Annotated in this window: 48 protein-coding genes and 3 pseudogenes (2 of these 51 only partly in view); 27 read left to right on the top strand and 24 right to left on the bottom strand. The window is 61.1% G+C overall.

Translation table 11 applies throughout. From position 1 onward, the window contains the following. The 7 genes from ACWGS8_RS27125 to ACWGS8_RS27095 form a co-directional block, all read left to right on the top strand. A protein-coding gene (locus ACWGS8_RS27125; protein ID WP_454583792.1) for a GNAT family N-acetyltransferase crosses the window boundary here: on the top strand, positions 1-819 show its 3' portion. It extends 21 nt beyond the left edge of the window; only the last 819 of its 840 coding nucleotides appear in the window; its start codon lies off the left edge, out of view; the stop codon is at positions 817-819. A gap of 14 nt (positions 820-833) precedes the next feature. Next, the gene (locus ACWGS8_RS27120; protein WP_454583791.1) at positions 834-2,210 is read left to right on the top strand and encodes an aminotransferase class III-fold pyridoxal phosphate-dependent enzyme; all 1,377 of its coding nucleotides are present in this window, start codon (positions 834-836) and stop codon (positions 2,208-2,210) included. A gap of 267 nt (positions 2,211-2,477) precedes the next feature. Continuing rightward, positions 2,478-3,170, top strand: coding sequence for an HAD-IA family hydrolase (locus ACWGS8_RS27115; RefSeq protein ID WP_454583914.1), 693 nt, complete (start codon positions 2,478-2,480; stop codon positions 3,168-3,170). Positions 3,171-3,233: 63 nt separating this feature from the next. Beyond that, entirely contained in the window at positions 3,234-4,844 is a 1,611-nt protein-coding gene (locus ACWGS8_RS27110) for an ABC transporter substrate-binding protein (RefSeq protein ID WP_454583790.1), read from the top strand. A gap of 86 nt (positions 4,845-4,930) precedes the next feature. Then, positions 4,931-5,881: an ABC transporter permease gene (locus tag ACWGS8_RS27105; protein WP_284269676.1), complete on the top strand. Its 951-nt coding sequence runs from the start codon at positions 4,931-4,933 to the stop codon at positions 5,879-5,881. Further along, on the top strand, positions 5,878-6,729 hold the full coding sequence (locus ACWGS8_RS27100) for an ABC transporter permease (protein WP_454583789.1): 852 nt from the start codon (positions 5,878-5,880) through the stop codon (positions 6,727-6,729). The genes ACWGS8_RS27105 and ACWGS8_RS27100 overlap by 4 nt, the downstream gene beginning before the upstream one ends. Continuing rightward, positions 6,726-8,381 (top strand): ABC transporter ATP-binding protein, encoded by a 1,656-nt coding sequence (locus ACWGS8_RS27095; protein ID WP_454583788.1) that lies wholly within the window; start codon positions 6,726-6,728, stop codon positions 8,379-8,381. The genes ACWGS8_RS27100 and ACWGS8_RS27095 overlap by 4 nt, the downstream gene beginning before the upstream one ends. An 81-nt stretch (positions 8,382-8,462) precedes the next feature. Here the strand turns inward: ACWGS8_RS27095 and ACWGS8_RS27090 are convergent, their stop codons facing one another. Next, entirely contained in the window at positions 8,463-8,939 is a 477-nt protein-coding gene (locus tag ACWGS8_RS27090; RefSeq protein WP_038644676.1) for an Lrp/AsnC family transcriptional regulator, read from the bottom strand. 223 nt (positions 8,940-9,162) lie between these two features. Here ACWGS8_RS27090 and ACWGS8_RS27085 point away from each other — a divergent pair, with 223 nt between their 5' ends. Then, positions 9,163-10,488, top strand: a complete 1,326-nt coding sequence (locus ACWGS8_RS27085) for an NAD(P)/FAD-dependent oxidoreductase (protein ID WP_454583787.1) — start codon at positions 9,163-9,165, stop codon at positions 10,486-10,488. Between the two features lie 44 nt (positions 10,489-10,532). Here ACWGS8_RS27085 and ACWGS8_RS27080 read toward each other — a convergent pair whose 3' ends face one another. The 5 genes from ACWGS8_RS27080 to ACWGS8_RS27060 form a co-directional block, all read right to left on the bottom strand. Further along, positions 10,533-11,900, bottom strand: coding sequence for an FAD-dependent oxidoreductase (locus ACWGS8_RS27080; protein ID WP_454583786.1), 1,368 nt, complete (start codon positions 11,898-11,900; stop codon positions 10,533-10,535). Further along, complete coding sequence (locus tag ACWGS8_RS27075; protein ID WP_454583785.1) at positions 11,897-12,199, bottom strand: (2Fe-2S)-binding protein; 303 nt, start codon at positions 12,197-12,199, stop codon at positions 11,897-11,899. The genes ACWGS8_RS27080 and ACWGS8_RS27075 overlap by 4 nt, the downstream gene beginning before the upstream one ends. Further along, on the bottom strand, positions 12,196-14,181 hold the full coding sequence (locus ACWGS8_RS27070; RefSeq protein ID WP_454583784.1) for a hydantoinase B/oxoprolinase family protein: 1,986 nt from the start codon (positions 14,179-14,181) through the stop codon (positions 12,196-12,198). Before ACWGS8_RS27070 ends, ACWGS8_RS27075 begins: the two co-directional genes overlap by 4 nt. Positions 14,182-14,185: 4 nt before the next feature. Next, complete coding sequence (locus ACWGS8_RS27065; RefSeq protein ID WP_454583783.1) at positions 14,186-16,264, bottom strand: hydantoinase/oxoprolinase family protein; 2,079 nt, start codon at positions 16,262-16,264, stop codon at positions 14,186-14,188. Positions 16,265-16,353: 89 nt separating this feature from the next. Further along, positions 16,354-17,259, bottom strand: coding sequence for a LysR family transcriptional regulator (locus tag ACWGS8_RS27060; RefSeq protein WP_454583782.1), 906 nt, complete (start codon positions 17,257-17,259; stop codon positions 16,354-16,356). Between the two features lie 114 nt (positions 17,260-17,373). Between ACWGS8_RS27060 and ACWGS8_RS27055 the strand changes: the two genes are divergently transcribed. Genes ACWGS8_RS27055 through ACWGS8_RS27045 form a run of 3 tightly spaced genes read left to right on the top strand, consistent with a single transcriptional unit; the run spans position 17,374 to position 19,302 of the window. Continuing rightward, a complete protein-coding gene (locus ACWGS8_RS27055) occupies positions 17,374-18,489 on the top strand; it encodes an NAD(P)/FAD-dependent oxidoreductase (protein ID WP_454583781.1) in 1,116 nt (371 codons plus the stop codon). Then, on the top strand, positions 18,440-19,084 hold the full coding sequence (locus ACWGS8_RS27050; RefSeq protein ID WP_454583780.1) for a cupin domain-containing protein: 645 nt from the start codon (positions 18,440-18,442) through the stop codon (positions 19,082-19,084). Before ACWGS8_RS27055 ends, ACWGS8_RS27050 begins: the two co-directional genes overlap by 50 nt. Continuing rightward, complete coding sequence (locus tag ACWGS8_RS27045) at positions 19,060-19,302, top strand: helix-turn-helix domain-containing protein (RefSeq protein ID WP_454583779.1); 243 nt, start codon at positions 19,060-19,062, stop codon at positions 19,300-19,302. The genes ACWGS8_RS27050 and ACWGS8_RS27045 overlap by 25 nt, the downstream gene beginning before the upstream one ends. Before the next feature lie 35 nt (positions 19,303-19,337). Here ACWGS8_RS27045 and ACWGS8_RS27040 read toward each other — a convergent pair whose 3' ends face one another. Continuing rightward, entirely contained in the window at positions 19,338-20,234 is an 897-nt protein-coding gene (locus tag ACWGS8_RS27040; protein WP_454583778.1) for a LysR family transcriptional regulator, read from the bottom strand. 110 nt (positions 20,235-20,344) lie between these two features. On the opposite strand from ACWGS8_RS27040, the gene ACWGS8_RS27035 reads away from it, so the two are divergent. Genes ACWGS8_RS27035 through ACWGS8_RS27025 form a run of 3 tightly spaced genes read left to right on the top strand, consistent with a single transcriptional unit; the run spans position 20,345 to position 22,839 of the window. Then, entirely contained in the window at positions 20,345-21,223 is an 879-nt protein-coding gene (locus ACWGS8_RS27035; RefSeq protein WP_454583777.1) for an NmrA/HSCARG family protein, read from the top strand. A gap of 34 nt (positions 21,224-21,257) precedes the next feature. Beyond that, complete coding sequence (locus ACWGS8_RS27030) at positions 21,258-22,208, top strand: alpha/beta hydrolase (RefSeq protein WP_454583776.1); 951 nt, start codon at positions 21,258-21,260, stop codon at positions 22,206-22,208. 1 nt (position 22,209) lies between these two features. Then, entirely contained in the window at positions 22,210-22,839 is a 630-nt protein-coding gene (locus ACWGS8_RS27025) for an NAD(P)-dependent oxidoreductase (RefSeq protein ID WP_454583775.1), read from the top strand. 23 nt (positions 22,840-22,862) lie between these two features. Here ACWGS8_RS27025 and ACWGS8_RS27020 read toward each other — a convergent pair. Both ACWGS8_RS27020 and ACWGS8_RS27015 read right to left on the bottom strand, forming a co-directional pair. Beyond that, a pseudogene (locus tag ACWGS8_RS27020) lies at positions 22,863-23,232 on the bottom strand (helix-turn-helix domain-containing protein); the annotation flags it as partial. An 87-nt stretch (positions 23,233-23,319) separates the two neighbouring features. Continuing rightward, positions 23,320-24,234, bottom strand: a complete 915-nt coding sequence (locus ACWGS8_RS27015; protein WP_454583774.1) for a LysR substrate-binding domain-containing protein — start codon at positions 24,232-24,234, stop codon at positions 23,320-23,322. A gap of 49 nt (positions 24,235-24,283) precedes the next feature. Between ACWGS8_RS27015 and ACWGS8_RS27010 the strand changes: the two genes are divergently transcribed. Further along, positions 24,284-25,048, top strand: a complete 765-nt coding sequence (locus ACWGS8_RS27010) for an NADPH-dependent F420 reductase (protein WP_454583773.1) — start codon at positions 24,284-24,286, stop codon at positions 25,046-25,048. A gap of 109 nt (positions 25,049-25,157) precedes the next feature. On the opposite strand, the gene ACWGS8_RS27005 is transcribed toward ACWGS8_RS27010, so the two are convergent. The 3 genes from ACWGS8_RS27005 to ACWGS8_RS26995 all read right to left on the bottom strand — a co-directional run bounded on the left by ACWGS8_RS27005 (position 25,158) and on the right by ACWGS8_RS26995 (position 27,347). After that, on the bottom strand, positions 25,158-25,391 hold the full coding sequence (locus ACWGS8_RS27005) for a hypothetical protein (RefSeq protein WP_454583772.1): 234 nt from the start codon (positions 25,389-25,391) through the stop codon (positions 25,158-25,160). Positions 25,392-25,952: 561 nt separating this feature from the next. Beyond that, a complete protein-coding gene (locus ACWGS8_RS27000) occupies positions 25,953-26,897 on the bottom strand; it encodes a hypothetical protein (protein ID WP_454583771.1) in 945 nt (314 codons plus the stop codon). A 66-nt stretch (positions 26,898-26,963) separates the two neighbouring features. Next, a complete protein-coding gene (locus ACWGS8_RS26995) occupies positions 26,964-27,347 on the bottom strand; it encodes a hypothetical protein (RefSeq protein ID WP_454583770.1) in 384 nt (127 codons plus the stop codon). A gap of 110 nt (positions 27,348-27,457) precedes the next feature. Between ACWGS8_RS26995 and ACWGS8_RS26990 the strand changes: the two genes are divergently transcribed. Continuing rightward, the gene (locus tag ACWGS8_RS26990) at positions 27,458-28,246 is read left to right on the top strand and encodes a class I SAM-dependent methyltransferase (RefSeq protein ID WP_454583769.1); all 789 of its coding nucleotides are present in this window, start codon (positions 27,458-27,460) and stop codon (positions 28,244-28,246) included. A gap of 121 nt (positions 28,247-28,367) precedes the next feature. Here the strand turns inward: ACWGS8_RS26990 and ACWGS8_RS26985 are convergent, their stop codons facing one another. Next, positions 28,368-29,057: a class I SAM-dependent methyltransferase gene (locus ACWGS8_RS26985; protein ID WP_454583913.1), complete on the bottom strand. Its 690-nt coding sequence runs from the start codon at positions 29,055-29,057 to the stop codon at positions 28,368-28,370. Between the two features lie 372 nt (positions 29,058-29,429). Between ACWGS8_RS26985 and ACWGS8_RS26980 the strand changes: the two genes are divergently transcribed. Then, positions 29,430-30,866, top strand: coding sequence for an MBOAT family O-acyltransferase (locus ACWGS8_RS26980; protein WP_454583768.1), 1,437 nt, complete (start codon positions 29,430-29,432; stop codon positions 30,864-30,866). 2 nt (positions 30,867-30,868) lie between these two features. After that, positions 30,869-32,359 (top strand): alginate O-acetyltransferase AlgX-related protein, encoded by a 1,491-nt coding sequence (locus ACWGS8_RS26975; protein ID WP_454583767.1) that lies wholly within the window; start codon positions 30,869-30,871, stop codon positions 32,357-32,359. 14 nt (positions 32,360-32,373) lie between these two features. Here ACWGS8_RS26975 and ACWGS8_RS26970 read toward each other — a convergent pair whose 3' ends face one another. Genes ACWGS8_RS26970 through ACWGS8_RS26960 form a run of 3 tightly spaced genes read right to left on the bottom strand, consistent with a single transcriptional unit; the run spans position 32,374 to position 37,740 of the window. Continuing rightward, positions 32,374-35,166 (bottom strand): rhamnan synthesis F family protein, encoded by a 2,793-nt coding sequence (locus ACWGS8_RS26970; protein WP_454583766.1) that lies wholly within the window; start codon positions 35,164-35,166, stop codon positions 32,374-32,376. Positions 35,167-35,186: 20 nt separating this feature from the next. After that, positions 35,187-36,704, bottom strand: a complete 1,518-nt coding sequence (locus ACWGS8_RS26965; RefSeq protein WP_454583765.1) for a methyltransferase domain-containing protein — start codon at positions 36,702-36,704, stop codon at positions 35,187-35,189. A 28-nt stretch (positions 36,705-36,732) separates the two neighbouring features. Next, positions 36,733-37,740 (bottom strand): NAD-dependent epimerase/dehydratase family protein, encoded by a 1,008-nt coding sequence (locus tag ACWGS8_RS26960; protein WP_454583764.1) that lies wholly within the window; start codon positions 37,738-37,740, stop codon positions 36,733-36,735. A 407-nt stretch (positions 37,741-38,147) separates the two neighbouring features. On the opposite strand from ACWGS8_RS26960, the gene ACWGS8_RS26955 reads away from it, so the two are divergent. From ACWGS8_RS26955 to ACWGS8_RS26940, 4 genes and pseudogenes are all read left to right on the top strand, one after another. Then, on the top strand, positions 38,148-38,969 hold the full coding sequence (locus ACWGS8_RS26955; protein WP_454583763.1) for a class I SAM-dependent methyltransferase: 822 nt from the start codon (positions 38,148-38,150) through the stop codon (positions 38,967-38,969). A gap of 11 nt (positions 38,970-38,980) precedes the next feature. Next, complete coding sequence (locus ACWGS8_RS26950) at positions 38,981-40,147, top strand: acyltransferase family protein (RefSeq protein WP_454583762.1); 1,167 nt, start codon at positions 38,981-38,983, stop codon at positions 40,145-40,147. Between the two features lie 76 nt (positions 40,148-40,223). Beyond that, positions 40,224-40,517 (top strand): hypothetical protein, encoded by a 294-nt coding sequence (locus tag ACWGS8_RS26945; protein WP_454583761.1) that lies wholly within the window; start codon positions 40,224-40,226, stop codon positions 40,515-40,517. A 36-nt stretch (positions 40,518-40,553) separates the two neighbouring features. Then, positions 40,554-40,725 (top strand): annotated as a pseudogene (locus tag ACWGS8_RS26940) (IS3 family transposase); the annotation flags it as partial. A 711-nt stretch (positions 40,726-41,436) separates the two neighbouring features. Here the strand turns inward: ACWGS8_RS26940 and ACWGS8_RS26935 are convergent. The 4 genes from ACWGS8_RS26935 to ACWGS8_RS26920 form a co-directional block, all read right to left on the bottom strand. Further along, complete coding sequence (locus ACWGS8_RS26935; protein WP_454583760.1) at positions 41,437-42,168, bottom strand: hypothetical protein; 732 nt, start codon at positions 42,166-42,168, stop codon at positions 41,437-41,439. Positions 42,169-42,746: 578 nt separating this feature from the next. Next, positions 42,747-43,328, bottom strand: coding sequence for a CatB-related O-acetyltransferase (locus ACWGS8_RS26930; protein WP_454583759.1), 582 nt, complete (start codon positions 43,326-43,328; stop codon positions 42,747-42,749). A gap of 57 nt (positions 43,329-43,385) precedes the next feature. Continuing rightward, positions 43,386-44,150, bottom strand: coding sequence for a class I SAM-dependent methyltransferase (locus ACWGS8_RS26925; RefSeq protein WP_454583758.1), 765 nt, complete (start codon positions 44,148-44,150; stop codon positions 43,386-43,388). Between the two features lie 503 nt (positions 44,151-44,653). After that, positions 44,654-45,430 carry a hypothetical protein gene (locus ACWGS8_RS26920; RefSeq protein ID WP_454583757.1) on the bottom strand — a complete coding sequence of 259 codons (777 nt, stop codon included), beginning with the start codon at positions 45,428-45,430 and terminating at the stop codon, positions 44,654-44,656. Between the two features lie 92 nt (positions 45,431-45,522). On the opposite strand from ACWGS8_RS26920, the gene ACWGS8_RS26915 reads away from it, so the two are divergent. After that, complete coding sequence (locus tag ACWGS8_RS26915; RefSeq protein WP_454583756.1) at positions 45,523-45,783, top strand: hypothetical protein; 261 nt, start codon at positions 45,523-45,525, stop codon at positions 45,781-45,783. A 134-nt stretch (positions 45,784-45,917) separates the two neighbouring features. On the opposite strand, the gene ACWGS8_RS26910 is transcribed toward ACWGS8_RS26915, so the two are convergent. Then, the gene (locus ACWGS8_RS26910; RefSeq protein WP_454583755.1) at positions 45,918-46,529 is read right to left on the bottom strand and encodes a class I SAM-dependent methyltransferase; all 612 of its coding nucleotides are present in this window, start codon (positions 46,527-46,529) and stop codon (positions 45,918-45,920) included. Between the two features lie 179 nt (positions 46,530-46,708). Continuing rightward, positions 46,709-49,507 (bottom strand): glycosyltransferase family 25 protein, encoded by a 2,799-nt coding sequence (locus ACWGS8_RS26905; protein WP_454583754.1) that lies wholly within the window; start codon positions 49,505-49,507, stop codon positions 46,709-46,711. Between the two features lie 1,263 nt (positions 49,508-50,770). Here ACWGS8_RS26905 and ACWGS8_RS26900 point away from each other — a divergent pair. After that, complete coding sequence (locus tag ACWGS8_RS26900) at positions 50,771-51,085, top strand: hypothetical protein (protein WP_454583753.1); 315 nt, start codon at positions 50,771-50,773, stop codon at positions 51,083-51,085. Between the two features lie 91 nt (positions 51,086-51,176). Then, positions 51,177-51,626: pseudogene (locus ACWGS8_RS26895) on the top strand (DUF4347 domain-containing protein); the annotation flags it as partial. 320 nt (positions 51,627-51,946) lie between these two features. Here ACWGS8_RS26895 and ACWGS8_RS26890 read toward each other — a convergent pair. Together ACWGS8_RS26890 and ACWGS8_RS26885 are read right to left on the bottom strand one after the other, a co-directional pair. After that, positions 51,947-54,673 (bottom strand): hypothetical protein, encoded by a 2,727-nt coding sequence (locus tag ACWGS8_RS26890; protein WP_454583752.1) that lies wholly within the window; start codon positions 54,671-54,673, stop codon positions 51,947-51,949. Between the two features lie 40 nt (positions 54,674-54,713). Further along, on the bottom strand, positions 54,714-55,013 hold the full coding sequence (locus ACWGS8_RS26885) for a hypothetical protein (RefSeq protein WP_454583751.1): 300 nt from the start codon (positions 55,011-55,013) through the stop codon (positions 54,714-54,716). Positions 55,014-55,052: 39 nt separating this feature from the next. On the opposite strand from ACWGS8_RS26885, the gene ACWGS8_RS26880 reads away from it, so the two are divergent. Together ACWGS8_RS26880 and ACWGS8_RS26875 are read left to right on the top strand one after the other, a co-directional pair. Continuing rightward, entirely contained in the window at positions 55,053-55,232 is a 180-nt protein-coding gene (locus ACWGS8_RS26880) for a hypothetical protein (RefSeq protein WP_454583922.1), read from the top strand. 449 nt (positions 55,233-55,681) lie between these two features. Continuing rightward, positions 55,682-57,671, top strand: the 5' portion of a protein-coding gene (locus ACWGS8_RS26875) for a peptidase domain-containing ABC transporter (RefSeq protein WP_454583750.1). It continues 305 nt past the right edge of the window; the window shows 1,990 of its 2,295 coding nt (coding positions 1-1,990); it begins with the start codon at positions 55,682-55,684; the stop codon falls past the right edge of the window.

Genomic DNA, 57,671 nt, shown 5'->3' with positions numbered 1-57,671 from the left:
CTTCGGGCCTTCGAACCTGACCATATCGAGGGCGCGGTGACGCTTTCCCGCCAGGAGAACTGGCCGCATCGCCCGCAGGACTGGCAGATGGCGCTGCAGCTCTCCAGGGGCGTCGTCGCGCTCGACAGTCACGGCCAGGTTGCCGGAACCATCCTGGTCACGCCCTATGGCGTCGACTGCGCCATGATCAACATGGTGATCGTCGACAGGAATGTACGCGGCAAGGGGCTCGGACGCCGGCTGATGGAACGGGCCTTCGCCCTGTCCGATGATCGTCCGCTGCGGCTTGTCGCGACGCTGGGCGGGATGCCTCTTTATGAGAAGCTGGGCTTTGTGCCCTCCGGCACCATCCTGCAGCATCAGGGCAAGGTTGCGGACCTTGGTGCGCCCGGTGGCGTGGAAGCCGCAGGCATCGACGATCTATCTGAAATCAAGGCGCTGGACCGCGATGCCTATGGCGCCGACCGTGAAGCCCTGGTCGATGCGCTGGCCGAGCGGGGGCAATTCGCGATCATCCGCCGCAACGGCGCCATCGAGGCCTATGCCGCGATCCGCCCGTTTGGGCGCGGCGAGGTGATCGGCCCGGTCATCGCCGGAAATGCCGAGGATGCCAGGACCCTGATCCGCTTCTTCGCCGCTTCGCGCCCCGGCGCCTTCCTGCGGGTGGATACCGACAGCAGAACGGGTATCGCTGGCTGGCTCGAGGAAATCGGCCTCGCCCATGTCGGCGGCGGCGTGACCATGGACCGTCCGCCCGGTAAGAGTGCGGAACAGGCCAGGCCGAAAGTTTACGCACTCGCCAACCAGGCGCTCGGCTAGTCCGGAGGATAACAATGCTCGCCAATTCCCTGATCGAACTCGACCGCGCCCACCTCATTCATCCGGTCGCCTCATATCGCGGCCATGAGGCGCTCGGCGTGCGTGTCCTGAAATCGGCGAAGGGCGCGACCGTGACCGAAGCGTCCGGCCGGCAACTCGTCGACGGCTTCGCAGGGCTGTGGTGCGTCAATGCCGGTTACGGCCACGACAGCATCGTCGAGGCCGCGGCCCGGCAGATGCGCGAGCTTCCCTACGCCACCGCCTATTTCGACCTCGGCTCGGAGCCGGCCATCCGGCTCGCCTCGGAGCTGGCCGAGCGCGCGCCCGGGGATCTCAACCATGTCTTTTTCACGCTTGGCGGGTCCGACGCGGTCGACAGCACGGTCCGTTTCGTTCGCTACTACTGGAATGCCAGGGGCGAGCCGAAACGCGACCAGTTCATTTCAATCGAACAGGGTTATCACGGTTCGTCGGTGGTTGGCGCGGGCCTGACCGCCCTCCCCGCCTTTCACGCCGGCTTCGGCATTCCCTTCGAATGGCAGCACAAGATCCCCTCCCCCTATCCCTATCGCAACCCGGTCGGCGAAGATGGCAACGCGATCATCGCCGCGTCGCTCGCCGCGCTGAAGGCCAAGATCGAGGCGATCGGGCCGGGGCGGGTCGCCGCCTTCTACGCCGAGCCGATCCAGGGCTCGGGCGGCGTCATCGTCCCGCCGAAAGGCTGGATCAGGGCGATGCGCGAGCTCTGCCAGGAGCATGGCATCCTGTTCATCGCCGACGAGGTGATCACCGGCTTCGGCCGCACGGGACCCCTGTTCGCCTGCACGGAAGAAGAGATTGTTCCCGACTTCATCACGACGGCGAAGGGGCTGACCTCGGGCTATGTTCCCATGGGCGCTGTGTTCATGGCCGATCATGTCTATGACGTCATCGCCGATGGCGCTGGCAACTCGGCCGTCGGCCACGGCTACACCTATTCCGCCCATCCCGTCAGCGCCGCCGTCGCGCTCGAGGTGCTGAAGCTCTACGAGGACGGCGGCCTGCTGGAAAACGGCGTCAAGGCCGGCGCTCGACTGATGGCGGGTCTGGAGGGTCTGAGAGACCACCCGCTCGTCGGCGACGTGCGCGGCCGCGGCATGCTCGCAGCGATCGAGCTGGTGGTCGACAAGCAGAAGAAGACGCCGCTTCCGGTGTCGGCGATGCCGGCGCGGCGGGTCTTCGACAGGGCGTGGGACAACGGGCTGATCATCCGCGCTTTTGCTAACGGGGTTCTCGGCTACGCACCGCCGCTCTGCTGCACCGACGCCGATATCGACGCGATCATCGAGCGCACGCGCCGAACGCTGGACCAGACACTGGACGATCCTGATATCCGCAGGGCACTGGCATGACGGCGGCGAAATATGTCGTGTCTCGAAATATCGCCGGAGCAGACGATTTCGCAATTTTGTGCCGCCCCTTCCCGCCTTTTCGGCGAATCCAGCGCGGGGGAAGTGCCAGACTGCTCATAAGACAAGGCCAGGAAGCCCGGATTTCCGGGCCTTCGAAAAGGCCGACGCCCCGGACAGCACGGAATTTTGTTCTGTTCAGCACCATGCAATTCGGCCGCGCGCAGAGGAGAGCCAGTGTTGGCCAGGGACTTTAGCGAATTCAAATACATGACCTTCGACGTCGTCGGCACGCTGATCGACTTCGAAGGCGGTATTACGACCTGCCTGGCCGGGATTGCCGCCGACACTGGCGTCTCCATCGATGGCGAAGCCGCGCTGGCTCTGTACCGGCAGGCCCGCTACATGCCTGATGCGGGCCTGTTTCCTGACGATCTGGTGCGTGTCTACATGGTCATCGCGCCGCGGCTCGGCCTGCCAGCCGAGGAGAAATACGGCGTCCGGCTGCGGGATTCGGCCGGCGTCTGGCAAGGCTTCGCCGACAGCGCGGCGGCATTGGCCGAGCTTGCGAAATCCCACAAACTGATCGCCATGACCAATGCCCGGCGCTGGGCGCTTGACCATTTCGAGAAGCAACTGGGATCGCCTTTCTTCGCCACCTTCACGGCCGACGATACAGGCACGGAAAAACCGGACCCGGCGTTCTTCCAGACGGTCTTCGATTTCGTGTCTTCCCGGGGCGACAGCAAGGACGACATCCTGCACGTCGCGCAGAGCCAATATCACGACATCGGCATATCGCGGGCGCTCGGCCTGACCAATTGCTGGATCGAGCGCCGGCACGCCCAGAAGGGCTATGGCGGCACGATCGAGCCCGAGCGCTTCACCGCGCCGGACTACCACTTCACGTCGATGGCGGCCCTTGCCGCGGCCGTGCGGGAAAGCCTGAAGGAAAGAATCTGAGCTCAAACCCGGAAAGCCGCAGCAAGACGAGCAAGCCGGAAAACAAACAGAAAGGGGAATGATATGACCGACAAGATCACGAACTGGACCAGCGCAGACGATGCCATGGTCGAAAATGCCATCCGGCGGGGCGCGAGCCGCCGCGAACTCCTCAAGATGCTGCTGGCCGGCGGCGCCGCGGTTGCCGCTGGCAGCCTGGTGCTTGGCCGCGCCACCAATGCCGTCGCCGCCACGCCGGTTTCCGGTGGAGCGTTCAAGGCCGCCGGCTGGTCGTCCTCGACCGCCGACACGCTCGATCCGGCAAAGGCGTCGCTCTCCACCGACTATGTCCGTTGCTGCTCGCTCTATAACCGCCTGACTTTCCTCGACAAGGACGGCGTCACGCAGATGGAACTGGCCGAAAGCTTCGACAGCAAGGACGCCAAGACCTGGACCGTGAAACTGCGCAAGGGCGTCACCTTCCACGACGGCAAGGACCTCACCACCGACGATGTCGTCTACTCGCTGAAGCGCCATCTCGACAAATCGGTTGGTTCCAAGGTCGCCAAGATCGCCGCGCAGATGACCGGCTTCAAGGCAGTCGACAAGTCGACGGTGGAAATCACGCTGGCCGACCCGAATGCCGACCTTCCGACCATCCTGGCGCTGCACCACTTCATGATTGTCCAGGACGGCACTACGGACTTCTCCAAGGGCAACGGCACTGGCGCCTTCGTGCTGCAAACGTTCGAGCCGGGTGTGCGGTCGGTCGTCACCAAGAACAAGAACTACTGGAAATCGGGCAAGCCCTACCTCGACTCCTTCGAGTTCATCGCCATCAGCGACGACAGCGCCCGCGTCAACGCCCTGCTTTCCGGTGACATCAATTTTGCGGCTTCCATCAATCCGCGCGCGATGAAGCTTATCGGCGGCCAGCAGGGCTTCGAGCTGTCGAAGACGACCTCGGGCAACTACACGGACCTCAACATCCGGCTCGACATGGACCCGGGCAGCAAGGCCGACTTCGTGGCCGGCATGAAGTATCTCGTCAATCGCGAGCAGATCGTCAAATCGGCACTGCGGGGTCTCGGCGAAATCGGCAACGACCAGCCCGTCTCGCCGGCGAATATCTTCCACAATCCCGACATCAAGCCGAAGGCTTTCGACCCGGACAAGGCGAAGTTCCACTTCCAGAAGTCAGGTTTACTCGGCCAGTCCATCCCGGTGATCGCTTCGGACGCCGCCACCTCGTCGATCGACATGGCGGTAATCATCCAGGCAGCCGGCGCAGATATCGGCATGAAGCTCGATGTCCAGCGTGTCCCCGCCGACGGCTATTGGGACAATTACTGGCTCAAGGCGCCGATCCATTTTGGCAACATCAATCCGCGGCCGACGCCCGACATCCTGTTTTCGCTCCTCTACGCTTCCAACGCGCCCTGGAACGAAAGCCAGTACAAGTCCGAGAAGTTCGACAAGCTGCTCGTCGAGGCGCGCGGCTCGCTCGATCAGGCCAAGCGCAAGGAAATCTACAACCAAATGCAGGTCATGGTCTCCGAGGAGGCCGGCACCATCATCCCGGCCTACATTTCCAACGTGGATGCCCTCTCCAGCAAGGTGAAGGGTTTGGAGGCGAACCCGCTCGGTGGCATGATGGGCTACGCAATGGCGGAGTATCTCTGGCTCGAAGCCTGAGAGGCGCCTGCCAGGGACCGGACAGCCGGCCCCTGGCACCTATTGCGCAACATGGCTTGGCCGAACGCAACCGCAGGAGCGCTTCCATGACGTCTGGGGTTCTAAACCTCGTGCTGAAGCGGCTCGCGATCGCGGTCGTCACGCTTATGATCGTCCTGTTCGCAGTGTTTTTCGCCACCAGCATGCTGCCTGGCGACACCGCGTCGATCCTGCTCGGCCAGGCGGCGACTCCGGAAGCCGTCGCCGGCCTGCGCGAAGCCATGCACCTCAACGATCCGGCAATCCTTCGCTTCCTGCGCTGGCTTTTTGGCCTTCTCCACGGCGATCTCGGCACCTCCTATGCCAATGAGATGCCTGTCGCGGCGCTGATCGGCGGACGCTTCGTGAACACCATGGAACTCGCCGGCATCACCACGCTGCTCTCGGTGCCGCTGGCGCTGACGCTGGGCATCACCGCCGCCATGTTGCGCGGCTCCCTCTACGACCGCACCGTCACCGTCCTTTCGATCGGCGTGATCTCGGTGCCGGAATTCATGGTCGCAACCCTCGCGGTCCTGCTTTTCGCCGTTTACCTCAAATGGCTGCCGGCCCTGTCCTCGGTCAATGAGGCGCATACGTTGACCGATCTCGTGCGCATCTATGCAATGCCCGTGATTACGCTCACCTTCGTCATCTCCGCACAGATGATCCGCATGACCCGTGCCGCGGTGATCGAAACGCTTTCCACGCCTTATGTCGAGATGGCGCTTCTCAAAGGCGCCTCACGCAGCCGCATGGTGCTCAAGCACGCGCTTCCCAATGCGCTCGGGCCGATCGTCAACGCGGTCGCGCTCTCGCTGTCCTATCTGGTCGGCGGCGTCATCATCGTGGAGACGATCTTCAACTATCCCGGCATCGCCAAGCTGATGGTCGATGCGGTAGCGACCCGCGACCTGCCGCTGATCCAGAGTTGCGCGATGATCTTCTGCCTCGGCTACCTCTTGCTCATCACGGTCGCCGACATCATCGCCATCATGTCCAACCCGAGGATCAGATGACGATGGCGCGCATGGCAGCCTCCCGACGGTCCTTCCTGGGCCACAGCTACAATCTCGTGGGCATCGTGGCCTCGCTGGTCATCCTGGCGTGGACGCTGATCGCCATCTTCGCGCCCACCATCATTCCCCATTCCATCGGCGACATCGTCGACGACGATTATTTCGGCCCGATGCGTCAGGGACTATGGCTCGGCTCGGATTATCTGGGGCGCGACATGCTCTCGCGGGTGCTGATGGGCGCGCGCTACACCGTCGGCATATCGCTCGCCGCCGTTGCCATCGCCTGCTTCTCGGGCGTGGTGCTGGGGATGACCGCAGCCGTCATCGGCGGCTGGTTCGACACCTGCCTCAGCCGCTTCCTGGATGCCATGAATTCCATCCCCAGCAAGCTGTTCGGCCTTGTGGTCGTGGCCGCGGTCGGCTCGTCGATACCAGCGCTGATCCTGACGCTCGCCGTCATCTATATACCGGGCGCCTACCGCTTCGCGCGGGCGCTCGCCGTCAACATCAATACCATGGACTTTATGACCGTCGCCCGCGTCCGCGGCGAAAGCACCGCCTATCTCATCGGGTCCGAGATCCTGCCCAATATCATCCGTCCCGTGCTGGCCGACTTCGGCCTGCGCTTCGTCTTCATCGTTCTGCTGCTCTCCGGCCTGTCTTTCCTTGGACTCGGCCTGCAGCCGCCGCTCGCCGACTGGGGCGCCCTGGTACGCGAGAACATCGGCGGCCTGCCCTTCGCGGCTCCCGCCGTCATCATCCCCTCGCTGGCGATCGCCAGCCTCACCATCAGCGTCAACCTGCTGATCGACAACCTGCCGCAAAAGATCAGGGACAGGGACGCATGACCAATCTTGTCGAGGTCAGGAACCTGAGGATCGAGGCGACGACGGATGCCGGACGCATCGTCGAAATCATCAAGGGCGTCAGCCTCGACATCGCCGATGGCGAGATGCTCGCCCTGATCGGCGAGAGCGGATCCGGCAAAACGACGGTGGCGCTCTCGCTCATGGGCTATGCGCGGCCCGGCTGCCGGATCACCGGCGGCGAGATCAATGTGAACGGCAAGAACATGGCGGCACTGTCGGAAAAGCAGCGGGCCAGGTTGCGCGGCACCGATATTGCTTATGTTCCGCAAAGTGCCGCCGCCTCCTTCAACCCCTCGTCAACGATCATGGAGCAAGTGATCGAGGTCACGCGGATCCACGGCCTGATGCCGCCCGAGCAGGCGCGAAAGCGCGCGGTCGAACTGTTTCGAGCCTTGTCGCTGCCGGATCCGGAAGGGATTGGCGCGCGCTACCCGCACCAGGTTTCGGGCGGGCAGTTGCAGCGGCTGTCAGCGGCCATGGCGCTTATCGGCGATCCCAGGCTGGTTATCTTCGACGAGCCGACCACCGCGCTCGACGTGACCACGCAGATCGACGTGCTGAAAGCATTCAAGTCGGTCATGCGGGCGGGTGGGATAGCGGGTGTCTATGTTTCCCACGACCTGGCCGTCGTCGCCCAGATCGCCGACCACATCGTGGTGCTGAAGGGCGGCGAAGTGCAGGAGACCGGCACCACGGCTCAGATTCTTTCCGCCGCCCAGCATCCCTATACGCGCGAACTGCTGGCTGCCTTCGAGCCGAAGCCACGGCAAGTGCATGCTGACGCGGATGCCAGCGCGAAGCCGTTGCTGCGTATCGACAATGTGACCGCCGGCTATGGCGCGGTGCGAGATAACGGGCTGCCATTCATCCGCGCCGTCGATGCCGTCAGCCTGGTCGTCGAGAAGGGACGCAACCTCGGCATTATCGGCGAATCCGGCTGCGGAAAATCGACGCTGGCGCGCGTCATCGCCGGCATCCATCCGGCGGCGACTGGCGACATCATATTCGACGGCAAGGAACTGCAGCGGGCCGCAGGGAAACGCAGCCAGGACCAACTGCGCGAGATGCAGATCGTGTTCCAGTATGCCGATACCGCGCTCAATCCGGCCAAACCGGTGGAGGATATCATCTCCCGCCCGCTGGCCTTCTATCACGGCCTCGACAAGCAGGCGCGCTCGAAGCGCGTCGACGAACTGCTCGATATGGTTCGCCTGCCCAGGACGCTGCGCTACCGTCGCCCGTCGGAGCTCTCGGGCGGCCAGAAGCAGCGGGTGAACTTCGCGCGCGCCCTGGCGGCCGGACCGAAGCTCATTATCTGCGACGAAATCACCTCGGCGCTCGACACCGTGGTGGCGGCCGCCGTGATCGAACTGCTCAAGGAGCTGCAGCGCGAGTTGGGCCTTTCCTACATTTTCATCAGCCACGACCTTTCCGTCGTCGAAGCGATCTGCGACGAGATCATGGTCATGTACAATGGCGAGCGGGTCGAGCAGATCACAGCCGACAGACTGAAGGCGCCCACCCACCCTTATTCCAAGCTTTTGTTCTCCTCCGTGCCGAAGCTCGATCCGACGTGGCTCGACGGCCTCGTCCGCGATCCCGAGTTGGTCAGCCAGTACGGCCATCGCTAAGAGCAATTCCAGAAAGGCCTGTGCGCTTTTCCGTCCGGAATTGCTTTGGAACGGATCCCCAGCGCGACGAAGCGCGGAGTCCTACCTCGGAAACAGGCTCGGTAGCGGCATGTGCGCCTTGACGATGGGCGACTTCAGCACGACGAAGCTGAAATACTTGTCGATGCCGATATCCATGTCGGTCAGCCGCTCCATGATCGTCTGGTACTCGGCTATGCCGGCGGTCACGAATTTCATCAAATAGTCGTAGCCACCCGACACGAGATGGCATTCGATGACCTGATCGATCTTCTCCACCACGGCGAGAAAGCGGGCGAAGTCGACCTGGCGGTGGTTCTTCAAGGTGATTTCGGTGAACACGGTCAGCGTCTGGCCAAGCTTGCCGATATTCACCTGTGCGGAATAGCCCTCGATGTAGCCCTCCGACTGCAATTTCTTGACCCGCATCAGGCACGGGCTCGGCGACAGATGCACCAGATCGGCCAATTCCACATTGGTGATGCGGCCGTTCTTCTGCAATTCGTGAAGAATCTTGATATCGATCCGATCCAGTTTCATGGTCGTCTCCGCAGAACGCATGCCACAGCACAAAATGCTGCCTTGCTTACAGACGTTGACACTACCACAGCCCCTTGGCCTGTCCATCCAAGTGGACAGCGCTTTGAAACGCAGTGACTCCCGATTTTGACCGCGCTATCGGAATAAAATTCTGCTTCGGCTTCAACTGCGGCAGCGGCTGCCTGCGCAACACGGTAGATTGGCTCTTCGAGGCAGAGAGACCATGCGCGCGCCGCTACAGCAAATCGAGACATCTGGCGAACTGCCGCGATCCGCGGACGCGGTGGTGATCGGCGGCGGCATCGTGGGTGTCTTCGCGGCCTATTACCTGGCGAGGCGCGGTATGAAGGTCGCGCTTGTCGAAAAAGGGCGCATCGGCGCCGAGCAGTCCTCCAGGAACTGGGGGTGGTGCCGCCAGCAGAACCGCGACGCCCGCGAGTTGCCGATGGCGACCCGCAGCCTCGATTTGTGGGACAGTTTTGCTGCGGAAACCGGCGAAGAAACCGGCTTTCGCCGCTGCGGCCTGCTCTATCTCAGCAATGACGAGGCGGAACTGGCCGGCTGGGCACGCTGGCGTGACTTCGCCAAAATGGCCGGTGTCAGCACACACATGCTCGACGGCGCCGAGGCCAGCGAGCGCGGCCGCGCCACGGGCCGGGCCTGGAAGGGCGGCGTCTTCTCACCGACCGACGGCACCGCCGACCCGTCGCGAGCAGCACCCGCGGTCGCCCGGGCCATCCTCAAGCTCGGCAGCACCGTGCATCAGAATTGCGCCGCGCGCGGTATCGAGACCGAAGGCGGCCGCCTTAGCGGGGTGGTCACCGAAAGCGGAACCATCAGGACGACGGTGGCGGTGCTGGCCGGCGGCGCCTGGGTCTCGTCCTTTTGCCGGCAGTTTGGCTTCCGCTTTCCGCAGGCGTCGATCCGCTCCTCCATCCTGTCCGTCTCGCCTGGCGCGGAGGGTCTGCCGGATGCGCTGCACACGGCGAGGATCTCGGCCACGCGTCGCGGCGACGGCGGCTACACGCTCGCCATAAGTGGACGCGGCCGCGTGGACGTGACGCCGCAGCAATTGCGCTTCTCCTCGCAGTTCCTGCCCATGTTCCTGAAGCGGTGGCGAAGCCTCGCGCCCGGCGGGCTGCAAGGCGCTCGCTCGGGTCACGAGACGCTCCGGCACTGGCGGCTCGACCAGCCGACGCCGATGGAGCGGATGCGCATTCTCGATCCGATCCCGGACCGGGCAACCATCCGCCTGACCCATGCCCGGGCGCTCGAACTTCTGCCCAGCCTTCAAAACACCAGGATCAGCGCTGCCTGGGCCGGCTACATCGACAGCACGCCGGACGGTGTGCCCGCCATCGGCGAGATCCAAAGCGTTCCGGGTTTCTTCCTCGCCGCCGGCTTTTCGGGACACGGCTTCGGCATCGGACCCGGTGCCGGGCATCTGGTCGCCGATCTGGTGACCGGATCGGAACCGATCGTCGATGCGACATCCTACGACCCGCGCCGCTTCGATGGTTCGGCCTGGGGCAAGGTCGCCGATTTCTGAGATGTCATCCCTGCCGATATCCAGGCGCGGCTTTGGCAATCGCATCAGTCCTCCCGGAGAAAGGCGCCGATAGGCGCCGGCCGGACAGGGGCTTGCCCGCGAAACCGGCCGACGACATCAGGCGCGCAGCCGGCTTGCGCCGCGACGAGTTCGACGGCGGCCAACTGGCAATAGCGTCCCTGGCAGCGTCCCATGCCGACCCGTGAGAGCGACTTCACCCGGTTTGCCTCGCCACCACCGAAATCCGTGCCCTCGCGCACGGCCGCGGCAGTGACGTTCTCGCAGCGGCAGACGATCGCATCGCCGGGAAGCGTCCGCACCATCGCCGCCGGCCAGGGAAAGGCGCGAGCCAGACCACTGGCAAAGCGCTCGAGCCGTGCGAGCCTGTGCAGATCGGCGCCGGCGGGCGGCGCCGGATAGCCGAGATCGGCAAGACATGCCGCCGCCGCCAGGCGCCCCGAGACCTCCGCACCGTCCGCGCCGATGAGACGGACCCCATCGCCCGCGAGGTAGACACCGTTGCCGGCCCGGCCCATTTCGTCGGTCTTCGGCAGCCATTGCAGCCACTGCTCGTCATAGATGAAGGCGCATCCCGCCAGATCGGCCAGATGGGTCTCGGCCCGCAAGTGCCAGCCCATGCCGACCATGTGGCAAGCAGTATGCCGTTGCCGGCCGCCGGCATCGCGCCAGCGCAAGGCAACGACACCTTGCTCGTCAGCCTCGATCCGCTCCGGCGTCACGCCCGCATGATAGCGGCGGCCGAGCTTCGCCCGCAGAGCCATGCCACGCAGCGCGACCAACGGCCGGGCGGCAAGGCCCGAGAATCCACGCATCTGCTGCCGCCAGGACGACGTATCCAGAACCGCGGCCACATCCGCTCCGGCCTTGAGGAGCTGTGCGCCGACCAGCGTCAGCAGAGGCCCCGACCCAGCAAGCGCGACGCGCCGCCCAAGCGCCACGCCCTGCGTCTTCAGCGCGATCTGCGCCGCGCCCAGGCTGTAGACACCGGCGTTCTGCCAACCGGGGATAGGTGCGACGCGGTCGGACGCGCCGGTGGCAAGGATCAGCCCGTCATAGGAGATCGCCTTGATGCCGCCCTCCCCCAGCACCTGGAGCTGCCCGTCGTGGATGGCGATGACCGAACTGCCCGCGCAATGAGTAAGCCGCCCCTCGTCGACCAGCCGGTCGAACAGCCCATGCAACGCGCGCGCCTTCGCGGCTTCCGCCCCATAGAGCTGCTCCGGCGTGCGGACAAACCCGGCCGGCGGACGGCGATAGATCTGCCCGCCGGCGCGATGTCCTTCATCGATCACCAGCGGATGAAGCCCGGCTTCGACCAGCATGGCTGCGGCCCTTATCCCTGCGGGGCCGGCGCCGACGATCACGATCCGTCGCGGTGAGGTCTCGCTCACGGCCAGCTCTCCGGCGGCGTCGTGCACAGCCGCATGCCTTCAGTGACCGGCGTCGAACATGCCCGCAGACGCGGTCCTTCCTTCTGCCATATCCAGCAATCCTGGCAGGCGCCCATGAGGCAGAAGCCGGCGCGCGGCTCTGGGCCGAACTCCGAGCTGCGCAAGACATGTCCCGACGCCAGCATGGCGGTCAGCACGGTGTCGCCAGCAAGAGCGGAACGCTTATGCCCGTCGAGAACGAACTGTACTTCCGCCCGGTCGCGCTCGGCCAGCCGGACGATGCGGCCGGCATTGTTCATTCCGCTGCCTCTTGCAGGGAGCGAGGACGCGGCAACTCGGGGAAGCGTTCGCAGACCGCATCGAACGCCGTCTGAACACCTTCCGGCCCGGAGCGCCCTTTCATGCGGCGGAAGATTTCCGTCTTGGCGAAAAAGCGCCAGTGGATCGGCAAGGCGTTCAGCACTTCGTGAAGCCGGTCATAGGCCGCCGGCGTCCATTGCGCCTCGTAACCGTCGCGCTCCGAGCCGAAATGGAAATGGGCCACGGCCGGCTTGCGCCCTGCGCGCAGCCGCTCCGTCGCCTGCTCGTCGACCTCGCCGTCGTTGATGACGATGCCATAGTCGCGCTCGGCCGCGGCCGTCGAGAGATAGCCGCGCCGGACATCCTGTGCGACCCGCCAAGGCTCGCGCTGCAGCGGATCGCCGCGCCCGCCGCCGCCAGCGGAGCGGATCTCCAGTACGTCGCCGGGCTGCAGGACCGCCGTATCGATGTTGCCCAGCCGCCGCTCGTGCCCGGTCCCTGGATTGACGACCATGTCCGACAGGCCGGCCGCCTTGCCGCCCAGCACGCCCCAGGGGCGAAAGAAGCTGCGGTCGCGGTTGCGCGCCGTGATCCGGGAATCGGGGGCAAAGACGCGGAACGCCATCTCGGTCGCCAACCCGCCGCGCCAACGACCCGCACCGCCGCTGTCCCTGGCGAGCCCGTATTTCACGAATTCGACCGGGATTTCGGTCTCGGTGATCTCGATCGGCGTGTTCTTGAGATAGGCGGCATCGGCGCCCGATCCGTTGGTCCCGTCGCGATGCGGCATCGCGCCCCCGCCGCCCACCACGGGGTTCACCGCCGCGATGACGGTGCGGCTGGTGCGCTCGTCCGTGGTCATGACATTGATGATGCAGTTGTTGCCGGCCGGAGCCGCGGGCAGGCGCGCCGGCACCGCTTGCGAGAAGGCGCCGAAGATGACCGACCGCAGCCGGGCGCAGGTGAGCGAGCGCATGCCCACGGCGGCGGGATGTACCGGGTTCAGCACCGAACCCGTGGGTGCGATACAGGTAAACGGCCGGGTTAGACCCGTATTGAGCAGGATCTTGGGATTGAGCGTGTAGAGCACGTAATAGACGCCCACCAGCAGCATGGTGTGTCGCGGGTCGCCGCCTGAAGGCACGTTGAGCGAAGAGCCGAGCTGCGGATCGGAGCCAGTGAAATCGAGCACCGCCTCGTCGCCCTTGATCGTCAGCGTCAGCTTCAGCCGGCAGGGATTGGCCTCGACCGAATCCTCGTCGGCATAATCCGCGAATTCCCATATGCCGTCGGGTATGGAGCGCAGCACGTCGCGCGCCTGCGCTTCGGCATGGTCAAGAAGAGCTGAAACGCCTTCGACGAAGCCGACCTTGCCGAACTTCCTTACCATTGCCTGGATCTTGCGCTCGCCGGTATTGAGCGCGCCGACCAGCGCCTTGATGTCGCCGATGTTGAGGTCGGGCTTGCGCACATTGGTGCTCATGATCCGCAGGATCATCTCGTCGAAGACGCCCTCGTTCACCAGCTTCATCGGCGGAAAGCGGATGCCTTCCTGATGGATTTCGGTCAGCGCCCGACTGAGCGAAGCCGGCACGGCCCCGCCCATGTCGGTGTTGTGGATGTGCCCTCCGGTCCAGGCGACGATCTCGCCGCCGACGAAGACCGGCTTCCACAGATGCGTGTCGGGCGCGTGGGTGGCGACATAGCCGGAATAGGGATCGTTGGTGAATGCGACGTCGCCCGGCCGGTAGTCGTCGACCATCGCGATAGCGCGGTGATACGAAAGCCCCGGGTACCAGGTGGCGCCGAGGTCCATCGGCACGGCGAAGGTTGCCCCTGAACGGTCCATCAGCATCACCGTGAAGTCCTGCGTCTCCTTGACGAAGGCGGAGTGCGCGGTGCGGTGAAGCGTGTGGGCCATGTTCTCGGCCGCCGCGCGGGCGTGGTTCGCCAGAACCTGCAGGTTTGTGCGGTCAAACATGGCTTTACTCCGGGAAGGTCAGCAGAAGGTTGAGATGACGGTCGACCCTTGCCTGGGCTCCCGCAGGAATGGCGAAGGTGGTGTCTTCCTGAACGACCACGGCAGGCCCGCGGAACGTGCTGCCCGGCACCAGGGACTGCCGGTCGTGGAGGTCGACAGTCTCGACACTCACGCCCGTGTAGACCGGGAGCTGGCGCGCCGGAATGGCGGCGGCGCCAATCTCGTCGATCTCCGGGAAGGAGAGTTTCGGCCCCGCGCCTACGGCGGATAGCCGGACATTCACAAGTTCGATCTCGCCGTCCGGGTCGTGGAAGTCGTAGAGCCGCTCATGGGTGCGGTGGAAGGCTTGCGCGATGGCGGCAGCGTTGCCGTCCGCCAGCCATTCCGGCGACAGCACGACCTCGATCTCATAGCTTTGCCCGAGATAGCGCATGTCGCAGGAGAGATTGAGCTCGGCGGCCGCATCGTGGCCCTGCGCCGCAAGCCAGTCGCGGCCCTCCTGCGCCAGCGCCGCGAAGGCTTCGCGGATGACGGGAAGCGACGCGGTCGACAGCGGGCTGAAGACGGTGCGGATGAAGTCTCCGCGCAGATTCGCCACCAGTCCGCCCAGCGCCGACACCACACCCGGGCGGCGCGGCGCCATGACGCGCTTCATACCGAGTTCGCGGGCAAGGAAGGCGCCGAGCATCGGGCCGCCGCCACCAAAGGGCATCAGCGTGAAATCGCGCAAATCGACGCCGGCGCGCGAAGCGAGCTTCTCGACCTCGACGAACATTTCCGACACCGCGATATCGAGGATCGCCTGCGCCGTCTGCTCGACCGTGCGGCCGAGCCGGGCGGCAAGGTCGCCAATCGCGCGATGCGCTAGTTGGGTATCGATCCTGAGCTGGCCATAGGCCATCTCGCTGTGGCCGAGCCATCCGCACACCACCATGGCGTCCGTCACCGTCGCACGTTCGCCGCCACGGCCATAGCAGGCTGGCCCAGGCGTCGAACCGGCCGACTCCGGCCCGACCCGCAGCACCGTTTGAGCATCGACACTGGCGATCGAGCCGCCGCCGACACCGATCGAGCTGACCGACACGGACGGGATATGGAGCGGGAATTCGCCGATAAGCTCACCTGTCCCGAACTGCGGCTCTCCGTCGATGATGAGCGCAAAGTCGGCCGAGGTCCCTCCAATGTCCAGGGTAAGGATCCTGTTTTCACCAGCCTGGCGCGCCAGCCACGAGGCGCCGATGACGCCGGAGGCCGTTCCCGACAAAAGCATGTTGACGCAGGCGCGCTTGCCTTCGGCGGCGTTCATCAGCCCGCCATTCGACTTCGTCAGCATGGGGCGGGCCGGCACGCCGCGGTCCTTCAGCCGCTCTGCCAGCGCCGTCAGATAGCCCGAGACGCGCGGGTGGACATAGCCATTGAGAATGGCTGTCGAGCTGCGCTCATATTCGCGGATGACCGGCCACACCTCGGCCGAAGAGAAGACGAAGAGATCAGGCGCAAGACGGCCGATGGCCGCCTTGACCGAGGCTTCCTGCGCGGCGTTGCGCCAGGCATGGAGAAAACAGACGATGATGCCTAGCGCGCCGTTCGCTTTCGCCGCGGCCGCCGCCCTCTCCACCGCCACCATATCAGGCGCCTGGGATTCGCTGCCATCGGCGCGCATGCGAACCGGAATGCCGAACACCAAGTCTCGCGCGATCAGCGGGTCGGGCCGCGCGCAGAACAGCGAATACATGTCCGGCATGCGCAGCCGAGCGAGCTCGATCACGTCCTCGAAGCCGGCATTGGTGAACAGCGCGAGCGGCGCGCCCTTGCGCTGGATGATGGTGTTGATGCCGACGGTCGTGCCGTGCACGAAGCGCGTCATACGGGTGGGGTCAAAGCCTTCGCGCTCGGCAAGAAGCGTGAGGCCCGTCATAAGCTCGGCGCCCGGATCCTCTGGCGTCGTCAGCACCTTCAGCGAGGCGACGCGCCCGGAATTTGCTTCGAGCGCGCAGAAATCGATGAATGTGCCGCCGATATCGACGCCGACCTTCCAGTCGGCTTGGTTCCGCGCCTCGTCCGCCCCGATGGCACCATCCATGATACGTCCCTTCCTGTCTGCCAACCGAAGCTGACACGACAGGATGGCCGGGGTCCAAGACGTATGACAAGGAACAATATAAGTTTTGCTTATGCCCTTGTCCTGTCACTGCCCAGCACGACGTAACAGGCCGCGCGGATCTGGTCGCGCATCATTTCATCGGCTCGCGAAAGAGCCCGTGTGCGCGAGGTGAGCAGCGCGATCGGGAATTCCGGCCCATTCGCGAGAGGCCGGATGGCAAGCCCGGCAAACTGGTGCCAGGGCAGCAGCGCATCGACGAGGGCGATACCCAGACCGGCCTGGACGAAGCCAACCGCCGAGATGGAGACATCGATCTCGAGCGACGGCGAAAGCGCCACACTTTGTGCGCGCGCGGCATGGGCCAGTTCGTCGGCGGGGCGGGTGGTTCCGCGATAGGATATCAATTCCTCGCCGGCGAGATCGGCGAGCGTCAGCTCGGTTTTCCCGGCCAACGCATGCCCGGTGGGCAGCAGGCAGGCGAAGCCGACGCTGCCGAGCACCTCCGCCTCGATGTCGGGAGGCAGGCGGTCGTCCAAGGCCACGCCAAGGCTGGCATCGCCGGCGCGCAGCATGTCGATGATGGCGGCGATCGGCGCCATGTGGGAGCGCAGCAGAATATCGGGATGCCGTTCCCGGAAGGTGGTGAAAGCGCGCGGCAAGATCGCCAGGGCCGGCGGCGGCGAGGCCGCGACGCGGACCAGCCCCGTCCGGCCCAAACGCAGATCAGTGGTCTTGCGGCGCAAGCCCTCCAACCCGGCCGACAGACGCTCGGCATCGGCGAATATCTCGAGCGCCTCCGGGGTTGGCCGCAGCCGACCCTTCACCCGCTCGAACAGTGTGAAGGCGAGTTCGTCCTCGGTGTGGAGCAGGATCTGGCTGAGTGCGGGTTGGGAGATGTTCAGCATCCGCGCCGCGGCGGTCACGGTGCCCGCGCGCATGACGGCGATGAACACTTCGAGCTGACGGGCCCGCATTGCCACTCCATAGGTCAAGCTTATGGCTGTTGTCCAAACCCATCTTTGACGCAATGAAGCGGTGCCGACAAGATCGGCGCCTTCAGGATCATGCGCTCCGCGCAGGGAACAACCATGGATGTGATCGTGCTGGGCGGTGGACTGATGGGAACGGCTTCGGCCTATTTCCTTGCCCGGCGCGGTGCGCGCGTGACGCTGATCGAGCGGAACCGGGTCGGCACCGGAGCGACCGTCGCTTCCTTCGGCAACATCCGGCGCACGGGGCGTCATCTGTCCCAGCTTCCGCTGGCCCACCGCTCGCTCGAACTGTGGCGAGAGGCCGATCAGATGCTGGGCCATGACGTGGAATTCCGCGCCACCGGTCATATCCGGCTGATCTTTGATGAAGGTAGTCTTGCCGACATGCGGGCTTATGCCGAGGCGGCGCGGCCCCTGGGGCTCGAGCTGGAGGAACTGGGAAAGAGCGAGATACGCGCCCGTTTTCCCGGCCTGGCTCCCGACGCGATCGCAGCGTCATTCTCGCCGAATGACGGCAGCGGCAATCCGAGGTTGATCGCGCCGGCCTTCGCCGAAGCCGCCCGCAAGCTTGGCGCGACGATCGTCGAGGATGCCAGGATCGAGAAGATCGAGCGGACCGAAACCGGTTTCCTTGTCAGCAGTTCAAGAGGCGCTTTCGCTGCCGAATGCCTAGTCAATTCGGCCGGGGCCTGGGGCGCGCGCATCGCCGCGCAGTTCGGCGAAAAGGTCCCGCTCGACGCCCGTGGCCCGCAAATGGGCGTAACCGAGCCGCTGCCTCATCGGATTCTGCCGGTGGTGGGTATCTGGACCCGCGATAAGGACCACGGTGCCTATCTGCGTCAGGTCGAGCGGGGCAACATCGTCTTCGGCGGCGCGGCCGAAAGGGTACCGGTGGACCTCGATCCAGGTCATGCGGTCGCCGATCCCACACGCCTTCCGTTGCAATTGCGCGCGGTCGCGCGACTGCTGCCGGCAATCGCGCGGGTCGCGATCATCCGCACCTGGTCCGGCTGCGAAGGTTATGTCAGGGACATGCTGCCGGTCATGGGACGCTCGGCGACGACGCCAGGCCTGTTCCACGCCTTCGGCTTCAGCGGACATGGCTTCCAGCTCGGTCCGGGCGTGGGCGACGCCATGGCAGAACTCATCACGACCGGCCATTGTGAAACGCCGCTCGGCGATTTCAGGGTCGACCGCTTCCGCGCCACCTGAAGGCAAAGTCACAACGCTGTGGATCCAGACCGCCAATTTTTTCATCAGCGCGCAGGGTGTTCCCGACCCGGTGGGCCTAGAGATGGGGGACTGCTTTGTGCTACCGAGCGGGCGGCCCTCCCGCCTCGCCAGCGACCTGACCTTGGCGCCTATTGCATCCAAGACGGTATTTCCTCCCGCCCGGACCGGTGGCGTCGTCTCGTATATTGGTGGCGGGGATTTCTTTATTGTCGGCAGCCGCTATGAGCTGCATTCATGCGGTCGCATTGTTGGAAATGCTGCCGCCGATTGTGCACATCCGACAGGAATTGACCAAGCTTCCCTGCATTGGTCGGAGGAGCAAATGATACAGGTGTTGCGCGAGCGCCAACCGGGCGGGCTTCTGGAGGCACAACACCTCGCCCACATGATGCTGGTTCAAGCCCTGCGGCTGCATTTGGCGGAGGGGCCAAGAAGTGGCGTTGGGCGGTTCTTCGCCCTAGCAGACGAACACACCAGCGCTGCAACCAATGCCATGCACGACGATCCAGCCCATCGTTGGACCCTGCAGGAGCTGGGGAGCGTGCCGGCATGTCTCGCTCGGCCTTTGCTTTGAAATTCAAGGCAACGACCGGGGAGACAGCCACGGAATATCTGACCCGCTGGCGGATGCCGCTGGCGGGGGTACAGGTTGGAGAATTCCAGCGATCCGACCTCCGTCATTGCCAGATCGCACGCTACGAAACCAAAAGCGCTTTTAGCACAGCCATTAAGAGGGTTATGGGCTGTACACCACGCCAATATGGACGTGCCGGGAAACCTTCTTCACCCTAAACAGGGAGGCGCCTGGCCGGCAAGAAGGTTCTTGTTCAGGGTGCAGGAACGAAAACTTTGCTGGGAAACGCCCTCTCCATCACATCCAGGAAAGCGCGAACCTTCGCGCCGACAAGACGTCGCGAACTTTGCAGTGCCCAGATTTCGACAGGCGGACCTGCTTGAATTCCCCAGCAAACGAGCTGGCCTGCCTCGATATCATCTGCGACAAGAAGCTTCGGAAGCAATGCCGCGCCCGCGCCTGCCAGAACGGCATCGCGCACCATCAGCAGAGACGAGAAGCGCAGGATCGGTTCGGGCTTCAAAAGGATTTCGTCCTCAAGATCGGATTTCATGCGCCAAACCACGTTCAGCGACGTTGCGCTCAGCAAGACCGCCTTTACGGCATTCGCGTCACCCCCCGGCACCGGCTGAGGACGCGGCATATCCGGTGAGGCAACGATCAGGCGCTCGTCATTGAGAAAACGACGTCCGATGAGACGTTCATCGGGTGAAGGGTCGATTCGGATAACAAGGTCATAGCCATCCTCGACCGGATCGACCTTGCGGTCCTCGGCAACGATCTCAAGCTTGACCTCCGGATAGGCGAGCGCAAAACGGGTGGCGATCCTGGGCAGCGCCACATGCGCGAAAACCACGGGAGCGCTCACCCGCAGTCTGCCTTTCGGGGTGGAGGCACCTAGGACAATCGCCTCCCCCGCCTCCGCGATTTCCGACAGCAAGCCATCTGTGCGCTCGTGCAGTGCTCGGCCTTCGTCTGTCAGTCGCAGACTCTGGGATCCACGCTCGATCAGCCTCACACCAAGATTATGTTCGAGCTCGCTCACATGGCGAGACAACGTCGCCTTGGATCGCCCGGAAACGCGACCGGCACGGCCGAAACCACCATGGGCGACAACGAGGTTGAAGTCTGCCAGGGCCTCTAAATTCATCATTGTGTTCCAATATTGAGACGGGCTGTCTCGATCATGCCATCTCCCGCTCAATATTGGAACGTCTATCTTCCTCGTGGACAGAACAGAAATCACAAGGAGTTTTTTCAATGGCTATTTTGGTAACCGGCAGCACCGGCACGATCGGCTCCCAGGTCCTGGCTCATCTGCAGGGACGCAACGTCGAGGTTCGCGCCCTGACGCGTTCCCCGGAGACGGCGCAACTGCCCTTGGGCGTAAAGGCGGTCCGCGGCGATCTTGCCGACCCGGATTCGCTGCGATCGGCGCTGGAAGGCGTCACCACATTGTTCCTGCTCGCGCCGAATGTCGCCGACGAATTGACACAGGCCATGCTTGCGCTGACGGTCGCCCGCGAGGCCGGCATCAAGGGCATCGTCTACCTCTCGGTGTTCGGCGGCGATGCCTATGCCGACGTGCCGCATTTTGCGGGTAAGTACACAGTCGAGCGCATGATCGAGGCGCTCGACCTGCCCGGGACGATCCTGCGCCCCGCCTACTTCATCCAGAACGATCTTCGTCAAAAAGACGTCCTGCTGAATGCCGGCGTTTATGGCGCGCCGATCGGCTCGAAGGGTATCTCGATGGTCGATATCAGAGACATCGGCGAGGCCGCCGCGATCGAACTCGTTCGCCGTGAGCAGGCCGCGACGCCGCTCGGCCGCGAGACCTATGCCCTGGTTGGTCCGGACAGCCTGACTGGCGAAGGTATCGCCGCCATCTGGAGCGAGGCTCTCGGCCGCGCGATCCGTCATGGCGGCGACGATCTCGTCGTCATGGAGCAGCGCACGAAGACGATGCTGCCCGCCTGGCACGCGCTCGACCTGCGCCTGATGTTCAGCCGCTATCAGACGGAAGGCGCGGTGGCGACCACGAACGACATTGCGCATCTGACTAAGCTCCTCGGCCACGCCCCCCGCTCCTATGCCGCTTTTGCCAGGGATGCCGCCGCCCAGTGGGCGAACGGCTGAGCCCACGTTTACCGCCCAACCAAGGAGACCTGCGATGATGACGATCCATCCCCTTTCGCCTGAAGACGCTCCAGCGGTGGCCGCGATGCGACAGGCCGCCTCGGCCCACAAGGGTGAAAAGCTCGGGCCTGAGGCGCGGCCGATGTTCGACGCCATGTTTGCCGCCACGCCCGCTGCCGCGGATGTCCGGGTCGCGGTCGCGACCGTCGGCGGCATTGCGAGCTTCTGGCTTCGGCCGACGACTACACGACCGGGTAAGCGCATCCTCTATCTTCATGGTGGCGGCTATGTGCTGGGCTCAGCCGGAGCACTCACCAATTTCGCGGGCCAGATCGCCGCACGCGTCGGAGCCGACACCTTCGTGCCCGATTACCGGCTTGCGCCCGAGCACCCCTTCCCGGCAGCGATCGACGATGCGGTCGCCGCCTATCGCGGGCTCGTAGCGGAGGGTGCCGAACGGATCGTGGTTGTGGGCGACTCCGCAGGCGGCGGTCTAACGCTGGCACTGCTGTCGATCCTCGCTGCCGACAAAGCGAAGGGCTTGGCGCAACCGGTCGGGGCGGCGGTAATGTCGCCGTGGACCGACCTTGCCCTCACCGGCTACAGCTTCGAGACCAGGGCCGAGGCGGATCCGATCTTCACGCGCGGCGTACTCCAGGGCTTCGCGGACATGTATCTTCAAGGCCAGGATGCCACGAACCCCAAAGCCTCTCCGCTCCATGCGGAACTCAACGGCCTGCCGCCGATCCGCATCGATGTCGGAGACGACGAAGTGCTGCTCGCGGACTCCGTCCGCTACGCCGACCGTGCGAGGGCGGCAGGCGTGGAGGTGACCCTGTCGGAGTGGGAGGGCATGCCGCACGTCTTCCAATCTTCCCTCGGCCGCTTTCTCGCGGCAGAGCAGTCGGTAGACGCCATCGGTAACTTCCTGCGCCAGCGACTCATCGGTGCTTCCTCGTCCATCAGCACACATTCGGAGGCTTGAAATGAAAATTCTGGTACTGGGCGCCACCGGCGCAACCGGCCGGCTGATTGTCAGCAAGGCTCTTGCGGAGGGACATGAAGTTGTAGCCCTCGTTCGCTCCAAGGCAAAGGCGGGGGACCTCGCCGGCGCCGAACTCATCGAAGGCGACGCCCGCGATGCTGCCGCGCTGACCCGCGCTATCGCGGGTTGTGATGCCGTCGTCAGTTCATTGGGCACTGCCATGAGCCCATTCCGCGAGGTGACCCTGCTCTCGACGGCGACGCGCGCGCTGGTCGGCGTCATGGAGCAGCAGAACATCCGCCGGTTGGTGTGCATCACTGGCCTCGGCGCCGGCGACAGCCGCGGCCATGGCGGCTTCTTCTTCGACCGACTGCTCCTGCCCGTGATGCTGCGGAAGGTCTATGAAGACAAGGATCGCCAGGAAGATGCCATCCGAGGCAGCACGCTCGACTGGACCATCGTTCGGCCGATGGTCCTCAACGACAAGCCGGCGCGTGGCCACATCAAAACGTTGACCGACCTTGCAGGCGTCCATGGCGGGACGATCGCCCGGGCCGATGTCGCCGATTTCGTCGTTCAGCAACTCACTGCGGATACGTGGCTGCGCAAATCGCCCCTGATCAGTTGGTGAAAGTCACTAGACCAGTAAAACCCGCGCTCGTAGCGCCGGACCGGTTCGGCCGGTTCGATATCCTTGAGCCGCGATAGCCCAGCACGCTTGAGAACGCGGCTAACGGTGGCGGGCGAGACGCCGACCTCATGGGCGATGTGCTTGCCGGTCCAACGTTGCCGCCGCAGCGCCACGACGCGTTCGACGATCGACGTAGCGGTGGCCTGTGGCATATGGGCGGGCCGCGAGGAACGGTCGACCGTGCCGGGCCGGCCTTCGGCCTTATAGCGTTCGACCCAGCGCGCCACGATCTTGGCCGACACGCCATAGACGCGCGCCGCATGGGCTTTGGAAAAAGCGCCCCATCTCCTCTCGACGCAGCGGCGTGAGACGGGCATTCTTGTGGATGTTCACTCGGCCCCTCCGGTGAGTGCTGAAGCCTGGTAACTCCAGTCTCCCAGGTCCGGTCCGAATGACAACCTCCCGAAAGCTCACAGCTAGCTAGGGCTGTTGTCCGTGGACAGCTGCCTTGCCCAGCTGTTCCACCACCATCTCGATGAAGCTCTTCAGCTTCGGGGTTTGTCGCCGATCAGGGTGGAAGAGCAGATGAATGGGACGCGGAGGCGTTTCATAGTTCGGCAATACTCGGACGAGCCTCCCGGTCGCGAGGTGAGAGCGCACCGACTCCTCCCCGAGGAGCGCCAAGCCGAACCCTGCGAGCGCCGCCTCCAGCAACGAAGCGGGGCTGTTGACCTTGAGACGGCCGTGAACCAGGGCCTTTGACGTGAGACCGTCCTGTACCAAGAGCCAGTCGCTGAACGTTGGCTCGGGCCAGTTGCCGAAGAGCAGGCATTCATGATTGGCCAGATCCGATACAGTCGATGGCATCCCTCGCTCTTTTAGGTATGCAGGCGACCCGCAGGCGATAGTCTGAAAGGGTGCGAGTTCGATCGCTCCGAGGTTAGATTCTCCGAGAGGACCGATCCGGAACACCGCCTCAAACCCGTCGTCGATAAGATCGACAAAGCGGTCGTTGAGAACCAGGTCGACATCGACACTGGGTTGGCTGCTCAAATATCGTGCGACCATAGGTGTCACGCAGTGAGCTCCGAATGAAACCGGCGCGTTGACGCGCAAGAGCCCTCGCGGTTTGCCCCTGGCCTCATCAGCAATTGCATCCGCCCAGTCGACCTCGGCCAGCGCCACTTTGCACCGATCGTAATAGGACTTGCCGATCACCGTCAGACTTTGCTTTCGGGTTGTACGGTTGAGCAGGCGTGCCCCCAAGCGTGCCTCCAGATAAGTGACGTGCTTGGCCACCATCTGCGGTGAGATGCCGAGCGCCGATGCCGCCGTTGCAAAGGAGCCGCTTTCTGCCGCCTTTACGAATGCGGCCATGCTGGCGAGACGATCCATTCCACACTCCTAGTTGGGAGAGCCGGCTTCATGACGCTATTTATCGATAGTGCGCAAGGGTGCATTTAGGTTGTCACTATGGCTTCCCCACCCTTGGACATCTTCGAAAGGCACAAACATGAAAATCGGCATTGTTGGCGCTGGCAATATCGGCAGCGCACTCACCCGTCTCCTCCGGGCCGCAGGGCACGAGGTCACGATCGCCAATTCGCGCGGACCAGAATCTTTGGCGGACCTGTCGGCGGAAACCGGCGCGCGGGCAGCTGCGATCGAAGATGCTGTCCGCGGCCAGGAGGTCGTGGTTGTCGCCGTTCCTACAAACAAAATCCCTACTCTGCCCCGCGAACTTTTCGCGGCCACGTCCGCCGACGTCGCCGTAATCGACACGACCAACTACTACCCACAACAGCGCGATGGTCATCTGGACGGAATTGAGAACGGGAGCACCGAAAGCGAATGGGTCGAGCAGCACCTTGGGCGTCCGGTGATCAAAGCCTTCAACACTATAGAAGCGACCCATCTTCAACCGGGCGCCAAGCCGGCCGGCTCTGCGGACCGTATCGCTCTGGCGGTGGCGGGCGATGATGCCAGGACCAAGTCCAAGGCCATGGCGCTGGTCGACGGGATCGGCTTCGACGCCGTGGACGCGGGCACCATCGCGGAGTCATGGCGTCAGCAGCCGGGCTCACCCGGTTATCTCAAGGACTATGACGTCAAAGGCGTCCGGCGCGCGCTCGCCGAGGCGAGCGCCGAACGTCAGCCCGCGTGGCGCGCAACGCCCAACAGCCCCGGCACGTACGAGTCGCCGGCGTAGGCGCCCTTGGTCCGCCCCCATCCGCCCCACCCACAGAAGGTCGAGGATTAGCCGATGCGCACTAGCTGAGCTGATCGGCGGCAGATCGAAGTGCCGGGGTTGAGCCATTTCATCGTTGATGATGGATGTCCTTGTCGGCAGGGGCGTTTTGCGCTCCTTGTTCGAGAGCAGCGAGGAAGCTCTCGGCTGCGTCCTGTACCCGGTCTCGGTCGCCGGTAGCCAGCAGGTCGAGCAGCAGCCCGCGAATGGTCGCAATCACCAGTGTGGCCCTGCGCGTGGCCGACGCTTGGTCGACGTAAGGCCCCTGGGCGTCACGCAGGATGTTCATCCAGTCGGCGACCACGCGCTCAAGAAACCCTCGAACTGCCGCGGGGCCCGAAGAGCGCGTCCGTAGACGGCAAGGAACAGCCTGAATTCTGGCCATAGCTGCGGGTCCGAGGTGCGCGTCCAAGCCTCTCGAGCCGCCGTGACAAGGTCCGGTTGCTCGCCGAGCGTGTCGGTGGATGCACCCAGGACACGCTCGCGCAATCGTCCGAGGACGGCAACGAGCATCTGTTCCTCAGCGGCGCGTTCCCGCATAGCGGCAAATCGCCTGGCGACATCAGATCGGGGTACAACAGGCCCTAGGATCAGGGCGGCAAGAGCCGGAAATCGGTGCCCACCAGCAGCACAGCCCGCCGTCGACGACAATGGTCGCATCGGTGAAATAGCTGGCATCGTTGGAGGTGAGGAACAGGAACGCGTTGGGTCGAGATATTTCCAAATTCCTTCGATAAAGCCAGCATCCGGGGCGGACGACGGACCTAAAGATAGCGCTCGACGGTGCTCCGGACCATCGCGGGGTCGGCGGGAATCAATAGAATATTGGAAGACTTGTTTCCTGAAGCTGAAGACAGCGGAAATATCAAGATGATGCTGCGAGATGCCCGATGCCGGCGGCTTCCCGCCCTGCCAGTTTGATGATTTCGGCGAATCTGGCGTCGTCAATCTGTCCGGCCATGCAGACTCCGTCCGTACGCCATCCGGGCCGTGACATTTCCTCAAATTCAGGATCCCGCAGCCGGTCGGCCAGCCTGCGATTGGAAACGAGATAGGCGTCTTCAAACTGTCTTACGACATAGGTCGGCAACCCGAACGGAGGCCCTGGCAGGTGTCGTTGAAGAGCCAAAAGCGCTTCTGACATCGGAGGCAGACCTCTCTCGTTGAGCATTCGGGCAACCTCGGTCATTTCGGCGTTAAGGCTCCGGTTCGCGTGAATTTCCTGCACCTGATCGATCGTGTCGATGCAAATCCCCAGCCGCACCTTGAACGCGCTCAGCAGCGAACGCGGGCTATAGTTGATCATCCGCATGCCGGCATCGGGAAATGCGCCGGCCCAGTTCTCATAGAGGCAATTCCAATCAAGATGGGGAAGATATTGGGCGCCGTCTACAATATCGCTGCGCCGGAGTGACTTGATGTCCTGCGCATAGCCGCTAGCTGACAGGATGTCCTGCCGCCTCAGGACACAGACGATCATGACGACGTCCACATTCTCCTGCCTGAAATATTCCGCCACATGCAGCGGGTCGCAGATATGGAAGTATTCTGACGATATGATCGACACCAAATCGGGGTCGGACGAGTACAGCGTCTCCTTCTCGTCAGGAAGGTTAGCGAGACCCCTGATATCGTCCAAGGCGCGCCGCGACACGTCCTGGACGAGACTTGCCGCAACTTGATGAGAGGCCATGTCAGGAGCGACATGGAAGCCGGCCTGTCGCAGGATGAGACTGTTGTATCGGAGCCAGTTCTGCAGGAACGTGGTTCCAGTCTTGGCGAGGCCGATATGAAGGATTGCCCCGGGCATGAGTGCGAGCTCTATGGACGACCTGTTTCTCTATTCCTACGCCTAGTCGGCCTGGTTGAGCAACGGTCAACGCTCCTGTCCGTTCTCGCTTTCCGTTTTACCGAAAAAGCGATCTCCGAAGCGTTTGGATGACCAGAACTCGCCGCGACGCGAATTCGTGTCGGAGTTCCTCCGCGCCCGGCATGCGGCGCCCAGCGCACAGCGCCACGCGATGCATATCGTGTCGAGCGACGAGTGGGTGGCCGACGCAGCGGACGAAGCGGAACTCGATTGATCGGCACAAGACCAAGCGGCGGCAGCTTCCATGTGGCGTGCATACACGATACTTCTTCTTCTGCCCGGAAGCCCGATGGAACGCCCATGGCTGGCCACAAGTAACAAACCATCGCTGGAGCTTGAACTTCTGACCGGGGCTTCAAGGTGTTGAACGTCGTCGACGAAGAATTCCATGAACAAACGTGACCTAAAAGGCACGCCGCTGGTTGTCTAATTGTCTCCAGATTGTAAGTTGATGGCAGACGGCTTGTGGTTGGCGGCAGAGAGTTGCTCAGAGAGAACCGATGTCAGATATCGATATTGCGGGCATACTGGCAGAGCATGAACCACTCGCCCGGTCGATCGCCGAAGCGAAAAAGGTCGTCCATGAGATCAGCAAGGATGACATGCTGCTCGATTTCTTCGTCCGGGCCGTCTTTCCGACAGATCACCGCAAAGCGATCGAAGCCTATTTCACTGGGGGAGAAGATTGCGCCATTCGCTTCGCCAAACTTTGCCGCGAGCACCTTTCATCTGGCCCGTCTAGCGTCCTTGAGTTCGCTTCGGGCTATGGCCGCGTCGCGCGCTACGCGATGCGCGTTCTGCCGGATGCAGCATGGGTTTGCAGCGACGTTCACCCAAATGCCATCGAATTCCTATCAAACAAGATCGGCGTTAGGGCACACCTCTCGTCCACAAAACCGGAGGACTGGGCCATCGACAACCAGTTTGATGCCGTCTTCGCCCTATCGTTTTTCTCACATATGCCGGACGCCACCTTCGCGCCGTGGCTTTCTCGCGTTTTCACTGCGGTGAAGCCGGGGGGCATCTTTATTTTCACAACGCATGGAGCCGTTACTCTCCGAAATATAAGGGCTGGGGGGGTGCGTGCGGAATTTGATGACAGCGGATTTTATTGGAACTCCAGGAGCGACCAGCGCGACTTGGACGCTCGTGACTATGGGACCAGCGCCGTTTCCCTTGGTTATGTTCAAGAAGCCGTGTCTGACATCGAAGGAGCCGAGCTGATCCGCTTCCAGCAGGCGTTTTGGTGGGGACACCAAGACCTTTATGTCGTCAGCAAGCTCAATTAAGGAGCTTGCTGTACAAACCTCATGCGTCGCATGAGGAACGCGACGCCGGCGCCCCGCGCGGCGGCCCGTCTTCGCTGCCACAGGGTCAGGCCGATCTTGGCGTACGAATCTGGAAGTAATATTATGCCGTAAATAGCCTTTTGCGAGCAGCTATTGCCGTGGCATCTGGGTATGAAACCGTATTTATATTGACCGATGCGAAGCCAGCTCGAATTGGAAATGTCCAAGCGTCGGCCCCAAACTCGGTGTGCACCATGAAGTCATGTCCCGCTTGGTTCGAATCCCCGTGGTAACTTGGCGGAAGCCCCTCTCTGTCGCGCGTCAAACGACCGACAATTGTTGGGACAGTATAACATAGGCATCCATCTTCTGAGAGAACCCGTCCGCATTCCCGCAGAGCTTGAATCGGAAATGGCACGTGTTCCAGCGTATCGGAATGAATGACGAGATCAAACTGATTATCTCCATAGGGCATGGACTGCATATCTACCAATGGGTAGTCGGCACGGGTATACAGTGGGAGAACCGAGAGTGCCGCAGACAATGACGAGCCGTTGATATCGAGAATACGGAGGCGGCGCGCTTCACCTGTATTGACAAACTCCACCAACGTCTTGGTTGTAGCGACAACTTCGCGAATTGCGTTGGCCAGTGCAATCCCTCTTAGATTTGAGCCGCAACGAGTGCATTGCGTGCCTTGCTGCCGGTCAACATAGGCAACCTCGGCCGACGATAAATTCCACTCGGCGATCAGCCGAGGCCAAAGAACATTGGTGTCTCGGAATTCATCATTCCCGCAAACTGTGCACACCAACAAGGGGATCCTCCATAAGACACGTATTCAGGGCATTCGCACAGAGGGCCAGACGAATGATAGTAGCAGTTCGCCAAGGGACCAGGCTATCGCCATCATGCCCGGTGTGGTTTTCCGAATCCGCTGCAATGTCCGAGGTGTGGTTCTGGTGCTTCGGCACGAAATCGCCATGCGCTGCACCAGCAATCACTATTTTCTTGCTGGGTGGACCTGATTCCGCCCAGTGAGGGTTCCCAGCGGCGCCGGCCAACTTGCCGAACTCAATTCACAGCCTGTTGTCACAGAGGAGCGCGGCGCTGGTTCGGGAAGGAATCCAGGCCAAGTCCTGCGTATTGACTTCAATCCGTCCATTTGCGATCCGAAGGACAAGTGGGTAAAACCGATCGGCGCGAAATGGTATTTTCCGACCAGGCATTTCTCTTCCTTTACCTACCGGTCACACTATTTCTTGGCTCACTGCTAAGTCGAACGAGATTTTTCTCGCCGTTCATCCTAGTATTCAGCCTCATCTTCTTCTACTGGTCTTCAGGACTTTACATTCTGCTGCTGCTCTTTAGCATTGCGCTGAATTTCGTGGGCGCGATCGCTGTGGAGCGCTGGCATCACAAACTTGTGGTCACCCCTGTTGTCACAATGAACGTGCTGATCCTCTGTTACTATAAGTATACGGCCTTCATTCTTGGCTCTGTCGGATTCCTCCGGTCCGAGATTTTGCAACATTTCGCGCAAACCATCATTCTCCCGATAGGAATCTCGTTTTTCACCTTCCAGGGCATCTCCTATGTCATCGACGTGTGGCGTGGGGAGGTAAAGGCCGAGCGCAACTTGATGGTGTTTGGCGCCTACAAGGCCTTCTTCCCGCAGCTGATTGCCGGCCCGATCGTACGGTATCGGGACGTCGAGAAGGACTTCCACCATCCTGATCTCAATGCGGATATCTTTGCCGCCGGGGCCGGTCGGTTCATGGTAGGCCTTTGCAAAAAGGTCCTTATCGCCGACAGTGTCGCGGGCGTCGCAGACGCGTCCTTTGCCCTTGCCGGCACCGAGCAAACCTTTGCCTCTGCGTGGCTCGGGGCAATCGCCTATTCGATCCAGATCTATTTCGACTTTTCTGGCTATTCGGACATGGCGATCGGTCTCGCTATGATGTTCGGAATTCGGTTCAAGGAAAACTTCAACCACCCCTACGCTGCGTCTACGATCACCGAGTTTTGGCGTCGGTGGCACATCTCGCTGTCGGGCTGGTTCCGCGACTATCTCTATATCCCCCTTGGGGGAAACAGGGCAGGCCCGGCGCGAACTTACGCGAACCTGATGATCGTGTTCCTTGCGACCGGGACATGGCATGGGGCGGCATGGACGTTCGTCCTGTGGGGCGCATACCACGGAACCTTTCTTATAGCAGAACGCCTGATCCTTGGAGGAAGGGCGTTTTCATCTCAGATCGTTCGGATGATCTATTTCTTTCCCGTCGTGATTTTCGGATGGGTTCTGTTCCGCGCAAACGACCTATCAGCCTTCGCCAGCCATGTACGCGCCATGCTGTTGCCGCTGGCAGACGGGGCCTTCGGGTTGCCCGGGTCGATGGAGCTCGCGCTTTCGCCCCAGGGCAAAATGGCTATGCTATCAGCCTGCCTCCTCATAGTCATTCAGGGGCAGGTAAGTCCCTTGGGTGTGGTGGTAGCCGGAGCAGCGGGCCGTGCCGCGTGCGTCGCCCGGCTTGTCTTCGTCAGCGTCGCAGCAGTCATCTGCGCGATCTACATCGTACCTCAGGCCTTCTCACCGTTCCTCTATTTCAGGTTCTGAGTATGAAATTGGCGAATATCGCGACCATCGGAGCCTTCGCAGCCTTTCTCGCTGCGCCCGTCGGCAGCCTGGTGCTGATGGGACTCGACCCGACCGCCGAACGAGCTATCACCTTGACCGAACTCACGTCGGCTAAACTGCTGACGCCAAATGACGAGGGGTACCGGAACGACGTAGCCAGAAGGCTTGTTAGCAATTCTCCAGTCGGAATGGACGCCATCCGCGCGAAGAATGCCCTGGATTTTAAGGTGTTCGGCTTCGTCAATACATCCCAAGTCATCTCCGGCGCTGATGGATGGCTGTTTTACAAGCCTGGGTTCCAGAACGGCGCATGTATGTCAGGGCACGATATTGGCGTCATGCTGGCGCATGTTGAAGCGTTGCGTACGATAGCGAAGGGGATCGGCATAGACTTTCGTATGTCCGTCTCACCAGACAAGGAGGTTGTGTACCCCGAGAAACTTGGGCCTGCCGCTGAAGCCGCTGCCGGCTGTAAGATCCTCTCATCGCGAATGTGGCGCCGCATCGCAAAGACCAGTAAATCGAGCATAATAGACCATTTCGATGTGATGGGTCACGACACAACCGATGACCTGCTCTACTACAGAACGGATACCCACTGGAACGAGCTGGGGAAACTCAAAGCCGTCGGGCAACTCGTCTTCACGTTGACGGGCAGAAAAGTGGACGGCCAGATTCTCTCAAGCAGCCAAGTCATGCATGCCACCGACATGCCAAACAGGCTAATGAGAATCGACTACAAAGAAGCCGAAGGCGTCTATGATGACTACGTATCTCGAACGTTTCCGGACGATAGCGATCAACGGATCGCAGATGCATTTATACTTCACGACTCATTTTATGGCGTAAGCTATGATTTGCTAAAGCATGTCTTCCTCAATCCTCATTTTGTATCCTACGGGAACGAGAATATCGAACCAGAAGTCCGCAATGCATTGGCGAAGTCCCCGAAGTATGTCCTGGTGAACTCCGTCGAGCGGAACATGCTGTCGCGAATTCTCTACGGTGAGCTGTCCTGGACAGGGGTGCTCGGCCAGGCGCTTCTGGACGCCAACGCGAAGGTGGCTCGCGGGTGCAAAATGTCGGACGCTGCGAAAGATGGGCTGAAATTCGAGAACCTGAGCAAACAGTCGTCGGGCGACTTCACCGCGGGGGTCGATCCCCAGATTCTCATACGATTGGCGGAGCATGGCAGGCCCTGCGTCCGGATCTCGTTCGAGACTCCGGCAAGACAGAACACCTATGTCTACCTGCCAATCAGAGACCAGGTCAATCAGAACGGGCCATACTTCGAAGGGTTCTCGTTGATGCTCACCGATGCGCCGGGAGCGCGCGACTTCTGGTTTGTTTTCCCCGTGGACTTTGCCGGCATGACTTTGAGGGTTGATCCAATCTACTCCACCGGAACGCTATCCGACCTCAGAATACAAACCGGGGCACTCCCCTCATTCTCGCCTGCATCGAACATGTGAGCACGCCTCGCCTGTCACCAACTCGTCCCGGCTGCCCGCAAACCAGCGGTATCGAATCCGGCCTTGTGCGCAACAAACGGCATCAAGCGCTCCATCGCGTGGAGGAGAGTGCCGTCATAAGGAACGGGCTCCGATGGGTAATCATTCCAATCCAGGCCCAGATCGCGTAGCGGCAGCAACACCTTTGGTCGGCACCAGAACATGGTTCCCAGCGGGAAATCGAAAAAGTCCGCCAGGGGCGTGGCGATACCAATCCGTCTCGCCAAGTCCTCAGCGATTTCCCTGTTGTCGTTCCAACCGACGAGGTGCGGATCCTCCGCCATCAAAAGGCCAATCGCCGGTTTCGATGCGAAGACTGCGGCTGCAAGGTCGAGCATCGCGTGGTCACCACCAACCAGATTCTCCCAAAGGAAGTGGCGCCATGCCTCACCCATTGCCGCGTCCGTGCCCACGCTCCTCTTGGCGTGCACGTGGCCGATTAGATCGTAGCGACCATCAAGCAACCGCGGCAAGAATTCAGTAAGAAGCGGTCCGACATCGCGCCCCCTGTTGGGAACGATTGCCATTTCGACGGAACCGTGGTGGTCATCAAAGACTGCTCGAAGATGTCTGGATTTCGCGTCGGTGTCCGTGGACAGGAACAAATCGCAGCGCGTGCGGTTACGCTTGAGCCGGAAAGCCAGATCATCAGCCAGATCTTCATAGTAAAAATGGGCATGAAGGGCCACACGCTGCATATCTTCCGACGACCGGTAAATGCCGTTGACAGGATTGAAAACGTCCCGGCACCAAGGGCCGACGGGGCGCCCGGCGCGGAGCCAATGGGCTAAGGGATGGGCTTTTCCCGGGCCGCACTCGTCTGGATTGGCTTGTGCATAGCTTTGCGGATTGAAGCCCGCACAAGGACGACGGAACTCTGGATTGGCTGTCGAATCGCCCGAAAGGCCCATGATGCTCCATTGCTGGAGCGTGCGCCGCTCGGCTTCCAACTCCTCAACGGGTGCTATCCCTGGAGGAAGAACCATATCGCGATCGACAGCAGCAGCCACCATCAGGGTGGCAAGATCCTCGTCATGAAGTGCTGCCGCCGATGCTTTGCCCCACTCCTCGATTTGTTGAACATAGGCGCTCATGTTGTAGGCCGCGTGTCCTACTCGCGCCACTTCCGCTCCCAGGGCCTTTGCCTTGTCGCGGTCGTCCGCCAGCCCGCACAAGATGACGGCTGCGGCATGGGTATCGAGGTGAGGTGCGATGAGAGAACGCGTAGCCGCATCGGCCCCTAGGATTTCCGCCGTTCCACAGGCTCCTTGGAAGCACACGGTCGGGATGCCGCGCACAACCGTATCGATCGCTACGTTTGGCTGCGGATCGAGGCGAGAACTGAGAAGAAAGGCGTCTGCAATGGCATATGCAGGTTCCAGATCCGATACCGGATCAAGCATCACCAGGCTATCTCCCAGATCCGACTGTTCTATCTGGTAGGCGAGATAGGCCGAGTAGCCACTGTCATGCTCTGGATCGTACCCATGACCGATCCATACAAATCGAAAGCGAACATCCGGCCGCAACCGTTTTGCTGTCGCAGCTGTGCTTATGAAAAGATCAACGCCTTTACGAATTTGCACCCAGCCGGCGCCAAGCACCAGAAAGGAAGCCTCCTCACCTTCGGGCCGCAAACGATGCAGGAACTCGGCCCTTTCTTTGTCAGCAAGCTCATGGGCTGAGGAAGCTGGCGGCGGATCACTGCGCCCCTGAGCCTGGATATGAATTCCGGGGCGTCTTTTGAGGTCAGGAAAGGCCTCGTACGAAGATTGGGCAACGATCTTCGCTGGAAATACGACATGCTGCGCCCAGTCAAAAACGTTACGCATCTTGGCTAGGGGGCGCGTATAGGCGGCAAACTCATGCACCAAGGCAACGCTCGGCACCCCAAAGGAGGCCAAGGCAGGCACCATGATCTGCGTCTCTATGCTGTTGGCGATGGCATAAAGTGGCCTGTATTCCTCCGTAATCCGCTTGGCTAGCCGGGTCGCATCCACCCAGTTCCAGTCCTCCCATGTCAACGGTCCAACGGACGAGGCGGCAACGGCGATGAAGTCTTTTTCCAGTTCTCCACCGCGCAACATCAGGGAAACCACCGTTGCCGTTTTTGCCAGTTCCCGGACAAGGTTCCAGCCCAGCATCGGCGCGCCTGTTCTCGAAGCCTCGTGCGAAATCAGAAGCACGACAGGCTTTTCGGACTGCGGCAAGGGCGAAAACTCTAATCTATCAACGACTGAAGCTCCTCGCCTACCTTCGCGCCTGCCATGGTCCTGGTAATGCAGTAACGGCGAAATCCCGGCGCTCGCGACATCTGGATAACGTTCCCGATAATAAGCTGAATCAAAAAGAGGCGAGGCGCGCCAGCCCATCGGCTCACCAACCACCGCATAGTGCAACGCCGGATCCATACCGGCCGGCAAACGGTGGGCGTAAAACTCAGCATCGAAGTACGGTGAGACACGCAAGGCTGCAGCAAGATCTTCAGCTTCTTGCCTATTCGCGGGCAGATGTCCCACCAGAGCCGAAAGTTCTAACCAGACATAAGCAGGCGGCTTGAACATCCCTGCCGTCTCGTAGAAGGGACGCAAGAAATCGCCGTTGAATCGCGCATTTGGCTCCAATCCGATCCGCCAGCCAATTTCGGCATAGTGTCCTGCTGGATCCCGCAGTTCCGGCCGGTTAAGGGCGGAACGGTAGTAGTCGGCATCGACAAACCGCGCTGCTTCCAGGATAGCGACGAATTCACGGCGAATTTCATCAGCCAATATGCTCTCGCGACTATCCATCATGTGCGTCCCGGTCCAAGGACACGATTACGGACAAAGGCGCGGAGCGAGCGGGGAAAGAGCCGGGCCGCGCCAAGTATACCAAATCGTTTCAGAATGGCCTCGAGGCGGCGGCGCAGGCCCAGGTAGCGTTGCTCCCATTCGGCAGCCTGGCGCTCTAGATCCGCAGCCCGGCCCTCGCATTCGGCATTTCGCTGCCGCAGTTCTTGGGCCTCGGCGGCTTGTCTGAGACGCGATTCCGCAAGAAGGTTCGCGTGGCCCCGGAAAGACGTTCTCAGCACGTCCCGCTGCAAACATGCCGCGGCGAGTTCGGCGCGCACTTGAGCCAACTCGGATCGCAGCGCGTCGAGTTCAGCCGAACGTTCGGACGCCGGAAGCGGAATATCGGTTGCCGTCGAATCAGAGGTCCCGGTCGGATACTGCTGAGCCAGGGCCAAAGCGGCTTCGGCTTTTTCGGCCCGTTCGACTTGAGCCTTGATGGTTTCACTAGCCGTTTCAATTTCGCGACGGAACCCGGAAGCCAGCAGTTCCGTCTGCTCCATGTGACTTCGAAGATCTGCGTGAGCGGCATGCGTCCCGGACTGAGCCAAGGCCAAAGCGGCTTCGGCTTTTTCGGCCCGTTCGACTTGAGCCTTGATGGTTTCACTAGCCGTTTCGATTTCCCGGCGGAGACCGGAAGCCAGCAATTCCGTCTGCTGCATGTGATTGCGAAGCTCTGCATGAGCCGCAGCGGCACTCTTTGCCTGGGCCAGTATTTCACCGATCTCGCTCGTTTCGATGAACAACGAATTAGGAATACTTGGGAGTTCTGCTTCCGACGCAACCGCAATATTGTAAGACGGTCGAGGCAAGCTGTGACTGCCCTCGTAATGCGTTTCTCCTCGTCGCTCGAACGTCAGCGTTCTCGATATTCCAGCCTCGTCATCTGCGATAAGCGTTGATCCGAGTAGCGGTCTTTGAAGGAGTATCAAGACATTGCGGAACACTCCCTTCAGCAGCGTCTCGAACTCCACACGCGAGAGCTCGTGCACGTGATAGGGATTGGCAGGGCTTCCGGGCGGAGAATAGACATCTCGTTCAGGAGACGAAAGGATGAGAAAACCGGCTGGCCGCAAAACGCGCTGAACCTCTGCGATGAACAGATCATGTTCAAAAAAATGCTCAAGCGTTTCGAACGATACGACCACGTCGACACTCGCATCTTCCAAAGGCAAACTGCGAGCGTCTCCTTGCAGATAGCGAAGGTTGGGAGCGACATAGCCTCCCTGGGCGTGCGCTACCGCCTCCTCGGACAACTCGATGCCAACAACCGATCGCGCGACTTGGGCCAGGAGAGCGGAGCCGTAGCCCTCGCCAGATGCGACATCGACAACATCCAGGTCGCGGCAAAGAGCCCGGGCGAGAAAATAGCGATGAAGGTGCTCGATCTCCACTTGACCCGCCGTAGCGGTTGTCAGCCGTTCGCCCGTCCATTCCAGTGCTTGCCGCGGCAGGACCCGTTCGAATATTTCTCCCATTTGATCGTCGCCAATTCCTCTCAGTGGTCTAATGCGGGGGGCCACTGACCGCTGATCTCTCACGATGCGTTACGCTACCACCAAGATCCGCGAGTGTTTGGCCCAAGCCTTCAGAAAAAGAGAGAGCTGGTCTCCACCCCAGCGCCTCTCGAATGAGCGAAATATCGAGCACGCTCACTGGAACATCAAATTTCCGACCGCGCTCATAGCGAACGTCCAGTCTTTGGGAGAGTTTTGATTCAAGTTCGGCAATGACCCCGTTAAGGCTGACGCCCTCGCCACTCCCGATATTGAAAACCTGATGGCCGTCGAGCGGCGCTGCGCGTGCCAGTGCGACCAAGCCTGCCGCGGCATCGGAAATGTGGATGAAATCACGTACGATTTCGCCATCGCCCCAGACGATTATTGGCCGTTGCGACAATGCGTGGTGCAGGAACGTCGTTACCACACCTTGGCCTTTTGCCAAATTCTGCCCTGCTCCAAAAGGATTGGCCAGCCGCGCCACACGACAATCGAGCCCGTAGAGAGCCCGATAGGTACCTAGATACAGTTCAACAGCGGCTTTACCAGCGCCGTAGGCGGTAATCGGGTTTAAACGGTGATCTTCATGCACCGGCACGCGCAGCAGTTTGCCGTAAACCGTACCGCCGGACGAAGCGAAGATCAGTCTTGGTGCCTGCGCGCCTTTTTTTCGAAGCGCATCTAGCAAAGCCAGCGTTGGCGCGACATTGGTCGACAGATCAAGGGCTGGATCATTGTTGGCACTGGCAGGAATGGATGACCATGCATAATGGTGAATGACCGTGACCCCATCGATCAGGCTATCCCATTGCGCGTTGGCAAGATCGAAACTACGCCATGTGACTCGCTCGTCAAGTGCGGGAGTAAATGTCGGCTTCGAAAGTGAGCGCCCGGCCAAAACGACCCCACACCCGCTTTGCACCAAGATTGCAGCAACATGTCGGCCAATAAAACCGCTTCCACCAAGAATCAGATGTCGTTCGACGATCTCGGATTTTTCTGCCTTAGATGACATCCGGATGTGCTCGGCCGCTCCCGAATACGGTTGACTGCGGTTGTGGGAACCAGAATAGTGAACCGCAATTCCCAAGCAGATCCGTACTCTGACTTCGCCATTGCGTCAAAGCATATCGGGTTGACAGAATGATGGTATTGATATGGCGCTCAGCCCTTGTTCGGCGGCGCCATTGATGACGAGTTTTGCCGCCCACTGGCCAGAGCAATGCGCTGGGCTGAAGCGCCGGATTGAGTCGTTCGCGTGCGCGGCGAGGAACTAGGTATCCGCCTTGTCCATAGTCCGTGTTGACCGCTTGTCAGCGCGTTGGGTGACGTGGGCATCGCCCGCATCGCCGTTGCGGGCAGGTTGTTTATGGTTTGCTGATATAGATGCTCGGTGTTTCGCGTGCTATGCCGTAACCGGTAATGAAGAGCGATGATTTCACGACAAAAATGAAAACCTTGGACCGACAGGACCATGCTGCTTTCAGCGGTTTCGCTTCCACACTGCATGAATTGGTGTCGCTGAACCTTCATGAGAACGATGCGATGTTTCATGGGAATAGCCGGCACTACCTATCGTGCGGGGGATCGGCGTTAAACGTTATCGCCGCAGCGGTCGGCCTGGCCGGAATTGAGCCAAGCGAAATCCTCGATTTCGGGTCGGGTGCCGGACGCGTCACCCGCTGGCTGCGGGTTGCTTACGTGGGCGCCGAGATTTCGGCGACAGACATGCGCTCTGAGGATCTCGAATTCTGTGCACGCGAGTTTGGTGCGCGGACGTGGCTGTCCGGCATCGATGTGGACGGCCTAGCCACTCCCTCGCAGTACGACCTGATCTGGGTCGGCTCGGTTCTGACGCACCTGTCCGCAAGCATCTCCGAGCGTCTGGTCAGGAAGCTGCTCTCATGGCTGCGACCCGACGGAATCCTCATCGTCAGCCTGCATGGGCGTTTCGTCCATTTCCGAGGCCCCGAGTTCAACTATTATGGCGTTGGCCCTGGGTGGGAGGAAATCGCGAGACGGTATCTTGAAGAAGGATACGGGTACGCCGATTATCCCGGCCGGGACGCATATGGAATCTCGCTGTCTAAGCCAAGTTGGGCGACTTCGCTGGCGGAACGGCTAGAAGGCACTCGCCTCGTCTTGATGAGTGAGCGAGCGTGGGATAACCACCATGATGTTCTCGCACTGCAAAACCGACCGGTGACGGCGCCGCTGTCCGTTCGAACCCTCCAGACAACTTGACGCGAGCACGTATGGGCGGACAAATACATTCAAAGGGGTTGATCTTTCCACTTACTGGACTGCGGTTCTTCGCCGCTTTTGCCATTGTACTCCATCACATCCGGGGGAGCTTCGGTGTGTCGACCACCGCGTTTCAAGGCTGGAACCTTGCTAGCGGCGTCACCGTTTTTTTTGTTTTGTCAGGGTTCGTACTGACCTATTCCCATCCTGCTCTCAATAAGTCGGGCGAAACACGTCAGTTCTATATCGGTAGAATTGCCAGGATCTTGCCCGCTCATCTTGTCACACTGCTGACGGCAGTCGCGCTAGGCGTGCCATTCGCGACTCCGTACTTCCTCGCAAATGGTTTGTTGCTGCAAAGCTGGATTCCAACCGGCGATTACTTTTTCAGCTACAATGCGGTCAGCTGGAGCATCTCGACCGAGATGAGTTTTTATCTCGTTTTCCCGTTTCTGATCCGCAATTTCGAATCGGCATGGCCTTGGAAACTCGCCGCATGCTTCGTCGCCTCCTCAGCGATGGGTCTCCTTGCCTGGCAACTCGGACTGCCTTTTTACAGTGGCGGAAAAGATGCCGTCATCCAGGGCATCGTGATGGTCAACCCGGTCGCAAGAGTCTTCGAATTTTGCCTCGGCATGACGGCGGCGTTGCTGTGGACGCGTTTCCGCGACCGTCTCGCCCATCTTCGATTTGGCACATGGGCCGCCTTCGAGTTGATCGGCGTCCTGCTGCTGATCTGGGGATCTGGCTGGATCAACGCGATCCTACAGCCCTTCATGAGCTCGGGTGCTATGCAGTATTGGACGAACCAGACACTTTCCCCTGTCGTTCCGGCGGCCTTGCTGCTCATCATTCTCGCATCAAGCACCGGGCCATTGGCGAAGGTGCTCGCCTGCCGCCCCGTGAGGTTCCTTGGCGAGATTTCATTCGCCATTTACTTGACACACCAACTCGTCATCAGGTTTTTTGTCATGCACCCACTAATCCTGGAAGGCCTGTCGCAGCGGACGGCGATCGGGGTCTTTCTGCTTACAGTTCTTGCCGCATCAACCGCACTGCATCTAGCCGAGATTCCAGCCAGAAGGATGATTGTGGGATGGTTTGGTAGCACCCCAAGGACGAAGGCCGTGAACCGTCGAAGACCGCCCGTTGGTCAACCAGAGCCAAACTTAGAGTAAATTTGCCTTGTCATCGTGACCATGATGCTGACGACGATCTTATTGTCCGACGCCGTTCACCGGGGAAGGAACCGCATTGGCCTTGGTCGGCGCCTATGTGCTCGCCGGCGAAATCAAACGGCGCGCCACCAGCCAGGAGGCCTTCGCAGCTTATGAACGGCTGTTGCGGCCGTACGTTGAGGCGTCGCAAAAGCGTATAAGCCCTCGATTCATTCGGCTCATCCACGTAAAGACGCCGTTCGGAATCGCAGTCACGCGGATCGCTCAGAAATTATTCGCAAGCAAAGGCGTGCAGAAGCTCCTCAGGCCGAGCGATGCCAAGCGCAAAAGGGATATCGCGCAAGACTTTGTCTTTCCGGGCTATTCCTAACCGCAGTCACAAACGTCCCGTGACGGCCTACCGATCGGCTATCCGAAGACGATCCGCGTTGATCAGGGCTCGGAGTACGTCTCCCGCGACCTCGATTTGTGGGCCTGCAGCAGGGGCATCACGCACTTCTCGCGCCGGGAAAGACACCTATAGCGCTTACAACGAAGCCGTCAGCGGCGCTTGGCTTGCCAGTCGTAGCCGTCGACATCTGGGTAACCCTGCGCACATTCCCGTTCGATCTGGCCAGCGTCGTCCAAGCAGTCGGCGGAACGACGCAGCGCCGCGGGACGGCCATCCCGACGGGGATGCCAGTCGGTCCACTGAAGCCTTCGCCGCGATCGCGGAGGAGCGCGGCCTCTGGACAGGCTTTCTGCGCCGCACGCCATCTGCGATGGAGTGGCCCGCTCCCACCATAGCTCTCTAACATTGATATTGTTTTAGATCTTTGGTGAGACGGGGCAGGAATGCGCCTCCCGGCAGTCCGGATTTCTCTCAACCAAGTGTTTCGTCTCGGGGGTTCAAAATCCTGCCGCTACCATACATCCCGACTTCGCAATTATGGCATGCCTACGAATGCGGCACGGGTTGCCAGCGCCACACGGGACCGATCCGCTCGCTTCATACAGTTCAAGTGGGTCGGAAGGTGAGATGTCCCTTTTGCGGAAATAAATTGCGATTGCCATGGCGATCGGGCTGAGGACTCGCACAGGCGCTCGGATCAAGCCTCATGCGAACCAAGTACTCCGAGTTGCCAGCGCGCTACCATATCGCCGGTGCTGATCCACCACCGCTTGTCACGGTCATGTCGCCGGCCATCTCGCGACAGCGCGGCGCGCGCCGACAGCATGTTGTGTGCATCAACGCGGCCGACAGCCAATCGTCCGCTACATTGCGGGTCTGTTCCCCCACTCCTGGCTTATCACGCGATCCGCAACAGCTCGCGCAGGCGGACCGGCAGTCGGGGCGAGGCTTGCAGTTCGGCACAGCTCGCCTCCCATTGCCTCAGATATTCACTGATGGGCAGGCCGCTGCGTCCGGGCCAACGGTTGAGTGCGCCAAGCGCCTCGACACAGTCCGGCGCGCGGTCGTATTCGGCGAGTATGGTCAGCGACATAGCCTGGGCGAACGGATTGAGGGCGGGCATTTCGATCTCTCCGCGATGATCGGTGAACCACGCCGCGGCGTTGCGGGTGAGCCCCTGGCTATCGGCGAGAGCCGTATAGCGGTCGATGATATCCTGGCGGTACCGGGCGATGGCATCGCCGAAGGCGTTGTCGCCGGCGAAGGGCGGGGCCTCCTTCCAGCTTTTCGCCAGGCGCCCGAGTCCGCGCAGCGAGTGGGCCTCCACCATCGCTTCCTCGAGCCATTGGCAGGGGGGCGCCGGCCTGGCGTCCGGCTGCCAGCTGTTGCAAAGGACATGGCCGAGCTCGTGGCCGAACTGGTAGGCGAGCTTCGACCAGTCACGCTCCCCGATATCAACGATGATCCAGGCCATGCTGCTGCCGTCCGGATGCAGCCAGATGGCCGGCGTGCCGGACGTGTGCTCGTCGACACGCAGCCGCGTCGGCTGGCGGTCGGACACGAGGCGAACGCCATCGAGGCAGGCATGCCGCATCCGCTCGACGACTTGATCAGCCGCCCCCTCCAGCATGCGGCCCCAGTCGCCGGTAAGCTCGATGGGCGCGGTGAGTAGGGTTAGCCGTGGGCGGGCCGAGGGAGATTTTGGAGACATGGCTGCATAGGTTTTCCGCGGGTGACTCCACAGACTAGCCGGTGCCAAGCTAGTAGCCAATGAGACGGCAGCAAGTATGCTAAACTTTCGCCTGTTCGTCAGCTGGTGCTCCTTTCTATCGAGGTGTGGCCAGAGCGTCATCGGGAACTCTCTCCTGGGGCGATGCGCTTCACTATTCTGTCAACAAACTTTTCCGTTGGACAACAATCACTTCTTGGCGCGCATCGCAGGGCGTACCGCGATCCCACAACCTCGAACGTCGCTTATGGAAGTTTGCTGTGTCTTCGCAGCGGCGGCGAGCACGCTACCGATCGGTGATAGCCGTATTGCGACTTCGCGCGAGCGCGCAGCGCATGCGGCGAACAACATCGAGATCGGGAACGCTCTGCAGCACGTCCAGAGCATTGTGCACACGTCAAGCTCCTTGTCGGCAAAGAACCTCGGCCAAACCTGCGAAAGCGCCAAGTGATGAATCGCGGGCTTGCTAGCGAGGCAGTCTAAGAAACAAGCTCCTTTGGGATGCCGCACGCATCGAAGAACAGCGAAATATTTCCTGATAAGAGAAAGGGAAGGGTCTCACGGATTCGTTCTTCCTCCCAATCCCACCAGCGAATCTTGAGTAGAGTTGCGACCTCCCTCTCGGAAAAACGAAGTCGCACAGTCTCTGCGGGATTTCCCGCAACGAGTGCGTATGGCGGAACATCACGCCGGACTACGCTTCCTGCCCCTATGACGGCTCCGTCCCCGATCCTTACACCAGAATGGATCATGGCATGGCTCGCGATCCAAACGTCATTTCCGATAATGACATCGCCCCTGGTCGATGGGTGTCCGGATATATTTTCGGCCTCGGGCCAGTGGGCGATGGCGGAAAAAGGATAAGTTGTTATCCAATCCGAGCGGTGGTTCCCTCCAAGAAATATTTCAACGCCGTCTGAGATAGAACAAAATCTGCCGATCTTTAACGATGCTTTTTCACCCCACCATCTGACGGTAGGAACTCCATAGCTATATTCTCCAATGTCAAAACCTCTGCCGTCCAACGCAGCTCGAGTGAAGATTGGCATGATCTGAGGCATCTATTTCGACTCCTGGACCTTAACGCGGACCGAGAGCTGCTCCCGGGTGGAACTGGATCAAATCCAAAACTTCGTCGCCAAATGCTCAGCTGTGGAGAATTCTTTGCTCTTCTCAATGGATAGAGTCGTCCAGTAGTTGTCGTAAGCCTCTCGATCGATATCTTTTGAGGAAAAGCGACCAACAATCTCGACATATGCACCGTCAAGCGCTTGGCTAGCAGGGTCGAGATTAGTGATGGAAACGAGCCCTGTCGGCGGGCAGTCGAACATCGTTATGGACAGATCGGGGCGGTAACTCCGAAGCACGGGAACGACCTTCCATACATCTCCTGTCCACCATTGTGCAAAGCGCGATTTGGCCCACGTAGGGTCAGAGCGATCTCTAACGGTCATAAAGAACCCCGGGGGAAGGCAATCGTGAAGAAGGATGATCGAATTCTTGCGGCAATGCTTTTCTGTGTTCATAAAATCGCGTAGCAGGAATTCGAAAAGATGCATTCCATCAAGGAACGCTAGATCGATTGGAGCGCCGAACAATTGAGAGGCGTTGTGGGTCGCAAAAAACTCGTCGCTAGATTGCTGAAATAGCATACAACTTGGTTTTTCACCCATTATGTCGGCATCGATCTGGAATTGGGGGTCGACCGCTATGCTGGCGCCATTGGCCAGTCGAAGTGTCGCGCCGCTAAGCGTGCCAATCTCGAAGTACGTCTTCGGTTTAAGGCATAGATGGAGAGTGTTTAGAAATGTGGAATAACTCTCACCGCAAATAGCGGCTGAATGATCAGCGTCGTCATTCGTACTTGAATTATCAATATCCAACCTAGGTTCTCATTTTCAATCTAAAAATGAACAGTCGACCGCGATGTTGGCTATGGTATCTTAACTGCGAACCGCCGGAACGACAAGAGCCGGTGTCGACTGAAAGACCGTCGAGGCATCGATTGCAGAGACGGCGATGGGGGGCCGCCGTTGACGCTCCGACCATCAAACCAGCCACGGCCGCGTCCTCAGCCGAGTGCGCCGGTAATGGCCACTGCGCAGAATGGTAGCAACCTAGATCCGAAATCGCTGGCCGATCCCACCAAGCATTCTTGTTCCAGCGCCCTAAATCTCGCCCGTCATCATGGCCCGGCCACCCTCGCCTTCAGTGCCATGCCTGAGCGAGAAAACCTACATGCCTAGGCACTAACTCAACAACATCCTAACAAATGTCCGTCGCCACTCGTGAACCACCAAATTATCACATGTCTCGAGGCGACAATCTTCCGATTTTTCTGGCTCAGGAAGATTAGTCCCTTGTCGAAAAATCCGATACCACCTCACTATGCCCGGAAAAAGTACGTATGATAAATAAATTGGATCGGCCTGACCACATATGGGTTTGTATCAATGAGAGTAAGAATTGACTTCATCTCTCCACTGGGATCAATTCCGATACCTTTAAGATAGTCGTAAAACGGTCCTGACTCCGGCTTGCATTCGTTCGCATGTCGGATGAGGAAATTGTCAACGATGCCTGCTCGCCAGCGCTCTTTCAGGTGATGACCCCAATATATATCGAGTCCCCATCCCGAAATTGACAAATCAAATGAATGGAGCATCTCCCGCAGAAAGTCACGCCTGAAGAATGGAGCCATCACCTCGACCCAATTTGTTGTCCGCAGTATTAGACCAGGGTGATGACGCGTAAGCGGGATGACACAGGAACTGTCAGAGGTCAGAGACGGTTGTGCGATATCCAGAAAATATTCTTCGCAAAGTTTGAAAAACTCATCGGGATCAAATAAAATTTCAACGTCATCGTCCAGAAAAAAAACTCCCTCATAGATATTATGCAATCCCGTCGCCTCGAATAGCCGTTTGGCGCCATGCATCTTTGAAAGACCGCCGCCGAAAATGAGCTCGGCTCCGGTGCGGAAAGCGTCATCTGGGTGCGGGTCTGCATAGTAGTTTATCCCGACATCGTACTCCCGGCGCTCACTCAGAGGCTCAGAAAACAAGGAGGGTCGGCGCTTGGAACCGGCGCGTATCAGAATCAAGTACCGCCTTGGTTCACGCGGGACAGTTAGTATCTGAATGTCGTCCGAGTTCTGAAACATTGACGGTTCTCCGATATCACGACGGCGGTCTGCGGCATCGATTTTTGTCGATGGAGGGACTTGGCGCCGACGGCCCAGTGACGAGGTGGAGCATGGCGTATTATGACGCCTTGATTTCCAAATGGGCAACGCTCACGTCGTCCGGAACCACGGCTGCGGAGCAGGTCAATGCGATGACGGTAACCGGCCCAGCCGTTCCGACGATCATCCCGACCTATCGGATTTGCAACCTCATCGTCGACAGCGAGTTCGCCGCGCTCGGCTGGCAACTCATCCGCAACATTCTCGGCCTGGGCACTTCTCTTGAGCTGATGCGCTTCATTGTTCTGCCAGCAAATTTTTCCGCTGGATAGCAATTACTTTTTGGCACCGATGTAGGGCGTACCGCAATCCATGACCATCGAACAAAGCTTAAGGCGGTGTGTAAGTTGCTATGATGCTTTCGCAGCGGTGCCGAGCATTTGGACCGGTAATGGCACTGGGTTTCTCATGCACCGATTTGCGCCATATCCCACAGACACATCGCCTTCGAAGCGTAGTGTTCCTCCGGCATGACCAGGAGTGGCAGCGGCAACGAGAATGGCGGTTGCTGTAAGTTGAGAAATCCGAATCCACCCGTCTCCCGCGCAATGTCCTGAGCCGAGGTCGAATGGCTTGAGGTCAACAGCCAGCGCGCGCCGCACTTCTTGAAGTTCCGTAGCGCGCGCCAGATATCGGGCTCGGTCAGATGCTGCAGACAGTCGCGTGAAAAAATGAGGTCGACGTTGGGCAGCGGTTCGGCTGCTAGATCGAGCACGAGGAATTCGCGATCCGCATATCGCATGCGGTTCGTTTCGATGACCTCCGGCACGATATCGCAGCCAATGTAGTGCGTTTTGCCCAAATCGACGAAGCGCATCCAGTTGAAGTCACCGCAGGGCGCATCGAGCATGGAGTTCACATCCAGTGCGCGCAAAAGCATCGGCAATACGGTTCGGACACGATGCGTCGTTGCGTACGCCGAACCGAGTCCGGAGCGCGATTCCGCGGAGCCCCACTCGTTGCTTTGGTAAATGCGCGCGAACGCTTCGCGGGAATCATCGGGCGTGCTTTGCGTCATCGAATGCACCTCTGGGCAATCTTTTGTATTCGTCCGTTCGAAATCTTTACCCTTCCATTTCCGTGAGCCATGTCGGCAGAGTGTATGTCCGTTCGAATGCACGCACCGGAACGGTCCGGCCAGACACGCTCTCAAGTGCAGGACCAATTCGATCGGTTCGGCAGATGCGGTGCCGAGTCCTAGTTGGACCGCAAGCCATCTGCAGCTACCCGATCTGAAGGTTGCTCGTCGTCTAGGATGACGAGTGGTGGGACACAAAGGAAAGCTTTCATTGACCCATATGCCGCACACATCGCGCAATCGATACCCGTGTCGTCAAGGACGACCGCAGTTCCAGGAAATGGTATCTGTCTGCTTCGTAGCGGCAGGCATTTTTCAAGAAGTATGCGGGCGCCTCTTGGTGTAACCGTGTAGGCTTGTGTCCCAAATGAGTGCTCGACCTTGATCAGGGATCGCGAAAACTTTTCGATCTGAAACAAGGAATTTTTGTTCTTATACCGGCGATCATAGAATTCAAGCTTGGCCTTGGAGAAGCCGAAATCTAGCCAGATGAACAATGGGTCGAATACATACCCCCACTGTATCAAGTCCCAGTCCGCCGGTACCTGAGCAGCAATATTGGCGGATTCCTCCATAAATCGAAAAGATGCTCGGACGTCGTCTTCAAAAATGGTTATCGCCTTGTTATCTGACACCGCCAGCTTCCATAAGCTGATATGGGATAGAGCGCATCCCAAAGTGCCCGGGGGGTATGCGCAATCATTGCTGATCAGACCTTCCTTTATGAGCGCCTCCCTGTCGAGAGAAGTGCCGTCAACGGCCGATACCCGAACCGTATTGTGTGTTAGATGCCAGTTATTACTTTGATACCTGTTCCAGCGATTGACGCTGCGGTCGAGGTTTATCAGGTGTATTTTCGGCGAATCCTTGGGTTCGACATGTCGATCTGGTAGGGAGCCCAGGGGCGTGGCGCCAGCGAATACCGGGGTATCGCCCGCACCGTGCAACAGCGCTCGAGCGCGCTCGATCCCGTCACTCACATAATATTGGCCATCGCCGAAAGTGATGTAGCCATAGACTTGTCGGTTATCCATATACTGAACGATGCCCGCCTTGCGGGCGCTGTCGGCAAAAATCACGTACTCGTACCGCGATGTGGCGTCCTCGTATGTCAGTTCGGTCAGTACGTCGGCGCGGACAAGATAGGTGCAGTGCACAAGCGGCATCTCGATAATGCCGCGCACGTGGCGGTTGAGCACCCATCCGTATTGATCGCACTGCATATAGTAGCCGTTGGCGTCGATCTCAGCGTGGTAATTCGAATAGTATTGCCCGGGAGAGATGGAGCGAAGCAGGGGAGCGACGATCGGCACGTCGAGCGCGACAAGCTCGCGTAGCGTCGCCGGTCGCACGAAATTATCGACGTCGACAACGAAATAGAAATCGCAGCCATGCTCGAGAGTCTTCCGCAAACTTATGTTGCGGATTCGGCCAAGGACCCTGAAGCGCGTCTCGTTCCATTCGTGTTCGCCAAACTGTTCGACTCTGTCGGCCACGTTGGAGGCATCGAACTCAACCGCGGCATAGAGGTGACCAACGCGCTCCACCCATTCGCGCAATATGTGCTCGGTCCTGTCGGTGTTGTTGTTTGTCCTGATGTACAGGACGATCGACGCCTTCGGGTAGTCGAGCGCCTCGATGCACTCAAGGTACAGCGGCAGTGCCGGCTCTTTCTGCTTTGCCAGGATTGCCACCAGGATGCGCGGCGTGCCCTCGATGCGCGACCGCAACGAACGTTGCCGGACAAGCCTGTGCTGGTCGATCAAGCTCTCGGTCCCGAACGCCCCAAGTTTCGGCGGCTCATTGACCGGAAGCTTGTCGGTGGCGAAGCGCGCGTTGGCCAGCACACGCTTCGCCATTTCCGCAGGCAATTTGTCTGAGGTGAGCAATTTTAGACAGGCGTCGAGCGATTCCCGGTAGGCGCCTGCCCAGTAGGCATTGATAGCAAACTCGTCGAGCACTCCGTAATCGTAGACCCAGGGCTGAATGAAAAGTCCGGGAGGTTGAACAAGGTCGAGCCCGCGACGGGCAAATTCCGTTCCTTCCGCATTCCGGCCCTGGTTGCGGCAATAGAGGCTCGCGGCGTGTAGAGCCTCCGCGCGGGCGGGGACGACCTGCGCCGCGCGCTCAAAGGCCGCAACGACCTCGTCGAATGGCCGCCCCAGTGCTGCCATCAGGTTGCCCGCCTCGAGCAGGCTGACATAGACCTCCTCGTCCCAAAAACCCAGCTCGGCGCGCTTCAGATAGGTCGCCAGTGATTTTTCACGCTCGCCGGAATCCCTGTAGCTCTGTGCCAGATAGAAGGTGTATCGCGAAACAAGGAAGGGGTCGGTCTCCGTTGCAAGCGCATTTTCAAGAACGGCCGAGTCGTCCTGGTACTTTCGCGGGTTTTGACTGCGTGCTCCGCCACGCCCCGTCGCCACGCGAAAACCCTTGGCGGTCTCCCGCGTAAGATGGCCAGGAGGGGCCTCGAGATATTCGTGCAGAACGCCCTTGAAGGCGAACGGCAGACGGTTGCGGCAGATCTGCGGGCGATAAAACGAAATGCCGCCATGTAACACCTCGACGTCGTATAAATCGTGTTCCATCTGCGACTTGAACCCGATGGGATCGAAGTCGGCGTCCAGGATCAGAACATCGTCCGCGTCGATGATCATTGCATAGTCGACAGTCTCGACTTTACGCAATCGTTCAAGGGCGAAGGTTCGGTTGTACGCGAAGTCCCGCCACGGCTCGTCAATGACAGCGCCTTGGACATTGTGATCGGCGAGGAATCCGCGGATCAGGTCTTGCGTGCCGTCCTCGGAACCCGTGTCGACAACGAGCACGTAGTCGACAAGGGGAAGTACGCTGGCGAGGCATTGCAGGATAACCCTCGTCTCGTTCTTGACGATCATGCACAGGCCAATGGTGCTCATGCTATTCCTTTAGCTGAGCGGCGCGCGTTGCGCGCCTGCCCGAAATTGTGGAACGGCAATTCGTGCAATTCACCCGGCAGAGCGGATTTGCCAGGCTTCGATCGCTCATGCATCCCCCCTATGTCGCTACCCACTTGCCGGTCCGACAGCGGGACAGCCTTGTTTCCAAAGATCCGATCATCCTTCTCACGGATCGTGCAGCGCATCCTCTGGAAACCGCGCCTGGCCTTATCCATCGTGGTCAGCAGTCAGCCGTCGCGGCGGCATGTAGTAACGACTGTCGCGAAAGGACCTGGTCCAACTGCAACTGCCCGTATTCACCCGCTGTGTATTCCGCCGCCATTTGCTGGCTGCCGTCAAGTCGAGACGGCCACATCCGCCGACACGTTGCCACCGTGTCCCGTATCGTCTGTAAGCGCCATCGCCCTGTGCGGTTGCAGGGACGAGGGGGACCTTCAACTGCAGGCTGAAGTCAACAGGCTCCGAGGCGGAACTGGTAAGTATATGAATTTCAGAGCGATTTTTCCTATCCGCCGCCGGTATTGCTCGAACGCCGCTGCCCTGCTTAAAACCAATTTAGAAGTTACTTAATTAATAGTTTACAACTTCCTAATTTTATAATTTACTAAAATACGGTGTTGAGGGGCGCCCCGCAGGTTGGACGGCGGCATGCCCGAATTTCTGCGAAGGTCGCTCCTAGGGAGTTGAGTTAGAGGGTCTGGGTTATCAAGGCCGTTTCGCAGATTGTAAGGTGCGTCCGCAGGGCGCGCCAACGATATGTCGTGTCTTTGCCCTCCCCTTTGGAGGCGGACGGTCTCCCCTTCCCCTGAGAGTTGTCGCCAAGACGTCAGCGTCACGGCAACGGGAGTGGTGTTGTGAATCGAGTCGTATCGCGTAAGAATAGCAACCGCCGTGCGGGCCCCTGTTTGGGTGGTCTCCACGGAACATCGCTGCGAGGCGTTGTCAGGACCGATCGCCCGAATGCGCTGATTGGCGCGCCTCGCCCACGCGCTTCCAAACTCTCTTTCATCCATCCTTCGATATCCGATCTCGGCACGATCTTCCGAAACCCGAGACCGGAAACCGAGGCAATCACGCCGGCCGCCGCGCAGTGGGCGTCGGCGGGACCAGAACGAATTTCAATGATGCGGTGTCGCAGACAATTCGAACGGCCCATGCCGCCGACCTAGTCGGGCCGCGGGCGTTCGGCAGCAAATGGAAATTGACGGCGCGGCACAGGGGCCGCGGACCAGGGAGGATATGATGAGCTACATAACAGGGTTCTCGGTTATGGAAATCGCCGTCAGGGGCGTTTTGCCCATCGGCGACACGACGGAAAATGTAACCTATTTTATTCTGGACACGGCCAAGAGCGCGATCGTTGGCCAGGTCATTCTTCCCAGAGCCGTCAAGCAAAGCCTAGCCGTAGCAGTCACCGTCAAGGTTCCGGCCGCAGCCGGTTCACTTGCGATTGGCACGTTTGACCATGGCGGGAATTTCCAAGCCTGCAGCTTCCTCCGCGTAGAGAGCCCCTCTGTCGAACGTCCCGACGGCGCCGTCGGCCCGTCAGGAAGATGACCGAGCCCAAGCACTTTCTCCCCACCGCTCGCCGGCCCAGCCGATGGGCGGTTTTCCCTTGAATTGAATTCGAAGCCAACAGGAGCCAGTCATGGCCCGTGCCTCTGAAATTCTTTTTGTCGATCCTTCAGTCTCCGACCTCCAGACAGTTCTCGGCAATCTGAGACCAGAAGTCAGGTCGGTCATTCTGGATGGCGGCCGACCGGTGGCGCAGCAGATCGCTGCCGCATTGTCGGGGCACGAAGGGCTTGACGCGGTGCACGTCATCGCGCATGGCGCGCCTGGCCGGGTTAGCTTCACGGCGGGACAATGGTCGGCCGCCACACTGAAAGACGATGCTGAGGATCTTGCCGCAATCGGCCGGGCGCTTGCCGCGGACGGCGAGCTGCGGCTGTGGAGCTGCGAAACGGCATCGGGGAATGCTGGCGAGACGTTCGTGGCGGCGCTGGAAGAGGCCGTCGGCGCGGACGTCTGCGCATCGAGATCGCTGGTTGGCGCAGCGGCCCTCGGTGGCACCTGGCAAATATTCGCACGCGCGAGCGCTCCCACGCCCCTGCCGCCGCTGACCTCAGATGGAATGGCAAGTTACGCCGGAGTGCTTGCATCGGGTGATCTGACACTCAACGGCACGATACAGGGAAACGGCAACGCAAGTTCCGTCAACACCTATTATCTGGTGGATACAACCGGCGGTTCTAACGTAGTAGTTGGCAGCTTTCAACTTCCAAACGCTACTAATGCCGGCCTCGCACTTGCGTTTTCTATGACTATAACGATTCCCAATACGGCCCACAGTTATACTATTTACGACAATAGTTTTGATGTATTTGGTACACTTACGCCCCTCGTCCCTGGTGTTAGTTATACCTTCGCGGCCGGTGCTGCTAACGGCACGCACAACAATACATTTAATGCGCCGGCGACTCTCAACCTCACGCAATCAGGCGCCACGGGCCCGGCTGGCGCGACCGGAGCCACAGGTGCGACGGGAGCAACCGGCGCGACTGGCTCGACTGGTGCGACAGGTTCCACGGGTGCGACTGGATCGACCGGAGCAACTGGTGCGACGGGTTCGACCGGGGGAACCGGTGCGACAGGCTCGACCGGCGCGACTGGATCGACCGGAGCGACCGGATCGACCGGAGCGACCGGTTCGACCGGCGCAACCGGCTCTACCGGTGCGACTGGCTCGACCGGAGCGACAGGCTCGACCGGGGCAACCGGCTCGACCGGCGCCACGGGCTCGACCGGAGCAACCGGCGCCACCGGCTCGACCGGAGCCACGGGCTCGACCGGAGCGACCGGGGCAACCGGGGCAACCGGCTCTACCGGTGCGACTGGCTCGACCGGAGCGACGGGTTCGACCGGGGCAACCGGCTCGACCGGCGCAACCGGCTCGACCGGAGCAACTGGCTCGACCGGTGCGACTGGTTCGACCGGGGCAACCGGCTCGACCGGAGCAACTGGCTCGACCGGCGCCACGGGCTCGACCGGCGCAACCGGCTCGACCGGAGCAACTGGCTCGACCGGTGCGACTGGTTCGACCGGGGCAACCGGCTCGACCGGAGCAACTGGCTCGACCGGAGCCACTGGCTCGACCGGGGCAACCGGCTCAACCGGCGCAACCGGCTCTACCGGTGCGACTGGCTCTACCGGAGCGACGGGTTCGACCGGAGCCACGGGCTCGACTGGTGCAACTGGCTCGACCGGGGCAACCGGCTCGACCGGCGCAACTGGCTCGACCGGAGCCACTGGTTCGACCGGGGCAACCGGCGCAACCGGAGCAACCGGCTCGACCGGCTCGACCGGAGCAACCGGAGCAACCGGCTCGACCGGCTCGACCGGAGCAACCGGCTCAACCGGCGCAACCGGCTCTACCGGTGCGACGGGTTCGACCGGGGCAACCGGCTCGACCGGCGCCACGGGCTCGACCGGAGCCACGGGCTCGACTGGTGCAACTGGCTCGACCGGAGCGACTGGTTCGACCGGAGCCACGGGCTCGACCGGAGCCACTGGTTCGACCGGGGCAACCGGCTCTACCGGCGCAACCGGGGCGACCGGCTCGACCGGCTCGACCGGAGCAACCGGCTCGACCGGCGCCACGGGCTCGACCGGTGCGACTGGATCGACCGGCGCGACTGGATCGACCGGCTCGACCGGGGCAACCGGCGCGACCGGAGCCACTGGCTCGACCGGAGCAACCGGCTCGACCGGGGCAACCGGCGCGACCGGCGCAACCGGCTCGACGGGAGCGACGGGTTCGACCGGCGCCACGGGCTCGACCGGAGCCACTGGCTCGACCGGGGCAACCGGTTCGACCGGAGCGACTGGTGCGACCGGAGCAACCGGCTCGACCGGAGCAACTGGTTCGACTGGTGCAACTGGCTCGACCGGCGCAACTGGCTCGACCGGAGCAACTGGCTCGACCGGTGCGACTGGATCGACCGGCGCGACTGGATCGACCGGCGCGACTGGATCGACCGGCTCGACCGGCGCAACTGGCGCGACCGGAGCCACTGGCTCGACCGGAGCAACGGGCTCGACTGGTGCAACTGGCTCGACTGGTGCAACTGGCTCGACCGGCGCAACCGGCGCGACCGGCGCCACGGGCTCGACCGGAGCGACTGGTGCGACCGGAGCAACCGGCGCGACCGGAGCAACTGGGTCGACCGGAGCAACTGGCTCGACCGGAGCGACTGGTGCGACGGGAGCAACCGGCTCGACCGGAGCAACTGGCTCGACCGGAGCAACCGGCTCGACCGGAGCAACTGGCTCGACTGGTGCAACTGGCTCGACCGGCGCAACCGGCTCGACTGGAGCAACCGGAGCGACCGGAGCAACCGGCGCAACCGGAGCAACCGGCGCAACCGGCTCGACCGGAGCAACCGGCTCGACCGGTGCAACTGGCTCGACCGGAGCGACGGGTTCGACCGGGGCAACCGGCTCGACCGGAGCAACTGGTTCGACTGGTGCAACTGGCTCGACCGGCGCAACTGGCTCGACCGGAGCGACTGGTGCGACGGGAGCAACCGGCTCGACCGGAGCAACTGGCTCGACCGGAGCAACCGGCTCGACCGGCGCAACTGGCGCAACCGGAGCGACGGGTTCGACCGGGGCAACCGGCTCGACTGGTGCAACTGGCTCGACCGGTGCGACTGGAGCGACCGGCTCGACTGGAGCAACCGGGGCGACTGGAGCAACCGGGGCGACCGGAGCAACCGGCTCGACCGGAGCGACTGGATCGACCGGCGCAACCGGAGCAACCGGCTCGACCGGCGCCACGGGCTCGACCGGAGCGACTGGTGCGACCGGAGCAACCGGCGCGACCGGAGCAACTGGCTCGACCGGAGCAACCGGCTCGACCGGAGCAACTGGTTCGACGGGAGCAACCGGCTCGACCGGAGCAACCGGCGCAACCGGAGCCACTGGCTCGACCGGAGCAACCGGCGCGACTGGATCGACCGGCGCAACCGGCGCAACCGGCTCGACCGGAGCCACGGGCTCGACCGGAGCGACTGGTGCGACCGGGGCAACCGGCTCGACTGGTGCAACTGGTTCGACCGGCCCGACTGGATCGACCGGAGCCACTGGCTCGACCGGACCAACAGGCTCGCCTGGTCCGACAGGGTCAACGGGTGCGACCGGCCCAGGCGGTGAAACCGGTGATCATCATCATGATCATGATCATGACCATGACCATGACCATGACAATAACGGCCACGGCAATGGACAGCAGGACGCGCCGGGCAACTCCGGCGACCACAACAATGCCGACAACAGCGGACACCAGGGACAGGGCAACTCTTCCGGAGGCCAAGGCAAAGGCGGGAATAACGCCAACGTCACGGCGAGCACGCTGGGGCTGAAGGACACGACGAAGTTCCTGCAACCCGGCTCGACTGACGGCAACGGTGATCCCGGCAAGCATGGGTCGTTCCACAACTTGGTCGGCCTTGCGGCCACAACGGTGACGACAGACCTGCTGAACGTCCTCAAGACGATCAGCGGATCTGGCAACAACCAGAACAAGCCGTCTGGGGCGAGCACGGATCTCACCTCGGACCAGACCAAGCACGGCGCCGGCTACGCCAGCAACGACCACACCGTCAAGACGACCCTGAAGGATCTCTTCAAGCCGCACGAGTGAGGGCGAATGGTGTTGAGAACGGGCGCGCGGGCCTCGCTGGAAAGCGGGACCCGCGCGCCGATATTTCTTCTTCGCGGTTCGCGCAGCACCATCCTGCGGTGCTTGGCTTGTCGATCATGCTCAGCTGCCGCCCGGCATACCAGCAGGTCCGCGACTGCCCCGCGATGGCGATCGTTCGCGGACCATGACAGCAACGGAAAGGAATCCCCCAAGTCCTCAATTTTCAGAAATAATTTGCGCGGGTTGGGAACCGCAATATTGACCGAGGTCTGCCGCCTCGGTCTTGGTAATCTACCAATTCCCTACTTAAAAGTTTACAAATCGCTAATTTTCGACTTTACTAATATATTGGTGTGGAGGGTGTCTGCGGATTGCACGATCGGTGGCCGCAAGGTCTGTGCATTCGAGTTGGGCTTGAACCCTCGCCCTGCGTGCCGGATCAGAAGTCCATGGTAAACGTGCCCGTAAACGCAGAAACCCAGACCCGTGCCGGCACTGAAGTCGAGGCTGCAACGCACCTCGCGGACGCGCAGAACGCTGCCGCCCGGGTCCCTGGCGGTCCCGCCGAATTCGACAAGATCGGGCCACGCCTCAAGGCGATGCTGCGCGCCGCCCGCTATCACGGTGTCGAGCTCGACCCGAACGAATTCAGGGCCGCGAGCGCGGTTCCGGCCGCCGCCGATCTGTCGCAGTGGGCGCAGGACGCCGGCATGTGGTCACGGGCCGTGCGCATCCGCTGGCCCCACCTTTTGCGCTTCCAGGAAACCGGACCGGTTGTCTTGTTGTTCAGTGATGGCGGCGCGGCCCTCCTCACCGGGGCGAGTGCCGAGCGCAACGTCGTCTTCCTCAAAAGTGCGGATGCACCCGACGATGGTGAAGCCGTCGCCATCGACGAGTTACGGCTGTCGCAGGTGTGGACGGGCGAGGCACTGCTACTGCGCGCCACACGATCCTATGTCGCCGCGGACGCGCCCTTCACCCTTCGCTGGCTCGCCGAACTGGTGCGGCTCGAGAGCCACGCCCTGCGCGATATCACCATCGCCTCGTTTACGCTGAGCGTCCTTACCATCCTGCCGCCGCTCATCGTCATGACGGTGGTCAACAAAGTGCTGCAGTTCAACAGCATCTCGACGCTGGTGCTGTTGTCGGCGGTGATCGCCGTGGTTTTCGCCTATGAGACGCTGCTTGGCCATGCGCGGCGGCTGATCATCAACGTCGTCGGCGCCCGTCTGGACACCAAGTTGCAACTGCACGTCTTCAGCCGGCTGCTACGCCTGCCGCTCGACTATTTCGAACGGCATCCGGCGGGCGAGACGATGTATCACCTGGCCCAGGTCTACCGCATCCGCGAGTTCCTGACCGGAAAACTCCTCAGCACGTTCCTGGATCTGATCACGCTGTGCGTGCTGGTACCAGTCATATTCTACATCAACGCCGCCCTCGCCTGGATCGTGCTGGCCTGCGCGGTGGTGATCCTGCTGATCATCCTCGCCTTCCTGAGGCCACTGCGCCGCAGATACCAGCGGGTTGTCGACGCCGAAACCTGGAAGGCGGCGGCGCTCGGCGAAACAGTCGTCGGCATCAAGACGGTGAAGGCGCTCGGTCTCGAGCCGCAGCGCAAGGCGCTCTGGGACGAGCGGGTGGCGGAAGCGGGAAAGGCGCGTCTCGCCTTCGGACAGCTGGCAAGTTGGCCGCAGACCCTGGTCACGCCGATCGAACGCGTGATGGTGCTCGGCACCATGCTGATCGGCGCCTATCTCGCGATGAACGACCGCACCGGCTACATGGTCGGCGGCTTGTTCGCGTTCATGATGATCGCCCAGCGCGTGGCGCAGCCACTGGTTGGCCTGGCCCGACTGGTTGAAGACTACGAGGAGGTCGGTGCGGCGATCGGCGAGGCAGCGTCGGTCCTTAACCGGCCGCTGGAGAGCAGTTCGAATTCCACCGGCCTGAGACCCAGGCTGGTCGGCGAGGTCGTGTTCAGCGACCTGACCTTTAGCTATATCGCCACCAAGACACCGGCGCTTGACCGGGTCAGCTTCCACATTCCCGCTGGCAGCATGTTTGGCATCGTTGGGCGAAGCGGGTCGGGAAAATCGACAATCGCGCGCCTCCTGCAGGGCATCAATCGCGACTACAGTGGTTTCCTCAAGCTAGACGGCGTCGACCTCAAGGAAATCAACCTTCGCCATCTCCGCCAAGGGCTCGGCGTAGTCCTCCAGGATAACTTTCTGTTCCGCGGGTCGATCCGCGATAACATTATCGCCGGGCGCCCAGGGCTCACGCTTTCCGACGCCATGCGTGCCGCGCACCTCGCTGGCGCACAGGAATTCATTGAGCGCATGCCTAATGGCTATGACACCTACATCGAGGAAGGTTCGCCTAATTTGTCAGGCGGTCAAAAGCAGCGGCTGGCGATCGCCCGCGCCCTCATACACG

The organism is Mesorhizobium sp. 43Arga (genome assembly GCF_053714255.1).
Note: the sequence above shows the minus strand (reverse complement) of the source record. Positions and strands in the feature narration are given on the sequence as shown.

What these genes read in the sequence shown, in the direction of transcription:
- ACWGS8_RS27120 (WP_454583791.1), top strand. Translation starts at nt 834, where the DNA reads ATGCTCGCCAATTCCCTGATCGAACTCGACCGCGCCCACCTCATTCAT.
- ACWGS8_RS27115 (WP_454583914.1), top strand. Translation starts at nt 2,478, where the DNA reads ATGACCTTCGACGTCGTCGGCACGCTGATCGACTTCGAAGGCGGTATT.
- ACWGS8_RS27110 (WP_454583790.1), top strand. Translation starts at nt 3,234, where the DNA reads ATGACCGACAAGATCACGAACTGGACCAGCGCAGACGATGCCATGGTC.
- ACWGS8_RS27105 (WP_284269676.1), top strand. Translation starts at nt 4,931, where the DNA reads ATGACGTCTGGGGTTCTAAACCTCGTGCTGAAGCGGCTCGCGATCGCG.
- ACWGS8_RS27100 (WP_454583789.1), top strand. Translation starts at nt 5,878, where the DNA reads ATGACGATGGCGCGCATGGCAGCCTCCCGACGGTCCTTCCTGGGCCAC.
- ACWGS8_RS27095 (WP_454583788.1), top strand. Translation starts at nt 6,726, where the DNA reads ATGACCAATCTTGTCGAGGTCAGGAACCTGAGGATCGAGGCGACGACG.
- ACWGS8_RS27090 (WP_038644676.1), bottom strand. Translation starts at nt 8,939, where the DNA reads ATGAAACTGGATCGGATCGATATCAAGATTCTTCACGAATTGCAGAAG.
- ACWGS8_RS27085 (WP_454583787.1), top strand. Translation starts at nt 9,163, where the DNA reads ATGCGCGCGCCGCTACAGCAAATCGAGACATCTGGCGAACTGCCGCGA.
- ACWGS8_RS27075 (WP_454583785.1), bottom strand. Translation starts at nt 12,199, where the DNA reads ATGAACAATGCCGGCCGCATCGTCCGGCTGGCCGAGCGCGACCGGGCG.
- ACWGS8_RS27070 (WP_454583784.1), bottom strand. Translation starts at nt 14,181, where the DNA reads ATGTTTGACCGCACAAACCTGCAGGTTCTGGCGAACCACGCCCGCGCG.
- ACWGS8_RS27065 (WP_454583783.1), bottom strand. Translation starts at nt 16,264, where the DNA reads ATGGATGGTGCCATCGGGGCGGACGAGGCGCGGAACCAAGCCGACTGG.
- ACWGS8_RS27060 (WP_454583782.1), bottom strand. Translation starts at nt 17,259, where the DNA reads ATGCGGGCCCGTCAGCTCGAAGTGTTCATCGCCGTCATGCGCGCGGGC.
- ACWGS8_RS27055 (WP_454583781.1), top strand. Translation starts at nt 17,374, where the DNA reads ATGGATGTGATCGTGCTGGGCGGTGGACTGATGGGAACGGCTTCGGCC.
- ACWGS8_RS27045 (WP_454583779.1), top strand. Translation starts at nt 19,060, where the DNA reads ATGTCTCGCTCGGCCTTTGCTTTGAAATTCAAGGCAACGACCGGGGAG.
- ACWGS8_RS27040 (WP_454583778.1), bottom strand. Translation starts at nt 20,234, where the DNA reads ATGAATTTAGAGGCCCTGGCAGACTTCAACCTCGTTGTCGCCCATGGT.
- ACWGS8_RS27035 (WP_454583777.1), top strand. Translation starts at nt 20,345, where the DNA reads ATGGCTATTTTGGTAACCGGCAGCACCGGCACGATCGGCTCCCAGGTC.
- ACWGS8_RS27030 (WP_454583776.1), top strand. Translation starts at nt 21,258, where the DNA reads ATGATGACGATCCATCCCCTTTCGCCTGAAGACGCTCCAGCGGTGGCC.
- ACWGS8_RS27025 (WP_454583775.1), top strand. Translation starts at nt 22,210, where the DNA reads ATGAAAATTCTGGTACTGGGCGCCACCGGCGCAACCGGCCGGCTGATT.
- ACWGS8_RS27015 (WP_454583774.1), bottom strand. Translation starts at nt 24,234, where the DNA reads ATGGATCGTCTCGCCAGCATGGCCGCATTCGTAAAGGCGGCAGAAAGC.
- ACWGS8_RS27000 (WP_454583771.1), bottom strand. Translation starts at nt 26,897, where the DNA reads ATGCCCGGGGCAATCCTTCATATCGGCCTCGCCAAGACTGGAACCACG.
- ACWGS8_RS26995 (WP_454583770.1), bottom strand. Translation starts at nt 27,347, where the DNA reads ATGGAATTCTTCGTCGACGACGTTCAACACCTTGAAGCCCCGGTCAGA.
- ACWGS8_RS26990 (WP_454583769.1), top strand. Translation starts at nt 27,458, where the DNA reads ATGTCAGATATCGATATTGCGGGCATACTGGCAGAGCATGAACCACTC.
- ACWGS8_RS26975 (WP_454583767.1), top strand. Translation starts at nt 30,869, where the DNA reads ATGAAATTGGCGAATATCGCGACCATCGGAGCCTTCGCAGCCTTTCTC.
- ACWGS8_RS26965 (WP_454583765.1), bottom strand. Translation starts at nt 36,704, where the DNA reads ATGGGAGAAATATTCGAACGGGTCCTGCCGCGGCAAGCACTGGAATGG.
- ACWGS8_RS26960 (WP_454583764.1), bottom strand. Translation starts at nt 37,740, where the DNA reads ATGTCATCTAAGGCAGAAAAATCCGAGATCGTCGAACGACATCTGATT.
- ACWGS8_RS26955 (WP_454583763.1), top strand. Translation starts at nt 38,148, where the DNA reads ATGAAGAGCGATGATTTCACGACAAAAATGAAAACCTTGGACCGACAG.
- ACWGS8_RS26950 (WP_454583762.1), top strand. Translation starts at nt 38,981, where the DNA reads ATGGGCGGACAAATACATTCAAAGGGGTTGATCTTTCCACTTACTGGA.
- ACWGS8_RS26935 (WP_454583760.1), bottom strand. Translation starts at nt 42,168, where the DNA reads ATGCTGGAGGGGGCGGCTGATCAAGTCGTCGAGCGGATGCGGCATGCC.
- ACWGS8_RS26930 (WP_454583759.1), bottom strand. Translation starts at nt 43,328, where the DNA reads ATGCCTCAGATCATGCCAATCTTCACTCGAGCTGCGTTGGACGGCAGA.
- ACWGS8_RS26920 (WP_454583757.1), bottom strand. Translation starts at nt 45,430, where the DNA reads ATGTTTCAGAACTCGGACGACATTCAGATACTAACTGTCCCGCGTGAA.
- ACWGS8_RS26915 (WP_454583756.1), top strand. Translation starts at nt 45,523, where the DNA reads ATGGCGTATTATGACGCCTTGATTTCCAAATGGGCAACGCTCACGTCG.
- ACWGS8_RS26910 (WP_454583755.1), bottom strand. Translation starts at nt 46,529, where the DNA reads ATGACGCAAAGCACGCCCGATGATTCCCGCGAAGCGTTCGCGCGCATT.
- ACWGS8_RS26905 (WP_454583754.1), bottom strand. Translation starts at nt 49,507, where the DNA reads ATGAGCACCATTGGCCTGTGCATGATCGTCAAGAACGAGACGAGGGTT.
- ACWGS8_RS26900 (WP_454583753.1), top strand. Translation starts at nt 50,771, where the DNA reads ATGAGCTACATAACAGGGTTCTCGGTTATGGAAATCGCCGTCAGGGGC.
- ACWGS8_RS26885 (WP_454583751.1), bottom strand. Translation starts at nt 55,013, where the DNA reads ATGCTTGCCGGGATCACCGTTGCCGTCAGTCGAGCCGGGTTGCAGGAA.